64 protein-coding genes and 1 pseudogene are annotated in these 55,987 nt (G+C 33.7%); 15 read left to right on the plus strand and 50 right to left on the minus strand.

Annotation, left to right across the window (positions count from 1 at the left end; translation table 11 throughout):
- Nucleotides 1–141: 141 nt before the first annotated feature.
- A complete protein-coding gene (locus H6W53_RS15485) occupies nucleotides 142–1,197 on the minus strand; it encodes an NAD(P)-dependent alcohol dehydrogenase (RefSeq protein ID WP_185208093.1) in 1,056 nt (351 codons plus the stop codon).
- A gap of 197 nt (nucleotides 1,198–1,394) precedes the next feature.
- On the opposite strand from H6W53_RS15485, the gene H6W53_RS15490 reads away from it, so the two are divergent.
- Both H6W53_RS15490 and H6W53_RS15495 read left to right on the plus strand, forming a co-directional pair.
- A complete protein-coding gene (locus H6W53_RS15490; RefSeq protein WP_185208094.1) occupies nucleotides 1,395–2,297 on the plus strand; it encodes a helix-turn-helix domain-containing protein in 903 nt (300 codons plus the stop codon).
- A 152-nt stretch (nucleotides 2,298–2,449) separates the two neighbouring features.
- Complete coding sequence (locus tag H6W53_RS15495) at nucleotides 2,450–3,778, plus strand: carboxylesterase family protein (protein WP_185208095.1); 1,329 nt, start codon at nucleotides 2,450–2,452, stop codon at nucleotides 3,776–3,778.
- 156 nt (nucleotides 3,779–3,934) lie between these two features.
- Here the strand turns inward: H6W53_RS15495 and H6W53_RS15500 are convergent, their stop codons facing one another.
- The 5 genes from H6W53_RS15500 to lpxK all read right to left on the minus strand — a co-directional run bounded on the left by H6W53_RS15500 (nucleotide 3,935) and on the right by lpxK (nucleotide 9,459).
- On the minus strand, nucleotides 3,935–5,407 hold the full coding sequence (locus H6W53_RS15500; RefSeq protein ID WP_185208096.1) for an alpha-amylase: 1,473 nt from the start codon (nucleotides 5,405–5,407) through the stop codon (nucleotides 3,935–3,937).
- Between the two features lie 44 nt (nucleotides 5,408–5,451).
- Nucleotides 5,452–6,549 carry a DNA polymerase IV gene (dinB, locus tag H6W53_RS15505; protein WP_185208097.1) on the minus strand — a complete coding sequence of 366 codons (1,098 nt, stop codon included), beginning with the start codon at nucleotides 6,547–6,549 and terminating at the stop codon, nucleotides 5,452–5,454.
- 250 nt (nucleotides 6,550–6,799) lie between these two features.
- A complete protein-coding gene (locus tag H6W53_RS15510) occupies nucleotides 6,800–7,315 on the minus strand; it encodes a TlpA family protein disulfide reductase (protein WP_185208098.1) in 516 nt (171 codons plus the stop codon).
- Nucleotides 7,316–7,637: 322 nt separating this feature from the next.
- A complete protein-coding gene (locus H6W53_RS15515; RefSeq protein ID WP_185208100.1) occupies nucleotides 7,638–8,450 on the minus strand; it encodes a purine-nucleoside phosphorylase in 813 nt (270 codons plus the stop codon).
- A complete protein-coding gene (lpxK, locus tag H6W53_RS15520) occupies nucleotides 8,434–9,459 on the minus strand; it encodes a tetraacyldisaccharide 4'-kinase (protein ID WP_185208102.1) in 1,026 nt (341 codons plus the stop codon). Before lpxK ends, H6W53_RS15515 begins: the two co-directional genes overlap by 17 nt.
- A gap of 379 nt (nucleotides 9,460–9,838) precedes the next feature.
- Here lpxK and truA point away from each other — a divergent pair, with 379 nt between their 5' ends.
- Entirely contained in the window at nucleotides 9,839–10,573 is a 735-nt protein-coding gene (truA, locus tag H6W53_RS15525) for a tRNA pseudouridine(38-40) synthase TruA (protein WP_185208104.1), read from the plus strand.
- Between the two features lie 329 nt (nucleotides 10,574–10,902).
- On the opposite strand, the gene H6W53_RS15530 is transcribed toward truA, so the two are convergent.
- Entirely contained in the window at nucleotides 10,903–11,061 is a 159-nt protein-coding gene (locus H6W53_RS15530; RefSeq protein WP_185208106.1) for a hypothetical protein, read from the minus strand.
- Between the two features lie 140 nt (nucleotides 11,062–11,201).
- On the opposite strand from H6W53_RS15530, the gene H6W53_RS15535 reads away from it, so the two are divergent.
- Nucleotides 11,202–12,959, plus strand: coding sequence for an ABC transporter ATP-binding protein (locus tag H6W53_RS15535; RefSeq protein ID WP_185208108.1), 1,758 nt, complete (start codon nucleotides 11,202–11,204; stop codon nucleotides 12,957–12,959).
- Nucleotides 12,960–13,006: 47 nt separating this feature from the next.
- Here H6W53_RS15535 and H6W53_RS15540 read toward each other — a convergent pair whose 3' ends face one another.
- Nucleotides 13,007–13,879, minus strand: a complete 873-nt coding sequence (locus H6W53_RS15540) for a CPBP family intramembrane glutamic endopeptidase (protein ID WP_185208110.1) — start codon at nucleotides 13,877–13,879, stop codon at nucleotides 13,007–13,009.
- Between the two features lie 464 nt (nucleotides 13,880–14,343).
- Here H6W53_RS15540 and H6W53_RS15545 point away from each other — a divergent pair, with 464 nt between their 5' ends.
- A complete protein-coding gene (locus tag H6W53_RS15545; RefSeq protein ID WP_029295611.1) occupies nucleotides 14,344–14,556 on the plus strand; it encodes a hypothetical protein in 213 nt (70 codons plus the stop codon).
- 49 nt (nucleotides 14,557–14,605) lie between these two features.
- Here the strand turns inward: H6W53_RS15545 and H6W53_RS15550 are convergent, their stop codons facing one another.
- From H6W53_RS15550 to H6W53_RS15565, 4 genes are all read right to left on the minus strand, one after another.
- Nucleotides 14,606–15,898 carry an MFS transporter gene (locus H6W53_RS15550; protein WP_185208113.1) on the minus strand — a complete coding sequence of 431 codons (1,293 nt, stop codon included), beginning with the start codon at nucleotides 15,896–15,898 and terminating at the stop codon, nucleotides 14,606–14,608.
- 51 nt (nucleotides 15,899–15,949) lie between these two features.
- The gene (locus H6W53_RS15555; RefSeq protein ID WP_185208114.1) at nucleotides 15,950–16,222 is read right to left on the minus strand and encodes a hypothetical protein; all 273 of its coding nucleotides are present in this window, start codon (nucleotides 16,220–16,222) and stop codon (nucleotides 15,950–15,952) included.
- A 234-nt stretch (nucleotides 16,223–16,456) separates the two neighbouring features.
- Nucleotides 16,457–17,251 (minus strand): DUF3575 domain-containing protein, encoded by a 795-nt coding sequence (locus H6W53_RS15560; protein ID WP_185208115.1) that lies wholly within the window; start codon nucleotides 17,249–17,251, stop codon nucleotides 16,457–16,459.
- A gap of 364 nt (nucleotides 17,252–17,615) precedes the next feature.
- Nucleotides 17,616–17,810 (minus strand): cold-shock protein, encoded by a 195-nt coding sequence (locus H6W53_RS15565; RefSeq protein ID WP_185208116.1) that lies wholly within the window; start codon nucleotides 17,808–17,810, stop codon nucleotides 17,616–17,618.
- A 289-nt stretch (nucleotides 17,811–18,099) separates the two neighbouring features.
- On the opposite strand from H6W53_RS15565, the gene H6W53_RS15570 reads away from it, so the two are divergent.
- The gene (locus H6W53_RS15570; RefSeq protein WP_185208117.1) at nucleotides 18,100–19,047 is read left to right on the plus strand and encodes a beta-1,6-N-acetylglucosaminyltransferase; all 948 of its coding nucleotides are present in this window, start codon (nucleotides 18,100–18,102) and stop codon (nucleotides 19,045–19,047) included.
- Nucleotides 19,048–19,061: 14 nt separating this feature from the next.
- On the opposite strand, the gene H6W53_RS15575 is transcribed toward H6W53_RS15570, so the two are convergent.
- The 3 genes from H6W53_RS15575 to H6W53_RS15585 all read right to left on the minus strand — a co-directional run bounded on the left by H6W53_RS15575 (nucleotide 19,062) and on the right by H6W53_RS15585 (nucleotide 22,890).
- Nucleotides 19,062–20,123 carry a 3-oxoacyl-ACP synthase III family protein gene (locus H6W53_RS15575; protein WP_185208118.1) on the minus strand — a complete coding sequence of 354 codons (1,062 nt, stop codon included), beginning with the start codon at nucleotides 20,121–20,123 and terminating at the stop codon, nucleotides 19,062–19,064.
- A gap of 605 nt (nucleotides 20,124–20,728) precedes the next feature.
- A complete protein-coding gene (locus H6W53_RS15580) occupies nucleotides 20,729–21,730 on the minus strand; it encodes a T9SS type A sorting domain-containing protein (protein ID WP_185208119.1) in 1,002 nt (333 codons plus the stop codon).
- Nucleotides 21,731–21,882: 152 nt separating this feature from the next.
- Nucleotides 21,883–22,890, minus strand: a complete 1,008-nt coding sequence (locus H6W53_RS15585; protein ID WP_185208121.1) for a helix-turn-helix domain-containing protein — start codon at nucleotides 22,888–22,890, stop codon at nucleotides 21,883–21,885.
- Between the two features lie 345 nt (nucleotides 22,891–23,235).
- Between H6W53_RS15585 and H6W53_RS15590 the strand changes: the two genes are divergently transcribed.
- From H6W53_RS15590 to H6W53_RS15600, 3 genes are all read left to right on the plus strand, one after another.
- Nucleotides 23,236–23,673: a transposase gene (locus H6W53_RS15590; RefSeq protein ID WP_116097618.1), complete on the plus strand. Its 438-nt coding sequence runs from the start codon at nucleotides 23,236–23,238 to the stop codon at nucleotides 23,671–23,673.
- A complete protein-coding gene (locus H6W53_RS15595; RefSeq protein ID WP_185208123.1) occupies nucleotides 23,637–23,993 on the plus strand; it encodes a helix-turn-helix domain-containing protein in 357 nt (118 codons plus the stop codon). Before H6W53_RS15590 ends, H6W53_RS15595 begins: the two co-directional genes overlap by 37 nt.
- 82 nt (nucleotides 23,994–24,075) lie before the next feature.
- On the plus strand, nucleotides 24,076–25,188 hold the full coding sequence (locus H6W53_RS15600; protein ID WP_185208124.1) for a hypothetical protein: 1,113 nt from the start codon (nucleotides 24,076–24,078) through the stop codon (nucleotides 25,186–25,188).
- Between the two features lie 278 nt (nucleotides 25,189–25,466).
- Here H6W53_RS15600 and H6W53_RS15605 read toward each other — a convergent pair whose 3' ends face one another.
- From H6W53_RS15605 to H6W53_RS15700, 20 genes are all read right to left on the minus strand, one after another.
- Nucleotides 25,467–26,243: a hypothetical protein gene (locus tag H6W53_RS15605; RefSeq protein WP_116097612.1), complete on the minus strand. Its 777-nt coding sequence runs from the start codon at nucleotides 26,241–26,243 to the stop codon at nucleotides 25,467–25,469.
- Between the two features lie 53 nt (nucleotides 26,244–26,296).
- Nucleotides 26,297–27,316: an RNA ligase family protein gene (locus tag H6W53_RS15610; RefSeq protein WP_194304481.1), complete on the minus strand. Its 1,020-nt coding sequence runs from the start codon at nucleotides 27,314–27,316 to the stop codon at nucleotides 26,297–26,299.
- A gap of 7 nt (nucleotides 27,317–27,323) precedes the next feature.
- Nucleotides 27,324–28,001, minus strand: coding sequence for a hypothetical protein (locus H6W53_RS15615; RefSeq protein WP_185208125.1), 678 nt, complete (start codon nucleotides 27,999–28,001; stop codon nucleotides 27,324–27,326).
- Between the two features lie 76 nt (nucleotides 28,002–28,077).
- Nucleotides 28,078–28,743 carry a hypothetical protein gene (locus H6W53_RS15620; protein WP_185208126.1) on the minus strand — a complete coding sequence of 222 codons (666 nt, stop codon included), beginning with the start codon at nucleotides 28,741–28,743 and terminating at the stop codon, nucleotides 28,078–28,080.
- A gap of 37 nt (nucleotides 28,744–28,780) precedes the next feature.
- On the minus strand, nucleotides 28,781–29,308 hold the full coding sequence (locus tag H6W53_RS15625) for a hypothetical protein (RefSeq protein ID WP_087707392.1): 528 nt from the start codon (nucleotides 29,306–29,308) through the stop codon (nucleotides 28,781–28,783).
- A gap of 32 nt (nucleotides 29,309–29,340) precedes the next feature.
- On the minus strand, nucleotides 29,341–29,748 hold the full coding sequence (locus H6W53_RS15630) for a hypothetical protein (RefSeq protein WP_185208127.1): 408 nt from the start codon (nucleotides 29,746–29,748) through the stop codon (nucleotides 29,341–29,343).
- Entirely contained in the window at nucleotides 29,745–30,296 is a 552-nt protein-coding gene (locus H6W53_RS15635) for a bifunctional (p)ppGpp synthetase/guanosine-3',5'-bis(diphosphate) 3'-pyrophosphohydrolase (protein WP_185208128.1), read from the minus strand. Before H6W53_RS15635 ends, H6W53_RS15630 begins: the two co-directional genes overlap by 4 nt.
- Nucleotides 30,297–30,356: 60 nt before the next feature.
- Complete coding sequence (locus H6W53_RS15640; protein WP_185208129.1) at nucleotides 30,357–30,716, minus strand: hypothetical protein; 360 nt, start codon at nucleotides 30,714–30,716, stop codon at nucleotides 30,357–30,359.
- An 18-nt stretch (nucleotides 30,717–30,734) separates the two neighbouring features.
- Nucleotides 30,735–31,082, minus strand: coding sequence for a hypothetical protein (locus H6W53_RS15645; RefSeq protein ID WP_185208130.1), 348 nt, complete (start codon nucleotides 31,080–31,082; stop codon nucleotides 30,735–30,737).
- 22 nt (nucleotides 31,083–31,104) lie between these two features.
- Entirely contained in the window at nucleotides 31,105–31,950 is an 846-nt protein-coding gene (locus H6W53_RS15650) for a metallophosphoesterase (protein ID WP_185208132.1), read from the minus strand.
- A gap of 212 nt (nucleotides 31,951–32,162) precedes the next feature.
- Nucleotides 32,163–32,720 carry a hypothetical protein gene (locus tag H6W53_RS15655; RefSeq protein ID WP_185208134.1) on the minus strand — a complete coding sequence of 186 codons (558 nt, stop codon included), beginning with the start codon at nucleotides 32,718–32,720 and terminating at the stop codon, nucleotides 32,163–32,165.
- 50 nt (nucleotides 32,721–32,770) lie between these two features.
- Nucleotides 32,771–33,076, minus strand: a complete 306-nt coding sequence (locus tag H6W53_RS15660; RefSeq protein ID WP_185208136.1) for a hypothetical protein — start codon at nucleotides 33,074–33,076, stop codon at nucleotides 32,771–32,773.
- Between the two features lie 26 nt (nucleotides 33,077–33,102).
- Nucleotides 33,103–33,432, minus strand: a complete 330-nt coding sequence (locus H6W53_RS15665; RefSeq protein ID WP_185208139.1) for a hypothetical protein — start codon at nucleotides 33,430–33,432, stop codon at nucleotides 33,103–33,105.
- A gap of 6 nt (nucleotides 33,433–33,438) precedes the next feature.
- Entirely contained in the window at nucleotides 33,439–33,849 is a 411-nt protein-coding gene (locus H6W53_RS15670) for a hypothetical protein (RefSeq protein ID WP_185208141.1), read from the minus strand.
- 34 nt (nucleotides 33,850–33,883) lie between these two features.
- A complete protein-coding gene (locus H6W53_RS15675) occupies nucleotides 33,884–34,417 on the minus strand; it encodes a hypothetical protein (protein ID WP_185208143.1) in 534 nt (177 codons plus the stop codon).
- Nucleotides 34,418–35,031: 614 nt separating this feature from the next.
- The gene (locus H6W53_RS15680; protein ID WP_185208145.1) at nucleotides 35,032–35,193 is read right to left on the minus strand and encodes a hypothetical protein; all 162 of its coding nucleotides are present in this window, start codon (nucleotides 35,191–35,193) and stop codon (nucleotides 35,032–35,034) included.
- Nucleotides 35,194–35,237: 44 nt separating this feature from the next.
- The gene (locus H6W53_RS15685; protein WP_185208147.1) at nucleotides 35,238–35,762 is read right to left on the minus strand and encodes a hypothetical protein; all 525 of its coding nucleotides are present in this window, start codon (nucleotides 35,760–35,762) and stop codon (nucleotides 35,238–35,240) included.
- Nucleotides 35,759–36,220, minus strand: a complete 462-nt coding sequence (locus tag H6W53_RS15690) for a DinB family protein (protein WP_185208149.1) — start codon at nucleotides 36,218–36,220, stop codon at nucleotides 35,759–35,761. The genes H6W53_RS15685 and H6W53_RS15690 overlap by 4 nt, the downstream gene beginning before the upstream one ends.
- A gap of 14 nt (nucleotides 36,221–36,234) precedes the next feature.
- Nucleotides 36,235–36,837, minus strand: coding sequence for a short chain dehydrogenase (locus tag H6W53_RS15695; protein ID WP_185208152.1), 603 nt, complete (start codon nucleotides 36,835–36,837; stop codon nucleotides 36,235–36,237).
- A gap of 141 nt (nucleotides 36,838–36,978) precedes the next feature.
- Nucleotides 36,979–37,161, minus strand: a complete 183-nt coding sequence (locus H6W53_RS15700) for a SymE family type I addiction module toxin (RefSeq protein WP_185208154.1) — start codon at nucleotides 37,159–37,161, stop codon at nucleotides 36,979–36,981.
- A gap of 307 nt (nucleotides 37,162–37,468) precedes the next feature.
- Here H6W53_RS15700 and H6W53_RS15705 point away from each other — a divergent pair, with 307 nt between their 5' ends.
- Together H6W53_RS15705 and H6W53_RS15710 are read left to right on the plus strand one after the other, a co-directional pair.
- A complete protein-coding gene (locus H6W53_RS15705) occupies nucleotides 37,469–37,702 on the plus strand; it encodes a helix-turn-helix domain-containing protein (RefSeq protein WP_185208156.1) in 234 nt (77 codons plus the stop codon).
- A gap of 153 nt (nucleotides 37,703–37,855) precedes the next feature.
- Nucleotides 37,856–38,080, plus strand: a complete 225-nt coding sequence (locus H6W53_RS15710) for a helix-turn-helix domain-containing protein (protein ID WP_185208158.1) — start codon at nucleotides 37,856–37,858, stop codon at nucleotides 38,078–38,080.
- 232 nt (nucleotides 38,081–38,312) lie between these two features.
- Here H6W53_RS15710 and H6W53_RS15715 read toward each other — a convergent pair whose 3' ends face one another.
- On the minus strand, nucleotides 38,313–39,074 hold the full coding sequence (locus tag H6W53_RS15715) for a hypothetical protein (protein WP_185208161.1): 762 nt from the start codon (nucleotides 39,072–39,074) through the stop codon (nucleotides 38,313–38,315).
- 245 nt (nucleotides 39,075–39,319) lie between these two features.
- On the opposite strand from H6W53_RS15715, the gene H6W53_RS15720 reads away from it, so the two are divergent.
- Complete coding sequence (locus H6W53_RS15720) at nucleotides 39,320–40,162, plus strand: tyrosine-type recombinase/integrase (RefSeq protein WP_185208164.1); 843 nt, start codon at nucleotides 39,320–39,322, stop codon at nucleotides 40,160–40,162.
- A 101-nt stretch (nucleotides 40,163–40,263) separates the two neighbouring features.
- On the opposite strand, the gene H6W53_RS15725 is transcribed toward H6W53_RS15720, so the two are convergent.
- Together H6W53_RS15725 and H6W53_RS15730 are read right to left on the minus strand one after the other, a co-directional pair.
- Nucleotides 40,264–40,908, minus strand: coding sequence for a hypothetical protein (locus H6W53_RS15725; protein ID WP_185208166.1), 645 nt, complete (start codon nucleotides 40,906–40,908; stop codon nucleotides 40,264–40,266).
- Nucleotides 40,909–41,093: 185 nt separating this feature from the next.
- Entirely contained in the window at nucleotides 41,094–41,396 is a 303-nt protein-coding gene (locus tag H6W53_RS15730) for a winged helix-turn-helix transcriptional regulator (protein WP_194304482.1), read from the minus strand.
- A 163-nt stretch (nucleotides 41,397–41,559) separates the two neighbouring features.
- Here H6W53_RS15730 and H6W53_RS15735 point away from each other — a divergent pair, with 163 nt between their 5' ends.
- The gene (locus tag H6W53_RS15735) at nucleotides 41,560–41,790 is read left to right on the plus strand and encodes a hypothetical protein (protein WP_228457812.1); all 231 of its coding nucleotides are present in this window, start codon (nucleotides 41,560–41,562) and stop codon (nucleotides 41,788–41,790) included.
- Between the two features lie 637 nt (nucleotides 41,791–42,427).
- Here H6W53_RS15735 and H6W53_RS15740 read toward each other — a convergent pair.
- Together H6W53_RS15740 and H6W53_RS15745 are read right to left on the minus strand one after the other, a co-directional pair.
- The gene (locus H6W53_RS15740; RefSeq protein WP_185208168.1) at nucleotides 42,428–44,224 is read right to left on the minus strand and encodes a UvrD-helicase domain-containing protein; all 1,797 of its coding nucleotides are present in this window, start codon (nucleotides 44,222–44,224) and stop codon (nucleotides 42,428–42,430) included.
- Between the two features lie 208 nt (nucleotides 44,225–44,432).
- Nucleotides 44,433–44,609, minus strand: coding sequence for a SymE family type I addiction module toxin (locus H6W53_RS15745; RefSeq protein WP_185208170.1), 177 nt, complete (start codon nucleotides 44,607–44,609; stop codon nucleotides 44,433–44,435).
- 96 nt (nucleotides 44,610–44,705) lie between these two features.
- Here H6W53_RS15745 and H6W53_RS15750 point away from each other — a divergent pair, with 96 nt between their 5' ends.
- Nucleotides 44,706–44,924: a helix-turn-helix domain-containing protein gene (locus H6W53_RS15750; RefSeq protein ID WP_185208173.1), complete on the plus strand. Its 219-nt coding sequence runs from the start codon at nucleotides 44,706–44,708 to the stop codon at nucleotides 44,922–44,924.
- 79 nt (nucleotides 44,925–45,003) lie between these two features.
- On the opposite strand, the gene H6W53_RS15755 is transcribed toward H6W53_RS15750, so the two are convergent.
- From H6W53_RS15755 to H6W53_RS15790, 9 genes and pseudogenes are all read right to left on the minus strand, one after another.
- Nucleotides 45,004–46,104 carry a DUF3800 domain-containing protein gene (locus H6W53_RS15755; protein WP_185208175.1) on the minus strand — a complete coding sequence of 367 codons (1,101 nt, stop codon included), beginning with the start codon at nucleotides 46,102–46,104 and terminating at the stop codon, nucleotides 45,004–45,006.
- 514 nt (nucleotides 46,105–46,618) lie between these two features.
- Nucleotides 46,619–47,377, minus strand: coding sequence for a glycosyltransferase (locus H6W53_RS15760; RefSeq protein WP_185208177.1), 759 nt, complete (start codon nucleotides 47,375–47,377; stop codon nucleotides 46,619–46,621).
- On the minus strand, nucleotides 47,317–47,880 hold the full coding sequence (locus tag H6W53_RS15765; RefSeq protein ID WP_185208179.1) for a glycosyltransferase: 564 nt from the start codon (nucleotides 47,878–47,880) through the stop codon (nucleotides 47,317–47,319). Before H6W53_RS15765 ends, H6W53_RS15760 begins: the two co-directional genes overlap by 61 nt.
- Nucleotides 47,877–48,176 (minus strand): hypothetical protein, encoded by a 300-nt coding sequence (locus H6W53_RS21550; RefSeq protein ID WP_228457813.1) that lies wholly within the window; start codon nucleotides 48,174–48,176, stop codon nucleotides 47,877–47,879. The genes H6W53_RS15765 and H6W53_RS21550 overlap by 4 nt, the downstream gene beginning before the upstream one ends.
- A gap of 45 nt (nucleotides 48,177–48,221) precedes the next feature.
- Nucleotides 48,222–48,500 (minus strand): annotated as a pseudogene (locus H6W53_RS21730) (alpha/beta fold hydrolase); the annotation flags it as partial.
- A 365-nt stretch (nucleotides 48,501–48,865) separates the two neighbouring features.
- Nucleotides 48,866–49,945, minus strand: a complete 1,080-nt coding sequence (locus tag H6W53_RS15775; RefSeq protein WP_185208182.1) for a serine hydrolase domain-containing protein — start codon at nucleotides 49,943–49,945, stop codon at nucleotides 48,866–48,868.
- Between the two features lie 65 nt (nucleotides 49,946–50,010).
- Nucleotides 50,011–52,185: a UvrD-helicase domain-containing protein gene (locus H6W53_RS15780; RefSeq protein ID WP_185208184.1), complete on the minus strand. Its 2,175-nt coding sequence runs from the start codon at nucleotides 52,183–52,185 to the stop codon at nucleotides 50,011–50,013.
- A 270-nt stretch (nucleotides 52,186–52,455) separates the two neighbouring features.
- The gene (locus H6W53_RS15785) at nucleotides 52,456–53,355 is read right to left on the minus strand and encodes a hypothetical protein (protein ID WP_185208186.1); all 900 of its coding nucleotides are present in this window, start codon (nucleotides 53,353–53,355) and stop codon (nucleotides 52,456–52,458) included.
- Nucleotides 53,356–53,478: 123 nt separating this feature from the next.
- On the minus strand, nucleotides 53,479–53,661 hold the full coding sequence (locus H6W53_RS15790; protein WP_185208188.1) for a SymE family type I addiction module toxin: 183 nt from the start codon (nucleotides 53,659–53,661) through the stop codon (nucleotides 53,479–53,481).
- 268 nt (nucleotides 53,662–53,929) lie between these two features.
- Between H6W53_RS15790 and H6W53_RS15795 the strand changes: the two genes are divergently transcribed.
- A complete protein-coding gene (locus H6W53_RS15795) occupies nucleotides 53,930–54,181 on the plus strand; it encodes a helix-turn-helix domain-containing protein (RefSeq protein WP_087707305.1) in 252 nt (83 codons plus the stop codon).
- Nucleotides 54,182–54,542: 361 nt separating this feature from the next.
- Here H6W53_RS15795 and H6W53_RS15800 read toward each other — a convergent pair whose 3' ends face one another.
- Nucleotides 54,543–55,679, minus strand: a complete 1,137-nt coding sequence (locus H6W53_RS15800; protein WP_185208191.1) for a DUF6236 family protein — start codon at nucleotides 55,677–55,679, stop codon at nucleotides 54,543–54,545.
- Nucleotides 55,680–55,987 lie beyond the last annotated feature (308 nt).

Raw genomic sequence — 55,987 nt, forward strand, 5'->3', positions numbered from 1 at the left:
GTTCAATAAACTTTATATATCATCAGTAACAATCGGCAGTACGATGAATTTTACCAACTATTTTTGACTATTAAACCTAAACCACCAACCGTCAACAAAAAAGCCCTCCGAAGAGAGCCTTAGTTAACAATATACAAAGAATTACAAAGATTGCATATCAATCACGAAACGGTATTTCACGTCGCTTTTCAGCATTCTGTCATACGCTTCATTAATATCCTGCATTTTGATTAATTCAATATCCGATACAATATTATGTTTTCCGCAGAAATCCAAAAGTTCCTGAGTTTCGGCAATTCCTCCGATTAAAGATCCGACAACAGAACGGCGCTGGAAAATAAGCGGTCTTGTACTTGGAGCCTCATTCTCGAATTCCCCTACAAATCCTACCATAACCAGAGTTCCGTTTAAAGCAACAGTCTGCATGTAAGGATTAATGTCGTGTTCATAAGGAACAGTATCAATAATCACATCAAATTTCCCTTTTACAGCATCCATCTGATCCTGCTCCGTAGAAATCACCACATGATCTGCTCCCAGATTTTTAGCATCTTCCGTTTTTCCCGGAGTTCTGGAGAATAACGTTACTTCAGCGCCTAAACCTTTTGCCAGTTTAATCGCCATGTGTCCCAAACCTCCCAAACCTACAACAGCAACTTTAGAATCAGGACCTACATTCCAGTGTCTTAACGGAGACCATGTTGTAATTCCTGCACAAAGAAGAGGAGCAACAGCCGCTAAATCTAAGTTTTCAGGAACGCTTAATACGAAATGTTCATCTACAACTACTTTCTGAGAATATCCGCCGAAAGTATGACCTCCCAAATGTTTGTCCGGCCCGTTGTAAGTTCCTGTGAAACCATTCTGGCAATATTGCTCAAGATCGTGTTTGCAGCTTTCGCACTCGCCGCAAGAATCTACCATACAGCCGACTGCCGCAAGATCTCCGACCTTAAATTTAGAAACTTCATTTCCTACATTTGTAATTCTCCCTACAATTTCATGTCCCGGAACTACAGGATACATTGATCCGCCCCAGTCGTTTCTTGCGGTGTGAAGATCGGAGTGGCAAACACCGCAGTATAGAATTTCAATTTCTACGTCTTTTGCCGTTACTTCTCTTCTTGCAATATTTAATTCCTGTAAATCGGCAGTCTTGGATTCTGCTCCGTAAGCTTTTACTGTGAATGTACTCATTTTGTTTAGTATTAATTATTTTGATTAGTTTATTCTTTGATTCAGAATAGGGAATTCGTTATTTTCTTAGCTGCAAAATTCGAACCTTTTAGAACAAATCATCTTATATAAATTACGGAAAGATGTACCAATTTTACAGACGAAATAAAACGTAGGATTAAAAGTGGTAATTTTGAAAAGCAATTAAAATTTACTTCATGAAAAATCAGGAGGTTGAAATCTACAATACGGTTTCAGAATACAATAAAATGCTGAATCACGAGACGTTACATCCTTTGGTAAGTGTAATCGATTTTTCCCAATCCGATCCCATTTGTCAGCATTTGAGACAATTTGGTTTTTACACGGTCTTTTTAAAAGATGTGATGTGCGGCGATATGCAGTACGGAAAACACAGCTACGATTATCAGGAAGGAACACTGGTTTTTATTGCTCCCGGACAGACGTACGGAATTTCTAATGCAGGTACCTACATTCAGCCAGCCGGTTTTGCTCTTATTTTTCATCCTGATTTATTAAAAGGAACCAACCTTGGAAAAAATATCAAAGACTATAATTTTTTCTCCTATGAAGTTCATGAAGCACTGCATCTTTCAGAAAAAGAAAGAGAAATTATTCTTGAATGTTTTAAAAATATCAAGCACGAACTGGAACAGACAATTGATAAACACAGTAAATCTTTAATTGTAAATAATATCGAGCTTTTCCTGAATTACTGTATGCGGTTTTACGACCGACAGTTTATCACCAGAGATCATATCAATCAGGGAGTCATCGGAAAGTTTGAAAGTCTGCTGAACGATTATCTCACCTCCGAAAAGCCTAAAAATATAGGCTTTCCGATGGTAAATTACTTTGCGGAACAGCTTAATCTTTCAGCGAATTATTTTGGAGATTTAATTAAAAAAGAAATGGGAGTTTCCGCTCAGGAATTCATTCACAATAAACTGATTGATGTGGCAAAAGACCAGATTTTCGATTCCGCCAAATCCATCAGTGAAATTTCGTACAATCTTGGATTCAAATATCCGCAGCATTTTACCAGGCTTTTTAAAAGCAAAGTAGGTGTTTCTCCAAGTGAATATAAATCTTTAAACTGATTGGTTGAAGCAAAAACCAGAACGATATTTCATTGCTTACTTAGGTGATTTTAAGAATTTATTTGTGAAAAACTGTCTAAAACAGGGACATTGATGTTTCATTAAATTGAGAAAATTACTACATTTAAAAAGCAGAAAAATTTTGTTTCATCATGACGTTAAAGCAAAATACAGGAATTCATACTTTTCATACTTCTATCGGTAAAATCTCTGCTATAAAAACAAACGGTGTGATCAAAGCGAAAAGCATCCGTTACGCGAGATCAGAAAGATATAAAAAGCCCGTTCCTGTAGAAGAAATACAGAGTCACGAAATTCCGGATAAAACACCGGTTTGTCCTCAACACATCAGTCCGTTACTTGAAAGATTGATCCAGAAAACAAATGTCGATCATTTTGAACCCGATGAGTCTCCTCAGTTTTTAACAGTTACCCGTCCTGAAAATTTTGAAGAAAATGAAAAACTTCCAGTGGTGGTATGGATTCACGGAGGTTCCTATGAAATTGGCTGTGGAGATCTGCCTACTTCCGATCCTTCGGTTTGGGTAAAAGAGCAGAATCTTATCGTTGTTTCTATTACATATCGTCTCGGGCTTTTCGGATTTTTGGGAGGAAACGAAGAAAGACCTGCCAATTTAGGTTTGTTTGATATGATTGAATCTCTGAAATGGATTCAGAAAAATATTCATAGTTTTGGCGGAAATCCGGAAAATATTACCCTTTTCGGGCAGTCTTCCGGAGGCGATGCGATTGCACATCTCATGATTTCCGAAGGAATTGACGGTTTGTTTAAAAGAGCTATTATCCACAGCGCACCGCTTGGTTTCAGGATGAAAAGAAGCAAAATGTCTTTAGAATTTTTCAATAAGACCGATTTTCTGAAACATGAAAAAGATTCCCTGAAAATGGTGGATGAATACGTGAAATTTTTACCGTCATTCAGAAAATATGGTTTAAAAACGTCCATGCCTTTCTGTACGCAGTATGGTTTTGCGCCTTTGTGCACGGAAGAGGAAAGTTTACCAGAATGGAAAGCGAATGCGAAAAAGTATGATGTATTGATCGGTTCCAATCACGACGAAACTGCTTTTTATGTAAAAACAGCTCAGGAAGGACTTTATACTTATCTCCACGAAAAAATTCTCAACAAAATCGTTCGTAAAACAACAGAATCCATTTACGAAAAACCGGCAAAGATTTTTGCTGAAAATTATGCTTCGGGTGGTGGAAATATTTATCAGTTTAAAATTAATTCTGTTCTGAAAAACAATTATATCAGAGCTTCCCACTGTGTAGATCTTCCGCTGATTTTCGAAAATCAGGAAGCATGGAAATCGGCAGAACTTTTAAAAGATGTTCCGTGGAAACACATTCAGGAAAACGGAAAAAAACTTCGCGCATTGTGGGCGGAATTTGCAAGAACAGGAAAAATTTCCGATCACTCTGAGCGACCGGAAATTCTTGAACTCCGAAAAGTTTAGTTTTATTTTTAAACACGAATACCACGAATTTTCTACATTTTTTAAACACAAGTGTCAAAAATATTTTCACGAATATTCAAATAAATTTTAGATAGCTTCATTTAAAAAAAGTATAGTGTCATTTGTGAAAGCCATTTGTGATATTCGTGTTCAGACTCATTCAGCAAGCCAGACACTCACATTTCCTGCCGGAACCGGGAAATTTCCCCAACCGTTTTCATCAATGGTAATTTTATCTTCAAATCTACCCAAAGCATCATAAAACGTTTGTCCGATGTATCTTTCTCCCATTTCCATAGGTTTTTCGTACGCGTCTTTATTGCTTAAGACAACCGCACATCCGGAATGTTCCTCATCACCTTCACGAACCCATCCAAGACAATTGGCATCCTCAAAATAATCTCTCTGTTCGCCGTAAGCATTGTTTTTTCTTGCTTTCAGAAGTTCTTCAATACCGTCCACTTTATTTAAAAATATTTCCTGATCATTGCCTTCCTTATCTTTATCCACATAATGCGCTCCGTAGAGATCCGGATAAAACACACACGGATAACCGTCTTTTCTCAGCAGAATCAATGCATACGCCAAAGGTTTGAACCATTCTTCAACTGGAGCTTCAAGATCCTGTAAAGGCTGCGTGTCATGATTATCCACAAGACTTACCGAGTGAAGCGGATCTGCCTGAGTAAGGCTTTCGTCAAAAATTCTCCGCAAATCATAAGAATTTCCTTCGTTGGAAGCGGTGTGAAAATTATTCTGTAACGAACTGTCGAACAGACTCATGCATCCTTCGGTAACATCGATGTATTTCTGCAAGAGATTCAGATATCCAGGAGCCCAGTATTCGCCGACCGCAAAAATATTTTTTCCGGTATTGGAACGAAGCAAAGTAAGCCATTCTTTATAAAAATCAAATGAAATATGCTTTAAGGCATCCAGTCGAACTCCGTCGAAATCGGTTTCATCAAAGTACCATTTTGCCCAGTTGTTCAGTTCTTCGCGCACGAACGGATTTCTGTGTTCCACATCATTGTACATCAGGTAATCGTAATTTCCTTTCTCATCGTCGATCATTTCTTCCCAGTCGGTTCCGTATTCATTTTTAATTTTAAAAATCTGCGAATCCATTCCTTCGGCATAATCCACACCGCTGAAGCAGGTGAAGTTCCATTCAAATTCAGAATATTTTTTATTTCTTCCGGGAAAGGTGAATTTGGTATAAGACTGTATTTCTATTTCATCCGAGATTATTTTTTCTCTGTTTTCTTCGTCTACTTTTAATGCTTTAAAGGTTTCCAGTTCATCGCCTCCGCCTTTATGTCCAAGTACAATATCTACAATTACTTTAATATTGTTTTCTTTAAGCGCTTTTATCGCTTTTTGATAATCTTCTTTAGTACCGTATTTGGTGGGAATTGTTCCTTTCTGATCAAATTCTCCGAGATCATAGAGGTCGTAAGCGTCGTAGCCAATAGAATGACCTCCTGTTGCGCCTTTGTAAGCGGGCGGGAACCAGACTGAGGTAATGCCGAGTCCGGCTAAATATTTTGCATTTTGTTCTGCTTCTTTCCACAGCTTACTGTCTCCTTCAGAATACCAATGGAAATACTGAATCATCGTTTCATTCATAAATTGTAAAATTTGGTTACTACAATTTAGTGAAAAAAAACGGATTATTGATCTTCGAATTCCTTAAACGGGATTTTTAGTTGAACGGAAAACTGTTTTTTTTCTTCGGTGTTGAGCTGGGAGAGAGATAATCCCAACAGTCTCACCGGCTTATCGAAAGGTCTCAGTTCCCAAAGTTTTTTTCCGGTATTGAAATATTGTTCGGCAGAGGAAAAATATTCTTCTTTGGTAATGCTTCTTGTATACAGTGAGAAATCTTTGTATTTAATTTTTAAAGTTAAAGATCTTCCGAGAATATTATTTTTCTGCAATCTGTTTTGCAGTTCTTCGCTTAGGCTCTGTAATTTTTCGTCAACCTGCTGTTCATCAAAAAGGTCTTCAAAAAAAGTTCTTTCTACCGCCACACTTTTCTGGATTCGGTGCGGTTTTACTTCCGAATGATGAATTCCGCGAACCACATTGTAATAATAAGCTCCGGATTTTCCGAACAGTCTTGTTAAATCTTCAATGGATCTTTTCTTTAGATCTTTTCCTTTGTAAATACCCAGACTGAACATTTTATTAGCCGTTACTTTTCCTACTCCATAGAATTTTTCTACCGGAAGTTCTTCCAGAAAACCTTCGATTTTGTCGGGATGAATGGTTTTTTGTCCGTTCGGTTTGTTGATATCTGAAGCGACTTTGGCTAAAAATTTATTCACAGAAATTCCGGCAGAAGCAGTAAGTCCGGTCTGTTCAAAAATTTTCTGACGGATTTCTTTGGCGATCTGATTGGCAGATTCCATTCCTTTTTTATTTTCTGTAACATCGAGATAGGCTTCATCCAAGGAAAGCGGTTCCACCAGATCGGTGTATTCGTGAAAAATTTCGCGGATCTTTTTAGAAATTTCTTTGTAACGTGCAAAACGTGGAGGAACAAAAATAAGGTGCGGACATTTTTCTTTTGCTGTTTTGCTGGGCATTGCAGACCGGACTCCGAATTTTCTGGCTTCGTAACTTGCCGCCGAAACCACACCGCGATCTCCGCCTCCGACTGCAATTGCTTTTCCTTTCAATGCAGGATTGTCATGCTGCTCCACAGAAGCATAGAATGCGTCCATATCGACGTGAATTATTTTGCGCATGGGAAAAGAAGAATCCATACCGCAAAGATATGGATTCCTGTATTTTTAATTATTTTCTTTTGTCCTTAATTTATTTAATCGCAAGGGTAGACAAAGATTTATAGAAATGAAATATTTTTAAGATAAAACAAAGCCGTTTCACTTATTTTCGAAATACAATTGAATAAATTTTGTCTTACTTTATTTAAGCGAAGCGCCTTTGTATAACTTAAAATAATAGACAATATAAAAAATAAAGCTTTGTTTTACTTTGCGGTAAAAATAAGAATTACTTCAAAAGTTTATCAATTGTTGCCTGTATTTCCGGATCTTCAGGAGTAATAGCGTAGTATTTTGCAATGGAAGATTTCTGATCAATCACCATATAACGTGGAATCCAGTTCAGATCAACATAATTGTTGAAATCGTTTTTCCAGCCGGATGAGAACCAGTAGTTTTCTTTGTCTTTCATCTCAAATTTTTCCAGACTTCTTTCAAAGCCTTCTTTGGAACGGTCTAAAGATAGAAATACAAAATCTATATTCTTATTGTTTTCTTCCAGTTCTTTGGCTTTCGGAAGTGCATTTAAACAGTCTCTGCACCATCCTGCCCAAAAATCAATAACCAGAACTTTACCTTTATGCTGATCCAGAATCTGCTGAATGGTAACCGTCTTTCCGTCTTCATCTTCCAGTTTCTGCGCCAAAGCTTGTTTGGAGAAACCCTTTTTCAGGACTTTCGGTGCCTGTTGAGAACAGCCTAATCCGAAAATTCCCATCATTAATAGTAACAACAGTTTTTTCATGTTCAAAAAAATTATGTATGCAAATCTAGACAATGCCGTCCAATCTTAGTTGATTTTTGATGACTTAATGAAAATTGATGGGATTGAAGATTTCTATTGAATTTACAATTAAGAAATTCACAAATTTTATCGTTCTGAAAACATCGACAAATATTAAGTCTGTTTAAACTTTATTTAACCGCAAAAGTCACAAAAAGATCTACTAAATTTTTTATTTAAAGTTGATTATTCTGGAAATTCGCTTTAACATTATCTTTTGTCCCTTTTGCGGTTAATTCTGAAATTAGTTTAAACAAGTTTATTGTTAATAATCTTAGGTTTACTAATAATTTTTCACCAAACCTTTTACCACTGCAATTACATTCGGCATGGCTGTATTGGCAGCGTTCAGAACTTCTTCGTGAGAAACGGAGTGGGCAATATCGGGACCGCCCAAATCGGTCACGACGGAAATACCGAAAACATCCATTCCCATATGTTTAGCAACGATCACTTCCGGAACGGTACTCATTCCCACAAGATCTCCGCCAATGGCTTTAATCATTCCGTATTCTGCGGGAGTTTCGAAAGTGGGTCCCTGTAAAGCTACATAAACACTTTGGTGGACGGTAATATTCTGTTCAGAAGCAACATTTTGTGCAACGGAGATCATTTTTCTGTTGTAGGGTTCGCTCATATCCACAAATCGGGGACCGAAAGAATCAATGTTTCTGCCACGAAGCGGATGTTCAGGCATCATATTGATGTGATCCCGGATGATTGCAATATCTCCGATCTTATAGTCTGGATTAATTCCGCCTGAAGCATTGGAAAGAATGAGATTTTTAATTCCCAACAGATAAAAAACACGGATCGGAAAGACCACCGTTTCTATGGAATGCCCTTCGTAGTAATGAAAACGACCGCTCATCATCAGAACTTTTTTTCCTTCCAGAATTCCGTAGATCAGTTTTCCGCCGTGTCCTGCAACGGTAGTCTGCGGAAAGTTGGGGATTTCAGTGTATTCTAAAGTATGAATGGCTTCCACTTCATCCTGCAGTTTGCCTAAGCCGGAGCCTAAAACAATGGCAAAATCGGGAGCTTCTTTAATGATGTTTTTAACGAAATCTGCGGTCTGCTTAATTTTTTCTAACATAATCTAAGATGATTTGATTGAATTCTTCCTTTTTATCAATAATTACATTGATCGGCCAGTAGTACACAATATCTCTAAGATAATCAAAACTTTTCAGACGCACGTAGTCTTTTTCAGTGGTTAAAATCAATTTATATTCCCCTAGTTTTTTATATTCTGCTATAATATTTTTGATATCGGCTTCCGTGAAATTATGATGATCTCTGAATTTTAAGTGTTTTACCCTTTGCGAAAATTTTGAAAGATGGGTGAGGAGAGGTTTCGGATTGGCAATTCCTGTAATTAAAAGAATATCATAATAATTCAGGTTGTTGTCGGGAAGCATTTTTTCTCTTCCGTATACATTTTCGTCGTATCCGATGGATGAAAAGAATACTTTCTGCGTACGATCCGGTCTTATTCTGGAAATGTAATACTGTTTGGTTTCCTCGGTAAGTTCATCTGGGCATTTGCTCACCATGATGATATCCGCTCTTTTGGATCCTGCTCTTGATTCTCTCAAATCTCCCGCAGGTAAAAGATGATCTTTGAAGTAAGGATCATTAAAATCAGTCATCATAATATTGAATCCGGCTTTTATCGCTCTGTGCTGCATTGCATCGTCCAGAACCAGAACGTCAAGATCCATATCGCTGATTACTTTTTTGGCTCCGGGAACTCTTTCTTCGGAAACGGCGATTACAAAACGGTTTTTAAAGCGTTCAAACAACTGCATGGCTTCATCGCCTACAGTTTTGTAATTACTTTCATAATTCGTAACAGCGTATCCTTTCGTAAGTCTTCCGTATCCTCTGGAAAGCACGCCGGTTCTGTAATGTTTGGACAGGAAATGAGCAAGATACATCACCATTGGCGATTTTCCGCTTCCGCCCACAGAAAGGTTTCCGACACAGATTATCGGCGTTTTGAATTTCACAGATTTAAAAATTCCCAGATCATACATTGTGTTTCGGATACCCGTTACCATGTGATAGCCGAGGGAAAAAGGATAGAGGTACCATCTTTTCATACGTTTGCAAAAATAGGAAATTTCACATGGATTTGAATGATTATGGGAGCTACTTTTCGATATTTATTTAAAAAATCTGTTATTGATTATCATCAAATTAAAGTATTTTTGTAGAGTTATAATCTGCTGTGCATTTTAACTTGTCTTTCTGTGATAAATGAAGTGGCTTTGTTTATCTTTAAAATATTTGGAATTTTAGATAAATAAAATCTTTGTAGTCCTTTGCGTCTAAGTTTTCGCAAGGTTAACAAAGTTTTATTATAACAAATCTTTTTTTTGACTTAAACAAAGCCACTTCGTTTATGGAAGAAATACAAATTGATATTGATTCAAATTAAGTTATATGTAGAAATAAACAACAGATATTTATTTTATTACCTTGAGATATTTTATAGAATTTTCCTACAACGGCAAGAATTATTTCGGTTATCAGATTCAGCCGAATGCTATTTCTGTGCAGGAAGAACTGGAGAAAGCACTTTCCACGATTTTAAGAGAAGAGATTAAGACAACGGGAGCGGGGAGAACCGACACAGGTGTTCATGCGAAGAAGATTTTTGCTCATTTTGATACGGAGAAAATTTTGGACCAGGAATTGGTGAGAAGGCTGAACAGTTTTCTTCCGGCGGATATTTCCATTAAAAGAATTTTTCCTGTAAAAGATGATTTCCATGCACGTTTTGACGCTACTTACCGAACGTATGAATATTATATTTCCCTTGAAAAAAATCCGTTCACGGAAGAATCGGCGTGGCAGCACTGGAGAAAATCTTTGGATGTCGAAAAAATGAATGAAGCCTGTAAAATTTTATTTGAATATGAGGATTTTACCAGCTTTGCAAAATTACACACAGACAATAAAACCAACCTCTGCAAAATGTACAAAGCAGAATGGGAGCAGCATGGAAGTGAACTGAAATTTACGGTTTCGGCGAACCGCTTTCTGAGAAATATGGTGAGAGCTATTGTGGGAACAATGGTTGAGGTAGGTTCGGGGAAATTGAAGCCTGAAGACGTAAGAAAAGTTATTGAAGACAAACACCGAAACTCTGCGGGAACTTCTGCGCCGGCTCACGGATTGTATCTCGTGGATGTGGGATATGATTTTGAGTAATATTTAAACACAAATTCCACAAATAATACCACGAATATTCACAAATAATTTTAGATTTTCTTTATTAGATTTGAGTCATTTGTGAAAAAATATTGGTGTAATTTGTGTTTAAATGAAAACAAAAAAATGAAAATCATGAACGAAATCGAAAAACTTGCCTGTGCATTACAACATTTCGCGGGACTTTAGGAGTATGATTTTCAGCCGTCATTGGTAGTTTGCCTCGTCGGACATTCACATTTGCTTCCCTGAATATTTGTTTGCGCTGTCGGAAGTTCATTTTTGTACGCCCAAGAGTTGGTTTGCCCTGTCGGAAATTCACATTTGTTTCACTGAATATTGGTTTGCCCTATCGGAAGTTCATTTTTGCCTGCCCAAGAATTGGTTTGCCCCGTCGGAACTTCCGACGATAAGAACCTGTAAAATCTTGCCGCCGGAGATCTCCGGTGATCCGTGTTTTTTGCTTTGCTTAGTTTTAAATTGAGCATTTTTATTGTTTTTCATCTATATCATAAATAACATCAATCTGAATTTTTCATCAGGAATTAATGAAGTTGTAAAGGCTGACAAATTTGAAAGTCTTATTTTTGCATAGAATTTTATATAATTCTTTTCTTCAATTCGTACAATGAAAAAACAAGATACCTGGGGAATTGTAAAGAGGCTGTTCTTTATCGGAATGAAGTTCCGTTCTTGGTTCATCCTTACTTTAGTGATTTCTATTTTTCTGGCAATAGTTTCTACTTACCGTCCTTATCTTACCATGGAAGTGGTGGATAATGATATTACCAAACTGAAAGATAAAGCACTGATGCTAAAGCATATTTATCTTCTGATCGGTCTGGTTTTCACAGAAACCATTTTAAACTTTTTTCTGGTTTATTTCTCCAATTTCATTTCTCAGAATGTAATCAGAGACATAAGAGAGAGGTTGTATAATAAGCTGATTTATTTTAAAACGTCTTTCTTCGATAAAACTCCGATCGGGCAGTTGGTGACAAGAGCGGTTGGTGATGTGGAAACCATTGCAACGGTGTATACGGATGGTTTTTTAATGGTTTTCGGAGATGTACTGAGAATTATTTTCGTATTGATTATGATGTTCAGTACCAATGTTCATCTCAGTTATATTACATTGGCGATTTTACCTTTAATGGTCGTGATTACAAGGTTTTTCCAGAAAAGGCTGAAAAAGGCATTCGGAGATGAAAGAAACTGGACTTCGAACCAAAACTCTTTCGTTCAGGAAAGACTGGCAGGAATGCCGATCATTCAGGTTTTCAACAGGCAGGAAGCTGAATTTAAAAAGTTTGATGATATTAATATTACTTTAAAGAGTGCGTTGCTGAGAACGGTTTTTATCTTCTCGCTGTTTTTTCCTGTGGTGGAATTAATTTCGTCTCTTTTTATCGGGTTTATCCTTTTTTACGGAGGATATATTACGATCAGTGCGGGAGTTGTGATTGCGTTTATCCAGTATATTTCGATGCTGATCCGTCCTTTACGACAGATTGCCGACCGTTTCAACAATATTCAGCGAGGAATTGTAGGTGCAGAAAGAGTTTTAGGATTAATGGATGAAGACAATGCAATGACGAACAACGGTAAAGTAAGTAAAGATCATTTTGACGGAAAAATCGAATTTAAAAATGTGCATTTTGCGTATGACGAAAAGCAGGAAGTATTAAAGGGAATTGATTTTAAAGTAAATCCGGGTGAAACTGTTGCAATCGTTGGCGCAACCGGAGCCGGAAAATCTACGATTATTAGTTTAATTACAAGATTATATGATATTAATTCCGGAAATATTTTAATTGATGATGTTGATCTGAAAGATTACGAACTGTATAATTTAAGAAGTCATATCGGAGTCGTTCTGCAGGATGTTTTCCTGTTCCACGGAAGTATTTTTGAGAATCTTTCTTTCGGGGATGAAAGCATTACGCTGGATAAAATAAAGGCAGGAGCAAAAGAAATTGAAGTTGATGAATTTATAGAACAGCTTCCGGGAGGATATGATTATGTGGTAAGCGAGAGAGGTTCGTCCATTTCTCTGGGACAGAGACAATTGCTGTCTTTCTTAAGAGCCTATCTGTCTGATCCGAAAATTCTGATTTTGGATGAAGCCACGTCTTCCATCGATCACGAAAGTGAAAAACTGATTCAGAGAGCCACTGAAAAAATTACGAAAAACAGAACATCAATCATTATTGCACACCGACTTTCAACCATTGAAAAAGCGGATAAAATTATTGTGATGGAGCATGGAAAAATTGTTGAAGAAGGCAAACATCTTGAACTTCTGGACAAAAATGGATATTACTCCACACTTTATAAAGCTCAGTTGAGACCTGAAGTGGAACTGGAAGAAGAAACTAAGAAGTAATTTGTTGTAGATATAAGAAGGTTAAAATCGATTGGTTTTAACCTTTTTTATTTGATTTCGTATTCTTTCTGTAAAATTTTCAAAAATTCATCCTTGGAAATTCCTTTTTCGGATTTGAAATGAATATTCATCAAGCCTTCGTCTGTAGTAAACTGATCTTTTCTGTAAAGATGATCCAATAAACTCTGAAGTGAATATTGTCTGGTTTCAATGCTGTATATTCTGTCATCAACTATTTTCGTTTCAGATAATACAGGTTCGTTGTCATTTATAAAAGCTTTCTGCTCGATTCTTATATCGTAATCCTGTGTTTTTTCAGCAAAAGGAAACGTAAAAAGCAACATGATGCAAGGAATAGAAATTCCGAACAGAAGATTCCATAACGCATGATAAAGCATACTGTAAAAAATATTCAGCCTTACGCGAATGTAGCTTAAAATAAGCCCTCCCGATAACTGAGAAGCCATAATGAAGGGAGAAAGGGCGTAGAATTTCCACGAGTCGTTTACATAATTGTCCAGATGTACAAATCCGAAGATGATTGAAGAAATATAGACTAAAAACGGAAAAATTCTGTTCCAGTTTTCCCTGTTGATAAGGTGTGAAAAAAGTTTTTTGTAACGGAGAGCATATCTGAAAATAAATTCTTCTGAAAGCGGAGCAAAAATTACCATTAAAAAGACCGCCTGAAACCATGTTAGATTTTCAAAAGCATCGGATGGTTTTAAAGTGATAAATTTTTCCGCGAGATAGTTTAAAGGAAGCACTAAAACCAAAAATAAAATAATCTCAATAATCAGCAGATTGAAGATGAAGTAAAATTTTCTTTTTGAAGAAAGTTCAATTTGAGCGTCAATTGGTTTTTTTATAAATTGTAAAAGATCTTTAATATCACGTTTCAATCTTTGTAAATAATTCACGAAGTAATTTTTAAAACACGAAATTAAAATTTTAACGTTAATGAAAGTTCATTTTTTGTGAAATTTACCAGCATTCATATTTTTTCAGAAGTTTTTGGATAATAAAATCAGGATTTTTTCATCTTGAAGATTTTGCTGAATCGAAGCACAAATCGGGAGTTCTTGAATTCAGGTTTCTCTGTATGGAAAAAAATTAAACAGTGATAAAAATACTTCTGAAAAAGCGATTTTAAGCGCAATCTGTGGAATTTTTCAAATTATTTATTTAAACGTTAAATCTGTTAAAAATGTATACATTTTGTAAAATAAATTCGATTGTCGTAAATATTTTAGTAAAATATTGCCTGAATCTTATGTTTATAAGGAATATTTTATTAACTTTATTCAGAATTTAAACACAACCCCTTTATTTTGGTAGGGTGTTTGATGTAAAGAGGTAATTTTAATTAAATCCAAAAATATAGATGAAGAATATACAAGATGAATTTCAGGTTTTTAAAGACGAATTAAGAAAGTTGAATATCGAAGTACAGAAAGTGGTGAAAGTAGGGAACGGCAGTATGGATTTCCACGAAGTTTTTTATAAATCGCCAAGGTATGAAGATGTGAAGAGCGTTTATGTTCAGAGGCATAATCTGGACAATATTTTAGAGAAATTTAAGCAGGCTTATCATTAGATAAAAAACGCGGCTCAGGGAATCTGAGCCGCGTTTTTTTTATTATCTATTAATCCTTATCCAGTGTAGAGGTTTTTCTGGTATCCTTCATTCTGATATATACCACGAAGGAAAAGAAAATACAGGCTGTAATGTACCAGTAGAAATAATGTTCCACATTTGCCTGTTTAAACCAAAGTGCAATATACTCTGCCGTTCCTCCGAAAACGGCAACCGTTAAAGCATAAGGTAACCCGACTCCCAAAGCTCTTACTTCGGACGGGAAAAGTTCAGCTTTTACAACCGCATTAATGGAAGTATAGCCGCTCACGATAATTAAAGACGACATAATCAGGAAAAATGCACTCCACATTGATGTAGTGTGGCTTAAAGCATTCAGAAGAGGGTAGGTAAAAACAGTTCCCAGAATTCCGAATGCCAATAATAAAGGTCTTCTTCCAATCTTATCCGACAAAGCTCCGAAAACAGGCTGTAAGCAAGCAAAAATAAAGAGAGAGATAAAAGAAACCAGTGTGGATTCTTCTTTGGTAAGATGAACGGTATTTACCAGAAATTTCTGCATATAGGTTGTGTAGGTGTAGAAAGCCAGTGTTCCTCCCAGTGTTAATCCTACAACCGTAATTAATGCTTTTGGATGTTTAAGCAGTTCCTTTAAAGTTCCTTTTTTCTTTTCACCAAGATCTTTTTTATTCTCAAAAGCTTCGGTTTCATGAAGATTGGCTCTTAAATATAAAGCGATAACAGAAAGCAAGGCTCCGATCACAAAAGGAATTCTCCATCCCCAATCTTCGAGTTGGGCTTCCGTTAAAAGTAATTTCTGCAAAATGAGCTGAATTCCCAGTGCAATTAACTGTCCGCCAATTAAAGTTACATACTGAAAGCTGGAATAAAATCCTCTCCGGTCTGAAGTTGCCATTTCGCTGAGGTAGGTTGCTGAAACACCGTATTCTCCGCCCACACTCAGTCCCTGCAATAATCTTGCGATTAATAACAGAAGAGGAGCCAAGACACCAATGGTTTTATAAGTGGGCGTTAAAGCAATTAATAAAGATCCGAAAGACATCAGCAAAACGGAAAGCGTCATTGCTTTTTTTCTCCCGACTCTGTCTGCAACACTTCCGAAAAGCCATCCTCCGACAGGACGCATCAGAAAACCTACGGCGAAAATTCCGGCTGTGTTTAAAAGCTGCGCCGTCATATCCGAATCCGGAAAAAAAGAATTTGAAAAATAAATGGCAAAAGCAGCGTAAGCATACCAGTCGTACCATTCTACAAGGTTTCCGATTGATCCGCCTACAATTGCTTTGATTCTTTGGGCGGTGGTGATTTGTGATGAATTCATACAGGAAAGATATTTCTTTTCTTTAATTGTGAAAAGTATTTTAGATTTAATTTATCTGAAAATCGTATAAAGGAATTGACTTCCCAATTCAGGAAGCGTATATGTCCTTAAATTTTCGTCTTCGGGTAAAAACTCCATTCCCTGCAATCCATTATGCATTTCCATATTTCCAACACCTTTGATGCTAAACATTGCCATCATCAGATGATAGTTTTTTTCATCCATCAGTCGATAAATTTCAGGTATATCATCCTCAGTTTTGCCGGTAAGATGAGAGAATACACTTGCATAAAAATGCTGATACATGGGATCATTAGCTTCCATTAAAGAACTCTCATAATAATATTTAATGATGTTGTAAATTTTCTCGTATAGACGATCTTTTGTTTTCAGTATAAACTGTTTTCTGTAATTTTTTATCGGGACAATTCTTTCGTGCGAAATATAAAAGTATTCCGAATATCCGGAATAGATGACCTCAACTAATGGTTTATGATCGAAGCCGGAAAATTTTCGGACAATAAAGTTCTCGGCTATAAAATAGTTAAATAAAATTTTTTAAAATCGATATCCCAGAGACAATCCGCTTCTGAAGCCAAGCCATGGTCCGTCTACATTTACTTTAGCGCCGTTTGCATTGGTTTCTACGGTGTAATTTACATAAGGAATATCCAGATCTTCAATTTCTTTTTTTAGCTGAGCCTGCATATCGGGAGTGAGGATTACATCACTCGTCATGGTAAAATCGCCCTGTCCTTTTCCGTAATGCGCTCCCGCGATCCAGAAATCCAGAACTAAATTTTTGCTTGGCGTAAGGAAAAACTGTACTCCCACCATTACACCGCCACTGTTTCCGTGTGCGCTTCCGTTTCCTTTCAGAGGAATCTGATAGGTCGTTCCGCTGAACGTGTAATCATAATAAAAATCGAAGGTGTTGGAAGTAATTTTGGAATATCTGTAATAAGGGGCTACGTAAAATCCTTTTCCGTAACCGGCTCCGAGATAAAATCGCGGTTCGATGGTAAAGTTGAACGATTTTACTTCGAGATTCTGAAATCTTTTTTCGTCTTCATCACTCAGAAAAGAATTGATGAACGGAACTTTCCCTTCAGGCATGGTTCCGAATCCCATATTTAAAGAAAACCATTTATTAAAAGCTCTTTCGTATGATAGATTGATGTTTCTGAAAACATATGCGGTAACATTCGTCTTGATAATGTTCATTTTATCTGAGGTTTCGGGAACTGTCATTTTAATGACATCCTTTTTAGCCGGAGTTTCAGGAGCTATAGTTTCCTGTGCAGAAAATCCTGAAAAGATAAAAGAGGAAAGAAGGAAGAAGTATTTTTTCATGATCTTATATTTAGTAGGTGATAATTTTCAGAGAGCAAAAAACGGGCAAAAAAAATAAAAAATACACTTTTGCGTGAAAAATTAAAATTATGTTAATAGTTTGTCTTATTTTGAAATGCTTTTTTAAATTTAAAAGAAATCATCAATAATATGATTGTAATTTCTTTAATAAAGTAATACTGTTTTTTAATGTGCTTTAATTGAAGATTATTATACAGATAAAAACCTCTTGCGGAAACAAGAGGCAGATGAACATAAAAAAATAAAAAGTAATTTCTACTTAATATAGTCAAACATTATACGAACTTACAGATTATCTATAAAGATTATGTTTCAAAAATTTTTTTGTAGAGTATGTGGAGAATTAAACTAACTTAACGTTAACAGCGTTTAATCCTTTCTCGCTTTTTTGTACTTCAAAATTCACTTTATCGTTTTCACGAATTTCTCTTGTGCTTAATCCTGAAGAATGTACAAAAATGTCTTTTCCTCCGTCTGCAGGAGAAATAAATCCGAAGCCTTTTGCTTCGTTAAAAAATTTTACTGTGCCTTGTTGCATGGTAATGGGTATTAAAATTATGGTATTATAAATCTGTCGACTTCACAGATTCTACTTGAAATCGCTCTGATAATCGGGTGGCTGAAAAAGTAAACTGAAAGAAAAATTGTGATCTTAAACTATTACAGAATAACGAAGGCAGAAACCTGTTTTATTGATGCTTTTGCAAAGATAGGATAAAATAAATGAATACTGTTTAATTTAATAGGTTGATTATCAAAATTTTATTCATACCTTTCACGCCCAACAGAATTGTTTGCATAATGCCGATGATTTTAATCTAATTCTTATGCAAAAATATTCAGATGCAATTCTGGCAAATCCACAGAAATCTCCTTCCGGATCTTTAAAGCAGGTAAGAATTGCCTATTTTATTATGCTTCATCATAAACCAGAGGTCTTTAAAGAGATGTTTGAAAAGATTTATACAAGAGATCAGTTCTATCTTATCCACATAGACCGGAAAGCAAAAGCAGATTTAACGGAAGAAATACAGAATTATCTCGTGCGGTTTCCCAATGTTTATATTTTGGAAAGTGTAAACATCGTTTCCGGCGGTTTCAGCATGATCCAGACAGAACTGAATGCAATGGAATATCTTCTTAATGCAAGTATAGAGTGGGATTATTTCATTAATCTAAGCGGTGAAGATTCTCCTTTAAAATCGCAACAGATTATCCGCCAGTTTCTTACTGTTAATAAAGGCAGGAACTATATTTTCTATTACGACCAGAAGTTTTACAGACCGGATACGCTAAAAAGAATACAGAATCATTTTACCGAACTTACCCACAAAATTTCTTCTTATGTTTACAGAAGAGAATTTATGAAGGGTGTTGTACCTTACATTGGAGGAAAATGGTTTATGTTTACAAGAGAAACCTGCGTTTTCTTAACCAATAACAAAAAGGTTATGGATTTTGAGGATTATTATCTTCATACGCTTCTTCCGGCTGAATCATTCTTTCAAACGGTCTTAATGAATACAGATTTTACGGATATTATTGTGAATGATGACAAAAGAGCCGTTATCGATCATCCTTTTTTCGGCAAAGATCTTCACGCCGATCATTTTATAGAATCTCTAAAGTCCGGAAATCACCTATTCATCAGGAAAATGAATAAGCAGACTCACCAGAATCTTCTCAATTATATTCAAGAAAGCTATCTTCTTCCACTCACAGAAGTAAATGAAATTGAAAGAGAATTAAAAAAGCATGACCGTCAGAATAATTAATAATTTTCTTCTATCTAAAATTGATAAACAAAGGCATTAATGTTCATTCCTGCGCCTACAGAGGCAAACAAAACAATATCTCCTTTCTGGATTTCGTGATTTTCAAGCTCTCCTTTTAGGATCATCGTAAGCAAAGATGGGATGGTTGCCACGCTGCTGTTTCCAAGTTTCTGTATTACCATAGGCATGATGTTTTCGGGCATTTTTAATCCGTATAATTTGTAAAATCTTTCCACAATGGCTTCGTCCATTTTTTCATTCGCCTGATGGATGATGATTTTATTTACCTGATCGATGCTGTATTTGCTTTCGTCAAGACATTTTTTCATGGCATCCGGAACATGCACAAGTGCAAATTCATAGATTTTTCTGCCTTCCATTTTTATATATTTTGTGTCCTGACAGGCTTCATTGTTGTAGGATTTACCAAAGAATAAATAGTCTTTTTCCTTAAGTGTAAAAGAAGCCGAAAGATGAGACTGTATACCGGAATTGTCCTGATCGTTATATTCCAGCACAACTGCTCCTGCTCCGTCCGCATAGATCATGCTGTCTCTGTCGTGGATATCAACAACTCTTGATAATGTTTCTGCTCCTATAACCAGGCATCTTTTGGCAATACCGGCTTTAATGAAAGCATTTGCCTGAATAACTCCTTCAATCCATCCGGGACATCCGAATAACACGTCATACGCAACACAAAAGTTATTCTCAATTTTCAGAAGATGCTTTACTCGTGCAGCAAGACTCGGAACCATGTCCGATTGTACAGTTCCAAAGCGGACATCACCAAAATTATGGGCAAAAATAATATAGTCTAATGTTTCAGGATCTATTCCGGAATCTTCTATGGCTGCTTTTGCAGCAATTAAGCCAAGGTCAGAAGTTACCTGATCTCTCGATGCATATCTTCTCTCCTCAATACCTGTAATTTTCTTTAATTTTTCGGTAAGCGAGGCATTGTCGTCTTTCAGGATAATTCCCTGATCATCAAGAAAAATATGATCGTTAAAAAATAAATTATCAATTGTTTCAGAAGGAATGCAGTTGCCGATTCCAATAATTTTACCAGTCATGTGAAAACTTTATTTTGGATCTATAAACAAAATATTTCATACTTTTTATCTTTCTTATCATTGTAAATGAATAAAACAATTAATTTTACTGTTAGTACAGATGGTTTTTTTCTGATGAATACAGCTCAATAAAAACTTTTTATTTAAAAGCGGTAATATTATTATTTTCTAGACGAATTTCTAACTCTAAAGGTAGCAGATTAAAAATGAAAAATACCATATTGGAAGTGCTTTATTTATAAATTTATATGAGTTGCATCATACTATTTTTTGCGAACCGTGTAATGTACAGATAAGTTTTTTTTGATAATTCAAATCTCAGAACAGATTAATTGTAAAGCTTAATCATCTAAAAGCTTACTGTATAACGGATTGATAATAAAATAATTCAGCCCGATTTTTTCGGGCTGAATTTTATTTAACAGGAAAACTCTTTATTTTTTTTGATTGTCCATTTATTAATCTAAAGCTTCGACAGGCTCAGCTTGACATCGCTAGAAATCAGGCGTTTAGTATTAGAGGTGTCACACTGAGCTTGTCGAAGTGCCTGTTATAAATAATTGATTTTCATATTAGTGCAGAGTAATAGGTTGTTTAAATTCAAATTATTTTTTGATAAATTTTGTCGTCTCCGGTTTATTTTCTTTGCCTGAAACCTCAATGAAATAAGATGCCGGCGGAAGATCAGAAACCTGTATTTTTCCGGATCCCAGATCTGATGTTTTAACGAGTTTACCATCCAGACTGTAAATTTTTGTCTGAGTGTAATTTTGGATATTTCCTTTAATATTGATAAAATCGTAAACAGGATTCGGATAAATTTCCAATCTCTGCTTTTGGGCAGACCAATCTCCGGCTGCCAAAACTGTTGTGTTTAGAGCCTGTGCCGAATTCGTTGTCTGGTTATTAATTCCGGCTACAGGAATGTTTACCACAGTTTCATTGGTGGTGAGAAGCGGAAATTTATATGAACTTCCATAATAGGAGTAAGAAGTATTTACAATAGTTCCTATCGGAAATAAGAAAGAGGTGTCGTTAGGAAGATAAAGGTTGAAATTCTGTACAGATTTTACCCTTAAAACATTGGTAAATGTAGAAGATGCCAAAAGCAGATTTCCCCACGCATCGGCGGTAAGGGTTATTGTTCCTTTGCAAAGGCCGTTTGCAGAAGTGGACGTGAATGTTCCCTGTGCCTGATCTGTCTCACTGTATCCGTAAGCGGCAGGATAGGAGATAAATGTACCGTTGTTGGATGATAAATTAAGCGTGGCATCGGTGGTTACAAGGCCTGTAATTTCAAGTTTGGAAGCCGACTGTTTGTAGTATACGGTGTTGGAACTTCCGGTGAGCTTGAGAGTGGATCCGGGAAATGTTGAAATTTCAGAAGCAGAAGGAGTAGAGTAATTTCCGGGTGCGGAACCGCTTAATACCAACGAAGAATTGTTAAACGTAATGTTTGCTCCTGTTCCGGAATTGTTGGGCGTTCCGGTGGCAAGAAGATAATTGGGATTGTCTCCGGAAACAGGATCATTAAAAGCTTTGGTAACGGTAGTCTGCGCGTTGCACACTCCATACAATGACAGCATCAATAGTAAAATTTTTTTCATTTTTGATTTTTTTTCTTAAAGATAATCAAAAAGTTACGTTCAGAGAGTATTTTTTATTTTAAAGTTTTACTGATTATCATTTTTTCCATTTATGCTATTTTTTAGATGTTTTTGAATCCGGTTAAAAGGTAAGATTTTTAAAAATCAGATCACTAAGAAATTGTATAAGTATCTATCCCTATTGATCTCATATATTCGGAAGGGGTTTTGTTTTCTATCTGCTTAAAGGCTCTGTTGAATGTAGACTGATGCTTGAATCCTGCTGAAACATAAATGTGCATTAAAGTATACTTCGGATAATTTATTTTCATTTCATCCTTGATATAATTAATCCGGTAGGTATTGATGAGGTTTTTAAAATTGGTATCAGTATTCAGGCTGATTGCTTTGGAGAGATACGTTGTATTGATCCCAAATTGATGGGCAAGATCCTGAATGCCAAAATCCGGATTTTTCCATGGAGTTTCAGTTTCCAGATATTCTTTAATGCGTTGATAAATTTCGGAATACATCTGAAGATTTTCTCCATTCGTTTCTTTTATGGTGTTTTTTTCAGACGCTGTGTCTTCGTTTTCGAAGGTGATTTTCGAATTTTTGTACTGATGTCTTTTTTCCGAAATCTTCATATTATAAAATATCAGAAACAGGGATATCGGTACAAAGGTAAATAATACTTTTACTTTACCTGCATGAATATTTTTATATGCTACCATATCCGGAAAGTAGGATAGCGGAAGAGTTATCATCATAACAATAAGCAGGATGATAACAGATGCCGCCCATAACAGCGTTTTGAAATGATAGAGATTGTATACTCCCAAAGGAAGAAGAGCAAAGAATAAGATGTTTTCGGGAGCCGTTTTCCAGAATATAAAAAGCAATATAAAGAGCAGGATAATTTTTACAATGAGATAATAATCAAGAAGAGATTTCAGAATATTGTATTCCAACCGGTAGTTAACAGTGGCTACTATACCTAAAAATAAGACAACCGGAAAAAAGAAAGCCGCAATATTTTTATTTCCTTCAAAATAAAAAAGAAGCGTATGGATAAACAAAATAATCATCAACATTAAATTGTAATGAAAAAAGAACATTTTAATTAGATGTTCTTCGGAATTACTTTCCGGTTTTATGATCTGAGAAAAATTAGTTTTCATGAGTTAATTGTGTTTGTGAAAATATTCGTTTTTTACTCTTTACAAAGTCTGAAAATTTCAGTACTAAGATAATAATTTATAAGATACCATGTTTATCATAAGTTAATTTCTAAATTAGCTTATTTAAGATATTGTTTATCATAGTTTTATGTATTTTTTAAGCTAAATCTTAAAACCTTAAAATTTTCAAAAATCAGTTTATTTGAGAATCTATATTTGTAATGTCAGAACGCAATTAGAGTATCCAAAATTGTGATAGTAATTGTAACAAGTTGAGATACGGAATTTTTTTTTGAAAAAAAACAATTGCTGATAACATAAATATGAGGTAAAAAATTATGAATTATGTCTTTCAACGTAAAAAATATCCACATAGGAAAACTTATCCATAAGAAGGTAAATGAAAAAGGAATCGATTCCTATCGAATAGAGAAATTTTTAAAATGCAGTGAGGAAGAAATTTTTTCCATGTATGAAAAACCAAGTATTGATACCGAAATTCTCTTAAGATGGAGTAAGCTTCTTAAATACGATTTTTTCAGAATCTATGTGCAGCACATTATACTTTTTTCTCCTTCTGAGAAAAGCAGCAGCGAGATTCAGGAAAACCAGAAACTGCCTTCTTACAGAAAGAATGTCTATACAAAAGAAATCATAGATTTTGTTCTGGAACTTTTAAATAAAGAACAGAAAACAAGAGCTGAGATTATAGAAGAATATAAAATTCCTAAGACAACACTTTACAAATGGATAGCAAAATACAACAGTCGGAATTCAGAATAAATGCTCCAGATTACCGTAAGATTTATACCGATATGATTGAAATGAAATACCTTCATAAAAAAGGAAAATGTGAAGCGGTACTTAATAAACCAAGGCTCACGGTGATGGATATTTTTGAAATCGAAAAAATAATTTTTGATGCTAATGATCTTCAGAATGATAAAGAGAACGGAAAATTCCGGGCATATGATAGTGAATCTATTTTGCAGATTCTGAACTATCAGAAAAAGAATAAAATGAGTAATACCGAGATTTCAAATCATTTTAAAATAAGCAGAAATTCTTTAGCAAAGTGGAAAAAAATGTTTCCGGAAATCTAAATTTACAGTTAAAATTTCCGATCGTATTCTTACAGATTTATTCTCAATTAATTTCAAAAAACAATATTTAATAATAAACAAAATGAAAAAATTATTTACAGCTTTTTTTATTGCTTCCCTGTTTACCTCAGCTTTATATGGTCAAGTTGGTATCAACACGGCTTCTCCGGAATCAAGTCTTGATATCCGTGCAAAAAACCATTTGGGATCTTCTCCGGGAGCTGTTACATCGGGAGACGGAATTTTAGTACCTAGAGTTATCTCGCTCTCGGTAAACGGATCTGTAAACGGTCAATTGGTTTATCTTACTGCTGATGCAGGTGGTTTTTTAAAGGGATTTCACTATTGGAACGGAACCGCATGGACAGCTCTGGATGCTACTAACGATGCATGGACAAATGATGCTGCAGGAACGATGATAAAACTTGGTGCCAAATCTGACGGTTCTGCAAGAAGCAGCAACACAGATTTTGTTGCAACTGATGAAGGGAGAGTAGGGATAGGAACAAATGACCCGAAAGTTACAGTACAGATTGAAGGACAGGCTGCTTCTTCCGGGGTTCCTGACGGATTTACGCCTCCGAGATTAACGAGAGCACAGCTTTCTGCGAAAGATGCGTCTTACGGAAACAATCAGAACGGAACTCTTGTTTTTGTAACAACTCTGGACGGATCTGCCATAAACAAAGTGTCTAACGTTACTTCTGTGGGACTTTATTTTTATGATGCCCCTACCAGCAAATGGTATAATATCCGAAATTCATCTTCCGGAGTGGTGGAAGGTTTTAAAATTATTACAGGAACATATTCTCCTACAACTCCTTACGTTATACAACCAGACGATTATATTTTGATTTTAAGATACAGCACAGCTTCTACAGGCGGAAATGCTTCTGCGAATGTAAGTACTGTAAGTCCCTATATTAACAGTACAGCAAATCTGCAGCTTCCCGATCCTACAACGTGTCCCGGAAGAGTTTTACACTTTATTAATGACAGCGACAAAGTAGGAGTGACAACAGCAGAAAATGTTTATACCAATTATGCCATGCATTCTGCATTATCGGATGCCAACAGTTTCAATTCAAGAAGTTCTTTAATGAATTATGAAATAGGAACCGGACAAAATTATTCTCAGTGGAAGATAATAAGCGACGGTACACGCTGGATTTGTCTGCAGGTTGTTGTTGTATAACACAGATGTTTATTATAATGAAAGAGGCTGTTGTAATGACAGTCATCTTTTTATATTAGCAGTTATCACAAACTGTATTTTATATTTAATACTGAGTGGGAGATTTTAAACGAAATAGCAATAATTCATTGTCTGATAATATTTTGTATCCGAAACCAATTTCCTTCCAAATGGCAATTAATTTTTCTTTCGCTTTACTGTCGTCTGAAACTACGATGCATTTTGAGTAAAATTAATTACATCTAATTTTATTTTAAAACTAATGATTCAGGTTTCTGTTACATCTTTATCGTGTGCCATTTCATTACTAAACTTCCATCTCCTTTTTTGTCTGAGATTTCGAGAAACTGAAATTTATTTTTAGAAATTTTTTTATATAGTTTATGAAAATCCTCAAAGGCTTTAAATTTACCGTTGTTATAGTAAAAAGTAAATACCCCGACAGATTTCCACTGGCTGTTTTTCAAAGTCCAGATTCGGATTGACTTAAAATTACTGGCGCATGATGAATAATATTCTGCAATTTCGTTTCCGCCATCTTCGTCTATATCTCCAATGCTGAAAATACTCTCTGTATGACAACAGTTTGATTCAGTTTTTATCCTTGGAATTTTATTATTGGTAAAATAATAAGATTGTCCTTCTTCGCACAAGTTCAGACTGGGCAAAATGAAAACGGAGTCATTTTTTTTATCGCCATCCAGATCGCCCAGATTTTTAAAATTTTTGGTGAAACTGACATCTCCTTCAACAGGAGATTCATAAAAAGAGTTTTTCAAAATTATATTCGGCAGACATTTTTTTTGAATATCTTTAGAATTATATTGAGAAATATCCAATTTGAATTTTCTTTTAAGAATTGAGTCGTTAATGTATTGAATATCGTTTGATAATATAGAGTCGCCTGATTTATTGATTTTAAAATTCTCAATTTTATCTTCAAAAGAAAGTGTTTTTTGAAAATTCTCTTTAGCTGTTATTTTTCCGTTGTTTTCTTTTTTATTTGTACAGGCAAACCATCCCAAAAGTATAATTAAAAAGATTATATTTCTCATTGTAAGACTGTGACTTGTTTTTTTTTAGTTGAATGGTAAAAATCAAAAATATTCTACAAAATCATTTTATTAATCTCAGCATTAATTCTCTCCACAATCCACGCTTGATCATCGTAAGACAGATCATTTAAAAGACCGTCATTGTTTTCATTAAAATCGGTGATCACATCTTCCAGAAATTCCTTTTTAATTTCGGAAACTCTTGAATGATTATTTAAATCTAAAGTTCCGATTTTAGAAACAGCACTTTTCAGCCTGTTTTGGGTAACGTAGTTTCTCAGTTCGTCTACAATAAAGGAGAGTTCCTCCGTTTTGGAAGAAACGTTTGGAATGAAAGACCATTTTTCTGCCTCATGAAACTTTTCTTCCTCATCAAATTCAGGATTTTTCAATTTGATAATCGGTCTTGAAAAAATTGCATGATCTTTCTGATCGAAAGGTTTGATAACAACACCTTCAATTAAATTATGCTGCGGTTCCGGAAGATTAAATTCTTTGGGAACAGCAGAATTGATCCTGATATTGAAATTCATCGCTTCATTAAACTTTCCTATCAGCAAAGGTTTTGCATAAAATATTTTAAATTCATCAAAATAAGCAACGGAACTTTCGTAATCCAGATAATATTTAGAAGCAGTACCATCGGTTTCAATAGCAATATCAAAAGCACAAAATTCGATGTCGGGCGTATAATATACTCCTGTTTGTATGGCATGAATATCTTTTACAGGGGCAACTTCCGGATGTGGGTATTTTCCTCCGAAAAGCTCTCCGTAGATGATGTATTTTTCGGCGGCAATGTCGCTGCTCAGTTTTTCAAAAAGACGGAGAATATTATTTTCCAGCTTACTGACCACGAGCTGAAAGCCGAAAAAATCGTCGGTCCAGTTGAGGTATTCTTTTCTTTTGGCAAATTTCAGACTGCCGTTTTCATAGACGAAGCTGAAGTTCGCGCCGTGTACTTTTTCTGTAACCACCCATTTCAGTTTTTCCATCTTGGAAAAATCGCTTTCGCTAAGACCTAATTTTTTTAAGTTGTTGGGCATTTTTTCATACCCCGAAAATTCACTCATTGTTTTTTTATTGATAGCCTGCTATTTGTTCTTTTAACCAAGATACACATTCTTCTGCTTCATCTGTTGGCAGAAAATCTTTATAGTTATTCAACTTTTCCAGAAGTTCTTCATAATCTTCGGGATCATATATTTCTTTTGGATCACTATTCATTTTTATCATATCTTCATTAGATCTTTTAATTTCATCAACTTTTTCAGCATAATATCTGGCAATAGTTTGAGGAGATGAATTATAATTTAAAATAAAGTAATCTTCAAAATTATTGATTTCATCTCTTTTTTGGAACTGCAAAATACCATCTATAATTTCATACCGATCAATACTATCAAAATAGTCAACATAGAAAAGAGCGTTTTCTAAAAAATAAGACAAATCATTCATGAAATCTACATAGTTGTAACTATCGGGACCATGTTTGCTTAAACCCTCTATCTGTATGTATATTCCCGATATTTTAAAATCAATTATTTTTTGTTCATAATATAGTGCACGTCTTTCGACAAAGCCATTGTCAGAAATTTTTACATATGTCTGTTTGAAAATTCCCCATTTTCCGGTATGAGTCTGTTCATTAGAATATTTTTCTAAAAATTCCTGCTCTTTTTCTTTTTTTACCTTCAAAATAGCGCCACCTATAATTACTCTTGGTTTTAGCTGTGTTACTCCATGCAATTCTCCCATGTCTGTTACATTTGTGTTTCAATAAATTTATTAAGTGATTGTGGACTGTTTTCACTTTTCATGTAAAAATGATTATTTAATTTTCCACAAGATAATTATCAAATGCAATATTGGCATCATTATCCTTCCAAATAATTTTGAATCCTGCCGGAAGTGCCATAAACCTCACAATTTCAGGTCTTGACATCATTAACTGTCCAAGTGCTATTTCTTCAAATTTGTTTGCTTCTTCATCAAAATCATCCGTTATCACCATCCATCCTGAATCCGGATATTCCCTTTTCCAGCGAAATAAATGGATGGGCAATCCTGTTTTGGTTAAAGGATCTGCTAAAACGATCTGATTAATATCCGGAAAATCCGGTTCTGCTTTTAGTTGGTCGCATACTAAAAGCTGTTGATTAAGTACAAAAAGAGTGCGAATCAGTCCCGGCTCGAATCCAAATTTTTCAGGAATAAGTTCAAAAATCTCAAAAAAGCCTGAAGAAACTTCCTGAAACATAATGTTCCAGGTGAAACAGGTGACTTTATCTCCACTTTTAATATCGGGTTTTTCATCCTGAATGAATTCTACTAGATATTGTAAGATGTGTCCCAGATTTTCTAAGGAAAGATCTTGTTTTACGATCTTGATCTCTTTATGTAAGTGTGGTTTTAGTCCTTTTGAATAATGATATTCGCTGTCGGAATAAAATTCTACATCTCTTATTTTGAATGTTTTTTTTCTGCTGAAAAATCCCATAGATATTGATGGTTATTATGTTTTTGTCCAATTTATTTTACTCGTAAATTCTGCCCAGTTCTAATAAGTCGCCCAAAGTTCGCCAACTTACTTCAAACTCTTCATTATTACTTTCGTCATCGCCATGATCTAAGTAACATCTCATACCACATTCCAAAATAGAATCCGGATCAAAATTGTACCATCGGTTGCCTGTTTCAGAATCGATTCCAAAATAACGCCATTCATCTTCCAACTGTTTTCCTTTCATTTTGTGCAGCTCTGCAATCTGAAACTTTATAACGGCAATTGTATAATCATATTCGCCACTGGTTGAAGTACTTGTCTTTGGATTGATGAATGTTTTTTCGTCAGGTGCTTTTATAATCTTTAACCATTCAGTACCAAATTTTTTCGGCTCCGAAGTAAATGCATTCATTAGAAGTTTCGATAATAAATCGGCTGTCAAAGGTTGTTTTCTTATCTGTTCCACAAGCTCCAGTAAAGCTAGAAGATATGTTTCTAAATCTCTTTTTTCTATATTGTTGTTGCGATTGATGCAATTGTAAAATTCATTATACGTCATATTTAATAAAATGTATTTTTAATAAAAGCAGGCTAATACATAAAAATATCTAAATAATCCTGTAGAATAGCATCATTGCCTGTTATCTCAATTGTGAGTTCTTTAATTTTTTGTATCAGTTCAGATTCGTTTGTATTTTTATCGATATCTACCAGTCGCAATGCAATTTGCGATTCGTCATCTTTCAGATTGATTTTTATTGATCTTCCGTCAAGAATGGTTATTCTCGTGGGTACAGAAGGTTTTCTGTAACACTCTTTTATAAGATTTACGATTTCAAAAAGCTTTTCTGTTTCCTCAATTTTTCCACTCCAAACTCTGCCATCTTCTTGGAAATATTGCGATTTGGATAAAATAACTAAAAGGATATAAAAATCTTCGTTTTTCTTGATTTCAATATCAAATTGTCCTGCGAGAGTATGTATTTCAATCTTAATCATTTGTTTTTATAAGCTTCAATTTTTTCGGATAATCTTTTGGCTAAATAATCATTACCATCTTTTAAATGTTCGTAAATAATTTTTGCTTCCTCAAGATATTTTTCTTTCTTCACTTCTTTCCAAAAATAGGGTGGAGCATATAAATTACAGATTCTGTCAGCCATTTTAACCGCCCAGATTTCTTTGGGCTGTTGCTTTATTCGGTGTAAGCTATCCTTCATTTGGTGTTCCTTTTCAAGCTCTGTATTTTTTGTGAGGGCAAGAACACCTTCTTTCACGTCTTTACCATATTCTTTTTCGAGATCTTCGATTGGGTAATCTGTATCTTCTATGGTATCGTGCAAAAACGCACATTTGATGGCGAGATCAAAATTAAAATCATGAGTATTTTTAGAAGCATTGATGATTTCAAATACAATGCTTCCGATGTGGTTGATGTATTCTATTTTTTGGTTTTTGTTTTGTCCGCCGTACGTTTGTCCGTTGTGCAGAATGCTTACTTTCTGCCATATGTCCTGTAAATCGTCTATTGTAAAATTGTTGTTCATTTTTTGTGATTGTTTGTATGTAGATTTTATTTAGATAGAGCTGATTTTTCCAATTAAATTTTACTCTATAACCAGTTTCACATAAGTAATTCCGTCTTCTCCGATATATTCGGAATTATAAACTCTCTTTCCGATAATTGATTGAATGGCGTTCTGAACATCTGCTAATTCTCCTGCTAATTCAAGACTGATATTATTTGAGCTGTAAAAAGCATCTTCATCAAGAAAATCAGAAACGTGCAGGTAAAATTTATCCAAAACATCTTCAAGTGGATATTGAGAATCTTCCTCTTCTTCCAGATCAAAATTTAGTGCAAAAACATAGATGTCCTCTTCTGTATTTTTATAGATTTTATCTTCAATAAGTTCATATTTAGAATTTCTGTGCTTCTCCAGATCAATTAGTTGTATGTTTTTCATTTTAATAAGGTTTTTTATTTAAACAACTCCCTCAATAATTTTTCCGAAGAACTTTTCTCTGGCTTCATCAAGATTCATATTTTGATTTTTAATGTTCCACGCGGTTTCAAACAAATCGAATACGCGAGACATTGCGAGAAACCTGACAGGATCTCCGGGAAAACAGAAAAAATGAGCTTCTTCGGATACACTTCTGCCTTTCCCATTTTCCTTTAAAATTACCCAGACAGAAGATTTTGCATCTGCTCCGGAACCTCCAAATTCTTTTTCCAGGTTCCAGTGTATATTGTCGGTTGCTCCAACCAAAATCATGTGATGATCTACCTCAATCCAGTTGATGATAAGATGGGTGTGATGTTCTTCCATTTTGTATAGTATTTTAGTCTGGTTACTGGGTTTTCCAATTAAATTTAGTCATTTTATTCGTCAGTTTTTGATCAACAATTTCAATGCTCAGTTCTTCGTTTTCCTTTGTGAGAATAATCATGCAGCCTTTTTCCAACATTCCGCTCTCATTGAATTCCAGCTCTCTTACTTTTATAGATTGTGTGATGCCGTTGGAATCTGTTTCTTCTATAAACGGTTCTCCTGTATGTCCATAAAAGTGATATTGAAAAATCACGTTATCCAAAGCCTCTCTGATTTCCGCCATTCCGTAACCGCTTTGGCTGTCGTCTTTGTCGTGAGTAATCAGGACATCAAAAGTATTGTTTGTTTTCAGCAGTTTTTTAATTTCAAATCTTTCGTAATCCTGAATAAAACGCTTTTCGGATCTGCCTTTCCGGTCTCCGATTCTGCCGATTCCTACAAAATGTAAAACCTCATCTTTCGTTTCCAATGTTTGTTCTAAACCCGATTTGCAGACGAAAACTCTTTCATAGATATCGATAGGAAAAATACTTTTATCCGGATTTTCTTTTTCCAGACGGTCTAAAAAATCGTGGTCTTCATGATTTCCCCGGACGCAGATCATATTAATATTCAGCTCATTCAAAAATGCTTTAATCTCAGGATTTTCTTTCGTGAAATCATCATGAAAACCGAGCTCGTCTCTGTCGTATTGTGCGTGTTTTATCGTTGCTTTATCAAGATTTTCAATAATAGGGTAGGCTCCTATGTCTCCGCACTGTAAGATGAAATCAATTTTGCTGCCTGTTTCTTTCTGATAAAGATCAACAAGTTTGAAAGGCAGCAGGATTTTACCGTGAATGTCTGAAAAGAGAGCAATTTTCATATTTGAGTTTGGTTATTTTATTTTCGGGTATCAGTTTTAGCCTTTCAGAAAGCTTATCTGAAAAACAAATATATCGAAAACAATTAAAGGAAAAACGTTAAGTATACAGAAATAAAAATCCCGGATCTGAAGTCCGGGATTCTGTGTTGTTTACTCTTGAACTTTCACAGAACTAAGAGCTGATGAAAATACTCTTTGTAGAACTTTTATAATTATTTTGCTACCGTTGCTTTTGCAGCTTCATACATCACTCTTATATCTTCATCGGTATACTTTGTAAATTTATCGGGTGATATATCATAAGTAATACCATCCGAGATCATAATGGCATTATCACCGGCTTTTACTCCATAAGTAAATGATAGACCGCTTGCTGTACTTCTGTTCAGGAAACCGTTTTTATCTTCTGCTTCAAATTTTACAAAGCTAGGATTCATTTCTTTATCGCTTGCTAATGTTTTAATATCTGCCACTTTCTCGGCAATATTGCTGTATTTTTCATCTTCATTAAATGGGTTTGAAAAATCTTGTTTAGAAAAAGTCATTTTGAAAAATTTCCCTCCATAAACGGCAATATCTTTTCCATCCTGAATTATTCGGGCTCCTTTTGGCGCTTTTGTGATCACATTATATCCTTTGCTGCTTAAGTCAAGATCTACAAGATCTGATGTTTTGAAATGACTTTCATTGATGCTTTTTTTAGAAGTTTGTGCCTGAAACAGCGTAAACGAAAATCCGAAAATCAGTAAAAGTAAATTAAATTTTTTCATTGTATAAGTTTTGTAGAATTTCAACAACAATTTGTTAAAAATTTTATTGTTTAAATTTTAAAGAGGTTTATGGAAATGATAAATCCTACAACTCCTGCAACCAGCCAGACTATTTTGTGACTTTTCGGAGCTTCATTTATCCATGCTTTTGGATCTTTAGTCTTATTCCTGCTTTCGGCTGTTGTAATGTCCCCACCAGGGAAAAATAACATGGCAATTCCAATTAAAACAAAAACCGGTGCTGCTATTACAAACTTAAAAACAGATCCTGTGGTTTGCATCATCTCATATCCCATGTAAGTAACATAACCTCCGCCCAGAATAGCAAGAATTCCAAATAATCTTCCTAATTTCATACTCTATTTTTTTAATAATATTTGTTTTATTGTCTGTAATGAGGCTTTACTACAATGCTTGTAATTTTCCCATTTTCCCAGGTTGTATACACTTTTGCTATGTTTTTAATAATATCGGTTACTTTAAAGATATACAGCTTTCCATCCGGTGAAAAGTAATTTACTTCAGCTTTCATGCTCAAACGGTTAACAGGTAAATCTCCCTCGTCTTTCGTGATCGAAAGAACGTCTTTACCATCTTTTACAAATGGAGCAAAAGCATTTAAAAGATTTATTTCTTTAGCGAAAGAGTCTACTACTTTCTGAGCTTCGGGAGAAATTGCAGTAGTAGATTTTGTAATTTTTGGATTCGTCAAAACAAATTACGATTCTGATGGATCTGTAATCACTAATTTATCAATCGAGCTGTTGTCATCAACAAGGAAATAATCATCGGTAAATCCTTTGTCGATATCATGTTTGTAATCTGACAAAGATAAATCGTCATCATATTTTACCTCCGAATCTTTACTGAAAGCTTTTATGAAGATCATTTCATTTTTTGGATTTTTCACTTCTGCATAGACGTATTTTTTTCCATTGGGAGCAATCAAAAGGGTAGAATCTTTGTCGTTTCTGAGAATTTTGCTTTCTTCCAGTTTTAAGACCGTGATGGGATTTTCATACACTTTGAATTCTTTTCCCATTTCTATGTTTTGAGGTTTTTCTCCACAAGATATAAGCGTTAAGGAAACAGCAAAAAAAGATGCAGCTAAAACTGATTTATTTTTCATGTTATTAATTTTAAGAATATTTGTTTATGATATTTTAAAAGGCTTCTCCTTCTTCTTTCTTTGATCCGTTGTATTCAATTAAAGTCGTAACCGCTTTTTTTAATCTTTCTACCAAAATCTGATCCGGGGTAAAATTGAACGGAGCTGAATAGTCATTATAGTTAGGACCGCTCATGGAAAATACCTGCTTCAGTGTAGCATTCTTTTCACCATCACAAATAACTGATAGGCAGCCTTTCCCTGTTACAAAGAAATCATCTGAATATTCAGAATTCATTCCTGTAATTTTATTAAGGTCAATCGTTGTTGTGCAGAAGTTTGTTTCTCTTTCATATGGCTTTTTATAGACAAATTTTCCGTCGGAATAAGAAACAAATGTTCTGTATGGTCCTAGGTTTTCCTTCATCTTTCCGGCTATCCAATCCATTGTTTCCTGCTTGCTTGGTTTTGAAGATTTGCTTTCTGTGGCAGGTTTTGTAGCTTTTGCAGGTGCTTTTTTCTGAGCATTTGCATTCATGCTTGCAACTGTTAGTAATAATACAACTGCAAACTTTAATTGTTTGGTCATTATGTTTTATTTAAATGTTGGTTTTTTTAAGGATTTAAAATTCTGGCTTTGTGTTTTTTAATCTTTTAACGGATTTTTTAAAAAAGATTATGACTGTAAGCGGTAGATTTTAATTGGAATTTTTCTTGTGTCTTTAAGTGTTAAAATATAGAATAACACTTTTACAAATAAAAAGTAATTTTTGTGGTATAATTTAAATATTTCAACGGTTTTTAGTTTTTAATTTTGGTAAATATAGAATTTACTTTACAAATCCGCAAATTTAATGAATGAAGAAAAATTAAGTTAATGCTTCACAATTTAATTTTACAATTTTTAAAGATAGCTTCCTCATTCATTTTCAGTTCGATAAGTTTATGGATGTGGTAGGCTTCTTTTTCCTTGCCTAATTTTATGGTTTCATCAACTAAACCGTAATTTTTATTTTTATAGTTTGATAATGTGGTATCTGTATCTGCAAATCATCTATTTTTGTTGATTATAATATCATTAATTCTTTTTCAGCATTTTGAAGTTCAATTTGTAAAGTTGAATGTTTCAGATTCTCAATCCAACGCTTCAATCCACTTGCCCAGTTTTTCAGCAATAGAATCATCGGTTATATTTGCGATTTTTCATTGGTCGCCATCAAATTTTGAAATGACAATGAAATTTTCTTCATCAAATTTAAAAGTGTAATAAATAAATCCGTCCGATTTATCTACGTTTCCTGTAATTTCAACTTTGTATTCTCTGTTGTTGAAAATTAAGTCGATTATTTTATCTGGTTTCTGCATCTTGCTTTTGTTCTAAATGGTAGCCGACTGATCTTTATTATTCCTTAAAATTCTTTAGAAAAACCATCCTGAATTATTGAAATCGCCAGTTCTTCTTTATTTAAAATCCTTGAATACCAAAAACCTTTTCCCCAGATTTTTTTTCTGGTACATTCTTCGGTATATTTTGAACTTAGCAGGGCGGAAGAGGTTTTGCTTTTCAGTCTTGAAATTTTCTGATTCAGTACTTTTATATTAGAAAACACGAGTATTTCAACTTTTGATTCGTTAATATGAAGCGCTTTAATTTCAAGTCCGTCAATTATCCTGTCACTGTTCTCCTTGCAAATTTGAAGAATATCAATTCTCAATTGGTTTATAGATTTTTCCTGTAAAAGAATCCTGTTGTTTTGTGGATTTTTATTTACATATTCATCGGATAACTCATGAGACAAAGTGTAGCTTATATTTTGCAGGCGTAATTTCGAGTAAGTATCAGTAAGTTTTTTCCAACGTCCATTTTTATCCCAGATAGGATATTCGTTATAGGTTGTCCAGATAATGTGGAAGAGTTGATTATTGTTCGTCATTTACTCTCCAAAATATCATTGATGATTTCCAGATGATGGTTCGTGTGTATTTCCAGAAATTTAATTGCCTTTTTCAGTTTTAAATCTCCGAAAAAAGGATGGTTGAAATATTTATTGGGATCAAGATTTTCCATTTGCCGGATTTTCGTTTTGGTGAATTGCAAATGCTGCTCTAAAGTCTGCTCATCATAATGTCCCGGAGTTACTACTTTTGGGGATTTTGCACGGCCTCGCGGAATTTTATTCAACGCAAAAACCATAATTTTCGAAAGTTTGAAGCTCCATTTATAATTTTGGGGATCAGATTTTTCTATGTTTTCAATAATGGCATTAATTGTCAGCAGAATATGTTCTATTTGCCATCCTACAGTCGATTTCGAAACTTCAGGATTGGAAATAGTATGCTTTGAGATTTTTTCTTCGAGATCATTTAAATATTTCGGCAGTTTATTCATCATTCAACCTTATGTTTTTAGTTATAAATTCTGATAACTTCGCCGTTTCCTTTTCCGTTCACGCTTCTTACATAACCGTTGATTACTTTTTTCATGGGAATAGGGTTGTGTCCCGGAAAATAATCTCTGTATTTTTCGTAAGCGTCTTCCACCATTCCGGAAGATACCACGTTCAGTCTGATTCCGTTTTCCAGTTCCAGCGCTGCCGCCTGTACAAAGCTGTGGATTCCGCCATTCACCATTGCTGCACTTGCGGTCTGTACAACAGGGTCGTCCGCTAAAATTCCAGTAGATAATGTTATAGAACCATTGGAATTCAGATAATCTTTTCCGATACGGACGAGATTAACCTGCCCCATCAGTTTGCTTTTCAGTCCGATATAATAATCTTCTTCGGTAAGGTCTTTAAAATCTGCCCATTTTGCTTCACCGGCGATACAGATGATGGCATCCAGTTTTCCGATTTTTCCGAACATTTCTTTAATGGAATGGCTGTCTGCAATATCCACCGTTACATCTCCGGAGTTTCTTCCGGCAATTACAACTTCGTTGTTCTCTTTAAAATGTGCTGCTACTGTTTTTCCGATGGTTCCGTTACCGCCAATGATGAGTATTTTCATTCTGTGATGTTTATTATTGATGATTTTCAGATATAATCAAAGGTACGGAAAGTATTTTACCAAAAAGAGTGCAAAATTTGAGTTTTTTATAATTGAATTTAATCATTAAATGTTGCGAATAACAAATACACTATACTGTATTTATAAGTCATCAACGGTAATAATCAGTTTGTTTTTCTTCTGCTGAATATTCACCATTTTTCCTTTTCCGAAACCCATTTCATCAAGCCATTTTCCTCTGAGCCTTATTTCTGGAACGATGATGAGTTGGTTGCTGCTTTTCTGAAATCTTGAATGGATTTTAAGTTTTCTTGAATTCATCATGGTGTTTTTGTTATCTGATAAATTTGTTTTTGGTTATTTGTTTTTAAATTTTTCTGGCTGTACAGGAGGAAGTTATAAAAATACCTGAACTTCCTGCCTATACAAACCAAGGGTATATGATAAATTGTGTTTTTTATCTCTAAATAAGCAATTGATTGTTTATTAAATTTTGACAATTCTATATCAGAATCTTTTTTAGTATTCTAAATAATAATCTTTTTCAAATATACGAAATTTACCGTTTGTTATAAGTTCTTGTAACAAAATTTATAAAAAAAATTACGCCCTTTGTGTAAACTGCTTACAAATGGACGTTTTACAAGATGAAATACTAAAAAAATTTGGAGAACACGTTAAAGATTTAAGACTTAAATCCGGACTTACACAAGATGATGTTGTTCTTAACAGCTCCAAAATTACTAAAGCCACAATAAGCGATATAGAAAATGGAAAAAGAAATTTTGTATTTACTACATTAATTGATCTTGCTAAAGGTCTAAATGTGCCACCTAAAGATTTATTGAATATTAATTTTGATTAAAAAAGTTGGAAACTTTCTGAATAACTACGTCAATCCGATGTCGCGGATTTGTAATCCGTGATTTTAATTTTTGTATTCTGAAAGTTTTTGCGAAAGATGTTCTTGGTAGGTAAATGTCACGGATTGCAAATCCGCGACATCTGGACATTTACAATGGATAGAATTGAATTTCGGATAGCTTTTGGGAAAAGAATTGAAAAATTTAGAAAAGAATTAGGATTAAGCTATCGGGAATTAGCTCAAAAATGTGATGTTGACCATAGTAATATCAGCAAAATTGAAAAAGGAGAAGTTAATGTAAGAATTTCTACCATACAGGAATTAGCGAAATGTTTAGAAGTACATCCGCAAGAATTGTTTGATTTTGAAGTGGAGTAGAAGTTTTGAGGGGAGGAACAGGTATTTAGCTGATAGAATAACGTTTTTAAACGATGTCGCGGATTTGTAATCCGTGATTTTAATTTTCATATTCTGAAATTATAGGTTGCAAATTTTTTGCGAAAGATGTTCTTGGTAGGTAAATGTCACGGATTGCAAATCCGCGACATCTGGAGTTTTAACACAAACGGCTAATCGAAGCACTTCTTTACCTTTTTTGTTGCTAATTTTTTTAGTCTTTTATAATGTAACTGTCACCAATTATAAACGAAAATCTTTTAACAGAACCGCTCAAAACCTTATTTTTACTTTGTTCATATTTTAATTTTGCCTCACCTGATAAATATTCTTTGTAACCTGCACTTAATTCAAAACTATCAAAAATATTTTTCAAAGTATTTGATGTCCATTCTCCGCTAATTGAAATTACACTTGCACCAACAATTAGTTTTTCTCCTTTATTCATACTCTGCAAACTCTTGGCAATTTCATTTCCAATTTCTCCGGTATTTTTCAATTGAATGATTTTAAAATCAAAATCAATTAAATTTTTTGTTTGTTTTTCAACTCCACTTTTTAAGTCTGTTATAAGTTTAGCTTTTAGGTCAGTTGGAAGTTCTATTCCTTCATTAATTATTTTAACAAGGTCAGCAGAGATGTTAGCATCAAAGTCTATCTTTTGATTAATTTCAAGTTGACCTTTTCCTTTATGTTCAAGATAAGTATCAACATCTTTTTCTGTAATATTATATGTCATACAAGGAATTGTTGGAAATGGGGAACTTTTAAATTTTTTCCCTAAAAAGCTATTGTAATCATTGTTGAAAAATATCTTATCAGCAACATAAGCAGCTGAACCATTTGTAGGCAAACATTTATCGCTTCCACAAATTTCTGAATATTTCATTTTTCCAAAAAAAGGAATTTTCTTTGATTGTGCAGATGCAAAACTGCATACAAGAATTGTTAGAATGAGAGTAGAAAGTGTTTTCATTGGTTTCCTTTTTTTATTGGTTATTAATTATGATTTCGTTTTGAAAGCGCTTTAGTAAATTTGCCTTACAACTCTCTAATTTACACATTGCGCAAATACAAGATTTATAACATGCGTCCATTCATTTTATAATCAACTCAATAATATTGATTAAACTACTGATTTAAAAGCTTGTAAAGTATGTTTTTTTGAGGTATTATTTTTTTGTATGGGTGAAGTTTTATATATTTGGTGAAAACTTAACCATGGAAATTATTTCGCTTGTAGATTCTTACAAAGAGAAATTAATTATTCAAAGATACAGTTCATCGTCTGTAAAAAACTATTCAAGTGCTCTTCAGAATTTTTTGAGTATCGCTTCTCAAAAGTATACAGATCCGCTTGATATTTCTTTAGAAGATGTTGAAAAATTTATCTTTTGGAAAATTAATAAACACCATATTTCTGCGTCGCATCAAAGCATTATTCTTTCAAGTATTGCTAAATTTTACAAATTATTATTTGGTAAGGATATCAATCTTAAGCATCTGTATCCTAAAAGAAGAGAAACAAAGCTGCCTAAATTTCTTACCAGGAACGAAGTAAAAAAGATTCTTGAATGTACCGAAAATATAAAGCATAAAGCTCTCCTTACTATCATCTATTCGTGTGGTCTAAGATTAAGTGAAGTTCTGGAACTGAAAATATCGGATATAAAATCACAGGAATCTGTTCTTTTAATCAGGCAGGGAAAAGGGAAGAAGGACAGATTCGTAAACCTCTCTCCCAAATTGCTGGAATTATTGAGAGTTTATTTTAAAATGTATCAGCCGAAAACGTATTTGTTTGAAGGTCAAAATACAGAACAATACTCAAAAAGAAGTGTGCAGCAGGTATTTAAAAACTCTTTGAAAAAGGCAAACATCAGTTCTCCCGCAACTGTTCATACACTACGCCATTCTTACGCAATGCATCTTTTGGAAAACGGTACAGATATCAGAATAATTAAAGACCTTTTAGGGCATAATGATATTAAAACCACAGAAATTTACATCCATATTACAGATATTTCCAAAAGTAAAGTCAAAAGTCCTTTAGATTACTTGTAAAAAAACGCTCCACAAAAGCAGTATAATTCTCGCAATGTCACGGATTGGTAATTTCCATATTGTAAAATCACGGATTGCAAATCCGCGCTATCGGATAGTGCTTATTTCATTTTTGGTTCACTCTTCGAAAGTGTTACAAATTTACCATTTTCGTCAATTTTATAAATTGTTGTCGTAATCTCTGTTTCTCCACTGGATTCGTTATAATCTTTCACTTCAATTTTGCTTTTGGAAATCTCGCTTTTTGTCCACATCCAAGATTCCGCAATTTCGTCGTAAGCAATTTGCAATGTGTCAATTTTCTTGAAATTTTTGTCAAAAGTCACCATAAAGGTTTTAAGTTCCATTTCTCCATCTTGAAATGTAAATACAAATGTTCTGAAATTTTCAGAATAGGGTAATTCATAATTAACAGAAATATCCGTTCCGTTTTTAAGCCAATCTTGAAGTCCTAATTTTTGTATTTGTTCTTTTTTTAGCTTTTTATAAACTCTTCCATCAGGATGATTTTCTCTATATGATTCATCATAAGTGTCGAAAGAAGTTTCTTCAGATATTGGAAAATTCGCCATATCTACTTTCATAAATTTGATTTCATCAATTGCATCCGAATTTTCTTTTAATAAATCAGTTTTGGGTTGAATTTGATTTTTTGGCTTAATTTCTGTTTTTTCAATTTCTTGAGTTTTTTCTTTACAAGAAACTACTGTAATAAAGAATAGAAGTATTAAAATATTTTTTTTCATTATTGATTCATTTTATGTTTTTGTTTTGCGGTTTTGAGAGCATTACTGCTAACGGTTTGTGGCTTGGCGAAGGCAGGGCAATCGAAGCACTTCCGTTCGGTTAATGTACAAAAATTTTATAGAAGCACAAAAGCTGAAGTTTGCACTTCAGCCCTGCTTTTGCCAAACCGATGTTGTAGGTAGTTTTATTTTTCATCGCAATATCCTTTGTTGTCTGTTTTCATATGTTGTCGTCCCCATTGATACATACTGTCAATAATAGGCAACAAGGTTTTTCCATAGTCAGTTATATTATATTCAACTCTTGGTGGGATTTCAGGAAAAATAATTCTTTCAATTATTCCGTCTGTTTCTAATTCTCTTAACTGATTCGTCAAAGTCTGTTTACTAATTTCTGTTATGTTTTTAAGTAAAACACTATAACGATTTCTGTCTGTTCGTATCATATGAATAATACTTGGTTTCCATTTTCCACCAATAATATTCATACAATACACAACAGGGCAGTTACCTGGTGTAAACTCTTTTGTCTTCCTAACCGCTTTGTTTTCTATTAGTCTAAAATTTTAGCCTATACACATATTTATTGTTAATATAAAATTTTTAGTCAAAGGTAATAAATTTGTGGTACAACTAAATAAAATTAAAAAAATGAACAGAATAGCAGTTATAACAACAAAATACGCTTCTAATTATCCAGATGTGGATTTTGAGGCTTTGAAGCAAAAAGAAATACCAATGGTAATGAAGTGGAAAGAAGAAGGAATTATTGAAAACTTTTTTGTAAGAACAGATACCAATGGTGCAATGCTTTTTTTTAAAGATATGGAAATGGAACAAGTGGTTAATAAAATAGAAAGTTTACCTTTTTTCCATATTTAGAAAAGGTGGAATACATTGATTTAAATAAAATATTTTAAACTTAAAAATGTAAGTAATACAATATCAAAATTTTGGAGCATCAGAAGTTTTAGCTCTCAATAATATTCCTCAACCAACAATTGCTACGGCAGACGATGTTTTAATTCAAGTAAAAGCCGCAAGTCTAAATCCACTGGATATTAAAATACCGATGTCGCGGATTTGTAATCCGTGATTTTAATTTTTATATTCTGAAAGTATAGGTCGCAAATTTTTTGCGAAAGATGTTCTTGGTAGGTAAATGTCATGGGCTGTAAATCTGCGACATCTGGTCATCTGGAATTAATTGACAATCAAATAGGGCATTAAAATTTACTGGACTTCCAAACCGAATTTTACTTTCTCTTAAGACATCTTCTGTAAAATTGGTTAGTTTTAATATTTATATACAAATTGGGGAAGTTTTCCTTCTTTTACAATCTGCTTGATTAGTTCGATTTTTTCCGTATCAAATATTTGCATAATGTTGGTGTAAAATGGCAGCTAACGTTCAGGGGCTTGGCGTAGTAGCCGTTGAGCGTTGGCTTTGTGCGTTGGCAGACTATTACGCCAAACCCCTATTGCCTGATGTGCTTTTTTTATTATTTCAAAGTTTTTGTCAGCCATACAATTCTTCAAGTTCAAGTTTTTTAATTCGTGAACGGATTGCACCTTTTGTTCGTCCGAAATGTATTGCCAAATCACGAACATTCACGCCTTCGCAATACATTACTGTCAATTCTTGGTTAAGTTCGTCTGTCCAAGGTTTGTATGCGTCTTTATGTTTTTCTCTTACTTCGTCATAAGAATATGCTTTGCCATTTGTCTGTTCTTGTTTTTCTGTTTGCAGATTTGTGGTTTTGGATTGTATTGGTATTAAAAGTTTTTCCTTTTCTTCTTCGCTTGAAACTTTCATTATGTGAATTTGCGAAGAACGTGGAAATTCTTTTGGCATTAGTGTTTCAGGAATGTGAATACTGTTTCTTGTTCGTGTAACGGCAACATACAAAAGGTTGATTTCTTCATTTAGTTTGTCAGGATTGATGCTTTTTTCTTTGTCTTCTAAAAATTTTTCTAATTTTTCTTCTGAAATAAAATCGTTGACAAGTTGAATAGCATCGTATTCCATTCCTTTGCAACGATGAACAGTTGAAAAAATCATTTCTGCTTTTTCTTTGTCATCGTTGTCAATGTGCTTTTCTTTAATTGCTTTTATGATGTTTGGAATTTTGTTGCCGTATTCTCGCACAATTTCAATCATCATTCCAAGTTGAACGTCTTCGGTTTTTTCAACATAATCTTCTAATTCATCAAGGTTTTTCATTTCCTTGATTAGCTTATCTTTGATAAGGTGTCGTTTTTCGTTGTAAAGATTTAGAATGTCATAAAGCGAAGCTCCTTCGTCTGCATAAGTGTAAGAACTGATGTTGCCTTCAAAATAAATGTTCTTAACTTTTTTCTTTTCCATTACATACTCAATCGCTTTCAAAAGCAAACCAAGATTTGTTCTTCCAATTACCGCTTTTGATTTTACTTTGTCGGTTGTGCCTTTTCCTATTATTGAAAAATTTGGTTCGTTATTGATATGTTTTTTTAATCTCAAAACTTCCATTCCTAAGCTTGCAATGTCTTGACTGAAACGAAAACTTGTTGAAAGATTATAAGTTTTGAAATCTGCTTTTTCAAGTGAGTTCACGGCATAACGCCAACCGTAAATTTGTTGGTGCGTGTCGCCAAAGATTACTTTGGTTGCTTTTTGCTTAAAGAAAACGTCAAGCATTGCCGATGAAGCATCTTGTCCTTCGTCAAACAAAATGTAGTCGTAATGAAGTGTCGGGTTTGAAAGTTGAAATTTTTTGAGATAAAAGTCGTGTGTGATTTCAATTTCGCCTTTGTCCATTTTGTTTAAAAGTAAGCGTGTTTGTTTCTCAATGTAGTCGTAAAAGATTGTTACAAATGCTTTAGCTTTATTGTCGGAAACAGTTCCAAGATAATTTAAGTCCTGAATTTTTTGTTTGTCGCTGTTACAGAAATATGCAATAAACTTATTGATGTGGTTCGCAACAATGTATTCAGCGTGCTTTTCTCCGTTACCTTGCAAGTTAAGCAACTCGGCTATTTCGTTTGTCTTGTAACCTTGATGTCGGACTTTGTATTCGTGTTTGAAAACAATGTGCTTGTATGCAAGCGAATGTGCAGTTTCAACTTTTACGTTGTCAAGTCCTTTGTCCGTAAATTTTTTCTGTGCTTCTAATTTTACTGATTTGTTGAAAGCAAGGTAAAGAATTTTGGATGTCTTGGGTCGTGCTTTGGCGTATTCAATTATGGTCGTAGTCTTACCCGAACCCGCAACAGCATTTATTTTGATGTTGCCCGTTGAATTTATGATGTCATATTGTTCCTGTGTAAGCTCCATTTTTAATGAAAAAATCGTCTGAAAGATACGATTTTTTGATTTTTGTCCGTTTGTTTTAGTTCGTCTGTTTCTTGTTAGCACGGTCGCCTGTAGCATTGCAGGCAACATTTAAATTTACTCATTGCGTCAAATTTAAATTTATAACATGCGTCCAAGTATTTTATAACCAACTGATTTCGCAGATTTGCAAACCGTTACTTTAATTTTACTAGTTCGCAACAGTAATGGTGAACTTCTTTTTCTTTTGCTGGATGTGTACAGTTTTTCCTTTTCCGAAACCCAGTTCATCAAGCCATTTTCCTCTGAGCCTTATTTCCGGAACGATGATGAGTTGATTGCTGCTTTTCTGAAATCTTGAATGGATTTTTAGTTTTCTTGAATTCATTATTTTCGTATTTTTATATGACAAATGTATAAAAAAAATCAATTTGTCAACTTTTTGTATGACAAATTTGTAAGCGAATTAGCTGACATTTGAATTATGACGAGAGAACAGCTAAAGACAGAATTGGGTAAAAGAATTATTATGCTTCGAGAACAGAAAGGGTGGAGCCAGTCGGATTTTGCCCGTGCCTGTAATAAAGACCGACAGGCAATTGAAAAATTGGAAAACGGAAAAGTAAATCCTACACTTTATACTTTACTGGAATTGGCTATTGCTTTGGAAATTTCTCTTTCAGAACTGGTGGATTTAAAATAATATTATTTCTCACGGATCGTAAATTCGCGGAAATAGGTTATGAAAAACAGTATTTGCCCCGTTTTTTGCCAATACAATGTTAGGCATAGTTTTTTATCATTGTAATTTTTCGCCCCTCATCATTACTAATTGTCAAATGAATAAAGGCTTTATTTTTTTCTTCAGATTTTTCTAAAACATTGTAAAATAAACTTAGGGTCTTTTGTTGTGTTTTGTTAATTGTAATTAATTCATTTTGGATTTCTTCAATACCACTTTCATTTATGTAATTGTAAAATTTTCCAATTATACCTACAATTATGTCTGATAATTGAATATATAAATTTTCTTTTGAGTCGATGAATTTATAATTTTCAATTTTTTTACCTGCATAAGTCATATTTAAATTTTCGATTATTGGCTCCACAGAATCCTCCTTATCAAAAAAGTGTTCAGAGTTTAGGAAAAGATAAATATTTCTTGCATAGAAAAGGGAAAAATTCTCTATTAATTGGTGACTTTTTTCATTCATTATAAAAACAAGTTCTTTAGAATCTTTACTTTTTCTTAATAGCATTAATATAGTTCTGTTACCGATACTATTGGGCTCTTTTTCAAAAATTGTTATGATATTTTTAATAAAATCATTAATTCTATCTTTTTGAAGATTAGGAAATTGATATTCATAAAAAAGTTCGATAAATATCTTTATGTTCTTCCTAACACATATGAATAAATCATTTTTTAACTCTCTATTATAAAATGGTGCATAATGAATATCTGTTGCGTCAATAAGTGAGTCAATGATGTCAACAATAGAAAAATATAGAAAATTTAAAGAAGAATAATGGATAGAAATATCATTTGAAATTAAGAAACCAAAAATAGACTGTAAATGAATTGAATTTAAACATTCAATAAAATTCCCTTTAGCAATATGCTTTAACTTTACTTCACTAATATTCTTTTGAAGTTTGAATGTTTTGAAAAGAGGTTGTAAATCAAAACTTTGTGCATTCTCAAAAACCAAACCTCCTAGTATGAAATTAGTTTTAATTGACTCGTTAAATTTATCTTCTTTTAAATAGTACTTACGGATATTATTAGTTTCGTCATAATAAAATTTTAATTTATAATCCAAACCTGTTAAATCAAATAAGCTTATATGCGATTCTCTAATAATTTTTGTTTCAAAATTCATATGAAGGTATGTTTGTCCAAAATTACGCCTAACTCTCTAATTTACGCATTGCGTCAATAATAATGTATATCAACCCAAAGAAAACAATTATTTTATTTTTAGACAATGGAAATCTTTGCAGCGTCTTCCATTGCAGATTATCTGTCTCTTCTATAAAGTCGATATTTTTGAAAACCAATGTTTCAGGGAAGTTGAAAGCGCTTATTTCCTTAAAAATATCACCTGCTGTCGCGGATTTGTAATCCGTGATTTTAATTTTTATATTCTGAAAGTATAGATTGCAAATCCGCGACATCTGGAAAATTTAGTAATAAAAATGGTATAATTTTTATGATTTTCATTTTTGCGTTTCGTTGTTTTAAGATTACAGCTAACGATCGGCTCGGCTTTGCGATGTGGCGGAATTTTAGCACAAAAGTTCAATAGAATTACTGCTATTGAACCTTGCACAAATGTTTAATAGAAGCACTTCAGCCGCCATATTGCCAAACCTATGTTATGTGCCGTATTAATTTCATTCGTTAAAGTATTTTTCAATTTCAGTTATAGCATTGTCAAGACCATTTTCGTCTCTGATTTGTTGCCCAACTATTGAAACATTATTTTCTATTTCCTTTATTTGAACTTTTTGAATAGCCGAAATTAGTTTGTCAGCCGATAAAGTTTTTACAGGAATATGTACACCTAATTTTTTTCGTTCAACAATTTTCCCCCAAGTTGGTTGGTCTGTATAAAATGAAACAATGATTACTGGTAAATTGTGCCTTAACATAGTTGCCAAAGTTCCTGCACCACCGTGAAAAACTCCTATTTTGCATTGTGGTAAAATTGTTTCGTGATTTACATACTTCGTTACAAATAAATTTTTGTTTGTTGGCAAATTGTCAAACTGTGACCAGCCTGTACAAAACAAAATTCGTTCATTGGTTTGCTCTAAAACTTGTGTCAAGATTTTAGAAAACTTTGCTGTGTTACCAACTCCATTACTGCCGAAACCAATATAAATGGGTTTGTCGCCATTAGATAACCATTCAGAAAGTTCGCTTGTTGTTTGGTCCAAAAAGTGATTTTCTCGTTTGTGTTTTGGAATATTTATAAAACCAGTTATTTTATGATGGCTTTCCCAGTCTTTTGGTTGTGGAATTAAAGACTGACTTAAACAGTACAAGTCCAATATTTTTTGTTTGTCAAGATATGTAACTAAATTCTCTTTTAGTTCAGGCAAACCAAGTTCTTTTCTATACTCGTTGGTGTCTTGTTTATGAATTTCCAAAAGAAACCTTGTGCGATTTTATAAGTGAGTTTATTGTACCAAGGAAAATTAAAAAAATCAAAATCACCTAATGGAAATTCAGCCGTTGGAACAACGGGTGGCATAAAATAACTTAACGCAACTTTTTTATTTTGTATTTCAGCAATAGCACTTACAATTGGAAGTGTCATTGAGTTAGCAATGATAAAATCAACTTTTGAAATTGCTTCATAATAGCTTTTTCTCAAAGGGTCTCTGTTGTCGTGAAGTACTTTGAAATAATACTTCATTAATTTTATTGAGTTCTCTGTCTGCAAAATGCTTTGTCCTTCTTTTGAGTTCATCATTGTTTCGGCATTTCCCCAAAGTGGCTGAAATGCAACACCAAAACCTTCAACAAAGTCTTTAAAGTCTTCCGTTGCAGAAAGGGTTACTTGATGCCCTTTGTCCATAAGTCCAAGAGCCAATGCGACATATGGTTGTAAATCTCCTCTTGTTCCGTAGGTAAATATTCCTATGTTCATTTAGTTTTTTTGTACAGTTTTACTATTTCTTCAATAACGATTGCTGGGTTTCTCTCCCAAACGTTATGGTCAGCATTTTTAGCAATTACAAAATTATGATTTGGCATTGTTCCCAATTCCTTACAACAATTTATCCATTTTTCCTTTTCATCTTCTTTTATCATTGGTTGTATATTTTCTGCCATAACCATTGTTACAGGTGTTTTTGAACTTAAAAACTTGTCTTGCATAAATTCGGCTGTATTTGAAAAGCTATTTAAAGCATAAAACAAACCTGGTTTATATTGTTTAATCATTTTCCAATCTTCCTCTTTTATTGTTTGGATAAATTCATCCGACCATTTTTTTGTAAAAAAGCAAGGTGTAGCAATGTCTATACAAACAACTCCTTTTACCTTTTTTATATTCCGATGAGTAAATAATGAAGCATAATAACCACCTAAAGAATGGCAAACAATGAATATTTTTTTAGAATAGCCTAATTTTTTTAAAGCTATTTCTAAGTCTTTTACTTCGTTTTGGAAGCTGATTTTTGTCGTATCAATTTCACTTTTTCCTAACCCAGCTCTGTCATAAGTTATTATTGTAGCTTTTGTTTGCTTATGAATTTCGTTTGTTATTGATTGTCAAACACTACCATCATCGCCATTTCCTGCTTCAAAAAGGATTGGTGTTCCTTTTCCTTTAATAATGTTAAAGTGCAATTTGTGATTTCCAACATTTATAAGTGTGTCAATTGTTTGAGCTTGTCCAAAATTGTAAGTTGTCAAGCAAATAAGTAATAAAATAATTCTGTTCATTTTCTCAAAGTATTATTGTTCCGATGTCGCGGATTTGTAATCCGTGATTTTAATTTTTATATTCTGAAAGTATAGGTTGCAAATTTTTTGCGAAATATGTTCTTGGTAGGTAAACGTCACGGATTAAAAATCCGCGACATCTGAGCTTCAATTGTTGCAAGGCTCTCATCTTCAACAAAAAAATCCTAACTTCCATAATTTTCCTTCAGTTTTCTCATCAACAGTCTCACGCCTTGTTGAGTATCCGGATTAAAAGAGTTGGCGAAAATAATATACGCTTTGTGCTTTATTCTGTCGATATGAACAAGACTGTAATACGTTCCCGCTGTACCGGAATGGGTAGAAAGTTCCTTTCCGTTCTCGTAAATATTAAACCATCCGATCGAATAATTCGGAATTCCTTTGTGGATAAAAGCATACGTTTTGGCTTTCAGGTAATTGTTTTTTCCTTCAAGCCCCTGAATATTAAGCTGAATGAATTTGATGTAATCTTTCAGTTTTAAATTGATATCTCCCGAAGGTTCTGTGTAATCCAGATGATAATCAAAAGTGGAAGGAACCGGTTGTAGTTTACCATCTTCCGTAAAATGTCCCCAAGTGTCTTTCTGCTTCTGATTTTCCGGCCACGATAATTGTACGTTTAATTTTAAATCTTTGTTAAAGACCTGATCAACCAGTTGTTCCCAGCTTTTACCAGTTACTTTTTCTACCATTAAAGTCGCTAAAGTATATCCTGCATTGGAATAGACAAAAGGATGCTGTTCGTCTGTCTTCATAGGTTCCAGCGTAAGTACAAATTCTCCGAACAGCTTTCTTTTTTCCTGATGCGTTCCTTTAAAATCCGGAATTTTGGGATCGTCTTCTCCCTGAAACGGCTGAATTCCTGCTTTATGAGAAAGGAGATCCTGTAAGGTAATATTGGCGTATTCGGGCTTGCTTTTCGGCTTCCATTCGGGAAACAGATCGAAAAATTTGGTCGTCCATTTCAATTTTCCATTTTCCACATATTTGGCAATCATAAATGCAGTCATTGCTTTGGTGTTAGAACCAATGTGGAATCTGTCGTTTAAAGTTGCCGTGTCCGGAAGATCAACTGAATGTTTTCCTAATGCCGCCATTTCCAGTGTAGATTTGCTATTGATTACGGCGTAGCTTATTTCCGGAATGTGATAGACTTTGCGAATAGAATCAGCAAAATGAACGGTTTTCTGCCCGAAACAGATAATTGATAGTATTATGAACAGAAGGGAGGTTATTTTTTTCATCGGTTTTTTGCTGTAACATCATTATATTTTTGTAACACGCAGGCAAATTTTAACACTTTGGAAATCTATTCTTTTTCATTGTTTTCAATTTCGTCTTTTTGTTCTGATATTTTTTGTCCACAATATGGACAAAATTTATGAAGTTTTTCTAATTGGCTGAAACAAGTGCTGCACAGGATTACCTTATCAAAAACCTGTTTAATTTTGTTTGTAGTTCGAACTGTGTATGCAGTTGGAATTTCTTTTAAGAAACTCGATTCATTTCCCTTTTGAGTAATTAAAAAAAGCTTTTCTTTGGCTCTGGTAATAGCAACATAAAATAGACGTCTTTCTTCTTCCATAAGCAGATCGTGATTTGCTTGTTTTATCACTTGGAAAATCCTGTCTTCAAGCCAAATATCCGGAAATCCACCATTGCCTTCCGTTAAACCAATAATGAAAACAACTTTTGCTTCAAGTCCTTTGGATGCATGTATTGTCTTACTCTGAACACGAATATTTTCATTTTTAAATCTGAAAAAATAAGGCGTAAACATCTTACTTCGTCTGTACAGAAATAAAATTTCATCATTGTTTATCCCGTCTTCTAACAGCTCTTTTACTTTATCTGTACAAAATTGCAGATTTTCGTCTTCTGTATTTCCTGCGAAAACAACGATCTTATGTTCGGATTTTTTTGATGCCTGAACGTCTTTTTCTACCTTAAATTTGTTGTGTTTAATAACTTCGTTGCTTGCACCAACAATATTTTGTGTGCTACGATAATTTAGATTGAGTTTTATTGTTTTTGCATTTGCAAAGTGTTTTTCAAATTCTACAATATAGCTCACATTTGATCCTCTGAAACCGTAAATACTCTGCCAATCATCACCAACGCAGAATAACTGGGTATTGTTGGTAAGTAATAATTTAATAAGCTCTACTTGTAAATTGTTTACGTCTTGAAACTCATCAACCAAGATATATTGAAATTTTCCTTTGTATTTGTTTGCTATATCTTCGTGATTTTGAAACAATGAAGCTGTTCGTGAAATCAAATCGTTAAAGTCAAGGTAAGATTTGTTTGTACAATAATGAATATATTTTTTCACAATGGGAATTGCCAACTCATAAAAAAAGCGTACACGTTCGTGTTGATCTTTCCCAGCGTTTTCTGAAACTTTATCTATGCAGATGTTTTCAACTTTTATCATATCAGTAATTCTTAAGATTTGTAGAATAAAATCTTTCACGTTTTCATGATAGCCATTAAATTCTTCTTTAAAGTTTATGGAAATATTTTGGTGATAATCTGATGGTAAACGATTTTTAACAATTTTGTCGAGCGTGTGATTGAACAAAGCAGAATCTTTTGTCATACTTTCAAAAGTCCTGATTAGCAAAAGATTTCCTATTTTAAACTGTTCTTCTTTATCTTTTGTTGAGTAACTTTTATTGCTAACGTGCTCAAGGTAAAGATTTGCATTCGGGATATAAAAATCAGGAGTAAAAGTAAAATCTTTAATGTTTAGCAAAGGTTCATATTCGAATTTTATGCTGTGGCGATAAAACCAATCTGCAATAAATTGTTCTGATTTCGAACGTACTTTTGTTCCGTTAAGTGTAGTAAAATATTTTCCGTCTTTGGGTATATATTTAGGATCTATTTTTTTTAAATGGATTTTGTCTATGATATAATCCAGAATATAGCGTTTTAGCTTTAACAGGTATTCTGTGTTTTCACATTCGTCTATAAGTAATTTATGCATTACTTCAAAAGCCGTTTCGGGAGCAATGTGTTTTGAAAGTTCACTCTCGTCGTCGCGCTTTTCGTCTCCTATTATTTTGAATTTGTTATCAAACTCATTTACACCATAATTACGTAAAACACTGTAACAGAAGCTATGAAAAGTTTTAATGGTAAGTCCGTCGATCCATGTGTATTTCTTCTGTTGTAAAAATCTTTCTTTTTCTTTGTCTGCAATACTTTTTTGCTTGTCAAAAAGTTGTTTTTCGTATTCACCACTTTCGTCTGCAGAAATGATAAGCCGGTCAATCATCTCATTTGTTGCGTTTTTTGTAAAAGTAATCGCAAGAATGCCGGAAGGATTCACATTTTTTTCTTCAATTAAGTAAATGAGTTTTTGCAAAAGTGTTTTGGTCTTTCCTGAACCTGCTCCTGCAAGAACTAAAAGTCTCTTATCTTCGCTAATAACTGCATCTTGCTGTTTCTCATTTAAAGCACTTAAATTTGTTTTCACTTTTTTGTTTTTAGTTTTTCATTGATTATCGCCTTATTTATAACGGTTCTTTATATTCCCGAACTTCAAGCGAACTGCAATAGTTTAAATATAGTAAAAAAGTTTAATAAAATCGGTATAGTGTATTTGTAATCGGATTAATTTCAGGACTTATAGTAAAGTGAAAAATATTCTGATATTAGTTTTTAGGTATTTTTACGAACGAGGTTCTTGGGTAGGGAAATGTCACAGATTTCAAATCCGCTGCATCTTTTTAAATATTAATAAAAGTTATTCTCTTTTTTTGCTAATGATTTCTTCAAGTCCGGGTTTACAGGTTAATAAATGCCATCCGCCAAAAACAATAAATATTCTGTCGTTGCTGTCCAATAATTTATCAACGGTCCTTAGTAAAAACTGGTCGCGTATTTCTTTGGATTTTCTTCCGATTTCCTGAAATTTCCCCACGGGTTCAAAGGGATTTGTAGGTTCAAGTTCCAAAATGTCGAAAGGACGTTTCAACAGCTGCTCATAACCGGATTTATAGAAACTGAACTTTTGTTCGGACTTGGATAATGCTACACCGCCTTTTTTAATGATATAGTTTTCTATAAATGTATTGTATCTTTTTTCTATTTCGCGGAGGTCTGTAATGTGCTGCCCTTTAAGTCCCCACATAAGGCGTTCTGTAATGATGTACGCCAAGAATTCTTTTTTAGAATAGCTTTTAAGTAATTCTTTAAACTCGAAGGAAACTGGCGGATCTCCGTCAACTGTTTTTATTTTTAAACTGTCACTCAGTATTTTGGTTAATCCAATTTCTCCATCTTTTAATAAGGCATCCTTTTTGGAAGTATAAATTTTCTTTGAGATGTCGCCTCCTTCATTAATGGCAATATTGGGTCTGAAGGCAAAAAACTTCTGTTCAATTTTTGTAAACATTGGATTTTCAATATCCGAATCGTCTGTGAGATGAGCTACACCGCAAAACACCACTGTTTTTTTACCGTTTGTAAATTCCAGAATGTACGGATTGGAAGGAAGTTGTTTGTTAGAATCCAGCTTTATGTCGAGATAACTTGTTGTAGTATAAACAGGCGCAACATCGTTACCTGTTTTTTTATTGAGATTTGAAGCGCTGCAACTTACAAGCAACACAGAAATAAAAGTGCAGATCAAGGGATGTTTCATAGTGATTTTAATTCATTGCGGCTGACTTTCAAATTTACACATTCGTAGATTTTACGCATACACAAACCATTGTTTTTCTTCCGTTTTTTAGAAAGTTAATAATTTTGTAGATATTGCGATGATTTATAATTTATCCACCGTAATGATAATCTTGTTTTTCTTCTGCTGAATATTCACCATTTTTCCTTCTCCGAAGCCTATTTCATCAAGCCATTTTCCTCTGAGGCGGATTTCCGGAACGATGATGAGTTTGTTGCTGCTTTTCTGAAATCTTGAATAAATTTTAAGTTTTCTTGAATTCATCATGATGTGTTGTTAAATGATAAATTTGGTTTTGGTTATTTGTTTTTACATTTTTTCTGGCTGTACAGGAGGAAGTTGTAAAAATGCCTGAACTTCCTGCCTATACAAACCAAGGGTATATGATAAATTGTGTTTTTAAATCTCTAAATAAGCAATTGATTTTATATTAAATGCTTTTATTCGACAAATATAACAAAAAATCACAATACTGGCATATATCCCAATAATATTTATTTTTTATAAATGCAATTTAGTTGAAAACATAGTATTAATGGATTTTCACAAAGACCTGCAAATTTTGATAGGAAAGCGTATTTCTGAAATTAGAATGAAAAATAACCAAACTCAACAAGATTTAGAATTTCTAACAGGTATTGATTCGGCAGAAGTAAGTAAATATGAAAAAGGAAAAAGAAATCTAACTTTGAAAACTATGATAAAGTTTGCCGTAGCATTACAAATTCATCCAAAAGAATTATTTGATTTTGACTTTGATATAGAAAAGTATAAAATTGATGAGTAAACCTCGATATCGTAGATTTGCAATCCGTGATTTAAATTTTTATATTGTATAAGCGTAGATTGGAAATTTTTACGAATGAGGTTCTTTGATACGGAAATGTCACGGATTAGAAATCCGCGACATCTGATTAAATGTATTACCTAAAGAATTATTAGATTTTAAAATTGATTATAAATTCTGAAGACAATATATGATTATGTTAATCTATCACTTAACAAGAAAACAGAAACGACTAATTCATATAATAGAAGTTGGAATATACTATTGTTGGTTAATATTACAAATTTTATTTATTACATTATTTTACAAGACTTAAGTCCCATTTTGTCTAAATCATGATTAATGTCTTATGCCATTCTATTCACCATTTTCTTATACCTTTTATATTATCATTTATTTTTGAAAACATATTACTACCTGAAAGTTCAGACTTTAGATTAAGTAGATAAGATTTTGGATTCGCTTGTAATTCAAGTTTTTCCTTTTTTACAGAATTAGCTGAAGATATTATTCCAAAAATAACCCCACCTGTTGTAACAATTGGCTTTGCTATATCAGGAATAAGCTCTGATAAAGATGCAATAGTTGTCGGAACAGAAATGCTCAAAAACTTATTTACTGTTTCAATTTTGTGTGTTTCATATAATTTTTCTAAATGTTTCGTTTCTTTCAATATCAATCTTGAGTAGTGGTTTAAGGCATCTTTTAATGAAGATGCATTATCTATATCTGGTATTGAGTTTGTTAGGTTGGAAATTTCATTAAAGAACGCTGTTCTTTCAGCAGAATAGTTTTCTCGAATGTCAATTATTTTGTCAAGAGGAACATCATTAATTCTTTTTGGAACAATGGCTTCAATAAGAAGATTTCCTAAACGATATTCGAATTGGTTTTTATAATCGGAGTTAATTTTGTCTTCAAATTGAATGGATGCTGAAAAAGAGTGTTCAACATCCGTTACTATAGGGAGAGTTTTTTTCTTTGAAATTGATTTTGCAAGGTAGGCCATATATAGTAGCCCAATTTCATTATCAATTTTCACCCAATTTTCCCATTCATTTTCACCAGGAACTGCGATACCAATTTCAAATAAATATTCTTTCATTCGTGGGTCAATCTTCATTACATGAATATATGTGCCACTTGACTTAGCCATGTCTGAATAAAAATTTCTCCTTTCATAATAATCTCTCCTATAATCTCGTCTATGTTTTTCTCTTTTAAAGTATCTATCGTGAAAAAAATGGTCGGATTCGAGAATATGTCTTAACTGGTCACTAAACTGATTAAAAGCATTTGATGTGTCATAATTTTCAGGATGATAATCTTCAATAAACCCAGTATGATATTTTATACTCGTTATATCTTCATTGTCAGAAGGCTCAACAGAACTTGGAACTATTCTTGAAATTTTGTCCCAAAAAAGTAAAGAATGCTTAACCCAATTTTTATTTGTGAGATTAATATGCGGGTAGTAAAGTGCATGTCCGAAACTCATATATTTATTAGTTTAATGGTTATCTGTTTGCGTCAGCGAAGTTTTCCAAGCACTACCGCTGACATGTAAATTTACGCATTGCACAAAATTTATCTGTATAAATAATACGCGTATGCGTCTATAATTTTTTCTATTAAGAATGTCGAATATTGATTAGTTCTTATAAAATGATGAAAGTTTATATCTGGCTAATTATAATTGCTTCTAAAAATAAAAATAAGGAAGGGAAATGAGAAGTTAATTGATATTGTTTCATGATTTTATTAATTAGTTTTCTCAAATATAATTAAAAAAATAATACAAAATAA

The sequence above is a fragment of the Chryseobacterium sp. C3 genome, assembly GCF_014218905.1.
In the GTDB taxonomy this organism is placed as follows: domain Bacteria; phylum Bacteroidota; class Bacteroidia; order Flavobacteriales; family Weeksellaceae; genus Chryseobacterium; species Chryseobacterium mucoviscidosis.

Bases quoted from the DNA above. Each gene is read 5' to 3' on its own strand.
- H6W53_RS15485 (WP_185208093.1), bottom strand. From the start codon at position 1,197: ATGAGTACATTCACAGTAAAAGCTTACGGAGCAGAATCCAAGACTGCC.
- H6W53_RS15490 (WP_185208094.1), top strand. From the start codon at position 1,395: ATGAAAAATCAGGAGGTTGAAATCTACAATACGGTTTCAGAATACAAT.
- H6W53_RS15495 (WP_185208095.1), top strand. From the start codon at position 2,450: ATGACGTTAAAGCAAAATACAGGAATTCATACTTTTCATACTTCTATC.
- H6W53_RS15500 (WP_185208096.1), bottom strand. From the start codon at position 5,407: ATGAATGAAACGATGATTCAGTATTTCCATTGGTATTCTGAAGGAGAC.
- dinB (WP_185208097.1), bottom strand. From the start codon at position 6,549: ATGGATTCTTCTTTTCCCATGCGCAAAATAATTCACGTCGATATGGAC.
- H6W53_RS15510 (WP_185208098.1), bottom strand. From the start codon at position 7,315: ATGAAAAAACTGTTGTTACTATTAATGATGGGAATTTTCGGATTAGGC.
- H6W53_RS15515 (WP_185208100.1), bottom strand. From the start codon at position 8,450: ATGTTAGAAAAAATTAAGCAGACCGCAGATTTCGTTAAAAACATCATT.
- lpxK (WP_185208102.1), bottom strand. From the start codon at position 9,459: ATGAAAAGATGGTACCTCTATCCTTTTTCCCTCGGCTATCACATGGTA.
- H6W53_RS15530 (WP_185208106.1), bottom strand. From the start codon at position 11,061: ATGCTCAATTTAAAACTAAGCAAAGCAAAAAACACGGATCACCGGAGA.
- H6W53_RS15535 (WP_185208108.1), top strand. From the start codon at position 11,202: ATGAAAAAACAAGATACCTGGGGAATTGTAAAGAGGCTGTTCTTTATC.
- H6W53_RS15545 (WP_029295611.1), top strand. From the start codon at position 14,344: ATGAAGAATATACAAGATGAATTTCAGGTTTTTAAAGACGAATTAAGA.
- H6W53_RS15550 (WP_185208113.1), bottom strand. From the start codon at position 15,898: ATGAATTCATCACAAATCACCACCGCCCAAAGAATCAAAGCAATTGTA.
- H6W53_RS15555 (WP_185208114.1), bottom strand. From the start codon at position 16,222: ATGGAAGCTAATGATCCCATGTATCAGCATTTTTATGCAAGTGTATTC.
- H6W53_RS15560 (WP_185208115.1), bottom strand. From the start codon at position 17,251: ATGAAAAAATACTTCTTCCTTCTTTCCTCTTTTATCTTTTCAGGATTT.
- H6W53_RS15565 (WP_185208116.1), bottom strand. From the start codon at position 17,810: ATGCAACAAGGCACAGTAAAATTTTTTAACGAAGCAAAAGGCTTCGGA.
- H6W53_RS15570 (WP_185208117.1), top strand. From the start codon at position 18,100: ATGCAAAAATATTCAGATGCAATTCTGGCAAATCCACAGAAATCTCCT.
- H6W53_RS15575 (WP_185208118.1), bottom strand. From the start codon at position 20,123: ATGACTGGTAAAATTATTGGAATCGGCAACTGCATTCCTTCTGAAACA.
- H6W53_RS15580 (WP_185208119.1), bottom strand. From the start codon at position 21,730: ATGAAAAAAATTTTACTATTGATGCTGTCATTGTATGGAGTGTGCAAC.
- H6W53_RS15585 (WP_185208121.1), bottom strand. From the start codon at position 22,890: ATGAAAACTAATTTTTCTCAGATCATAAAACCGGAAAGTAATTCCGAA.
- H6W53_RS15590 (WP_116097618.1), top strand. From the start codon at position 23,236: ATGTCTTTCAACGTAAAAAATATCCACATAGGAAAACTTATCCATAAG.
- H6W53_RS15595 (WP_185208123.1), top strand. From the start codon at position 23,637: ATGGATAGCAAAATACAACAGTCGGAATTCAGAATAAATGCTCCAGAT.
- H6W53_RS15600 (WP_185208124.1), top strand. From the start codon at position 24,076: ATGAAAAAATTATTTACAGCTTTTTTTATTGCTTCCCTGTTTACCTCA.
- H6W53_RS15605 (WP_116097612.1), bottom strand. From the start codon at position 26,243: ATGAGAAATATAATCTTTTTAATTATACTTTTGGGATGGTTTGCCTGT.
- H6W53_RS15610 (WP_194304481.1), bottom strand. From the start codon at position 27,316: ATGAGTGAATTTTCGGGGTATGAAAAAATGCCCAACAACTTAAAAAAA.
- H6W53_RS15615 (WP_185208125.1), bottom strand. From the start codon at position 28,001: ATGGGAGAATTGCATGGAGTAACACAGCTAAAACCAAGAGTAATTATA.
- H6W53_RS15620 (WP_185208126.1), bottom strand. From the start codon at position 28,743: ATGGGATTTTTCAGCAGAAAAAAAACATTCAAAATAAGAGATGTAGAA.
- H6W53_RS15625 (WP_087707392.1), bottom strand. From the start codon at position 29,308: ATGACGTATAATGAATTTTACAATTGCATCAATCGCAACAACAATATA.
- H6W53_RS15630 (WP_185208127.1), bottom strand. From the start codon at position 29,748: ATGATTAAGATTGAAATACATACTCTCGCAGGACAATTTGATATTGAA.
- H6W53_RS15635 (WP_185208128.1), bottom strand. From the start codon at position 30,296: ATGAACAACAATTTTACAATAGACGATTTACAGGACATATGGCAGAAA.
- H6W53_RS15640 (WP_185208129.1), bottom strand. From the start codon at position 30,716: ATGAAAAACATACAACTAATTGATCTGGAGAAGCACAGAAATTCTAAA.
- H6W53_RS15645 (WP_185208130.1), bottom strand. From the start codon at position 31,082: ATGGAAGAACATCACACCCATCTTATCATCAACTGGATTGAGGTAGAT.
- H6W53_RS15650 (WP_185208132.1), bottom strand. From the start codon at position 31,950: ATGAAAATTGCTCTCTTTTCAGACATTCACGGTAAAATCCTGCTGCCT.
- H6W53_RS15655 (WP_185208134.1), bottom strand. From the start codon at position 32,720: ATGAAAAAATTTAATTTACTTTTACTGATTTTCGGATTTTCGTTTACG.
- H6W53_RS15660 (WP_185208136.1), bottom strand. From the start codon at position 33,076: ATGAAATTAGGAAGATTATTTGGAATTCTTGCTATTCTGGGCGGAGGT.
- H6W53_RS15670 (WP_185208141.1), bottom strand. From the start codon at position 33,849: ATGAAAAATAAATCAGTTTTAGCTGCATCTTTTTTTGCTGTTTCCTTA.
- H6W53_RS15675 (WP_185208143.1), bottom strand. From the start codon at position 34,417: ATGACCAAACAATTAAAGTTTGCAGTTGTATTATTACTAACAGTTGCA.
- H6W53_RS15680 (WP_185208145.1), bottom strand. From the start codon at position 35,193: ATGCAGAAACCAGATAAAATAATCGACTTAATTTTCAACAACAGAGAA.
- H6W53_RS15685 (WP_185208147.1), bottom strand. From the start codon at position 35,762: ATGACGAACAATAATCAACTCTTCCACATTATCTGGACAACCTATAAC.
- H6W53_RS15690 (WP_185208149.1), bottom strand. From the start codon at position 36,220: ATGATGAATAAACTGCCGAAATATTTAAATGATCTCGAAGAAAAAATC.
- H6W53_RS15695 (WP_185208152.1), bottom strand. From the start codon at position 36,837: ATGAAAATACTCATCATTGGCGGTAACGGAACCATCGGAAAAACAGTA.
- H6W53_RS15700 (WP_185208154.1), bottom strand. From the start codon at position 37,161: ATGATGAATTCAAGAAAACTTAAAATCCATTCAAGATTTCAGAAAAGC.
- H6W53_RS15705 (WP_185208156.1), top strand. From the start codon at position 37,469: ATGGACGTTTTACAAGATGAAATACTAAAAAAATTTGGAGAACACGTT.
- H6W53_RS15710 (WP_185208158.1), top strand. From the start codon at position 37,856: ATGGATAGAATTGAATTTCGGATAGCTTTTGGGAAAAGAATTGAAAAA.
- H6W53_RS15715 (WP_185208161.1), bottom strand. From the start codon at position 39,074: ATGAAAACACTTTCTACTCTCATTCTAACAATTCTTGTATGCAGTTTT.
- H6W53_RS15720 (WP_185208164.1), top strand. From the start codon at position 39,320: ATGGAAATTATTTCGCTTGTAGATTCTTACAAAGAGAAATTAATTATT.
- H6W53_RS15725 (WP_185208166.1), bottom strand. From the start codon at position 40,908: ATGAAAAAAAATATTTTAATACTTCTATTCTTTATTACAGTAGTTTCT.
- H6W53_RS15730 (WP_194304482.1), bottom strand. From the start codon at position 41,396: ATGAATATTATTGGTGGAAAATGGAAACCAAGTATTATTCATATGATA.
- H6W53_RS15735 (WP_228457812.1), top strand. From the start codon at position 41,560: ATGAACAGAATAGCAGTTATAACAACAAAATACGCTTCTAATTATCCA.
- H6W53_RS15740 (WP_185208168.1), bottom strand. From the start codon at position 44,224: ATGGAGCTTACACAGGAACAATATGACATCATAAATTCAACGGGCAAC.
- H6W53_RS15745 (WP_185208170.1), bottom strand. From the start codon at position 44,609: ATGAATTCAAGAAAACTAAAAATCCATTCAAGATTTCAGAAAAGCAGC.
- H6W53_RS15750 (WP_185208173.1), top strand. From the start codon at position 44,706: ATGACGAGAGAACAGCTAAAGACAGAATTGGGTAAAAGAATTATTATG.
- H6W53_RS15755 (WP_185208175.1), bottom strand. From the start codon at position 46,104: ATGAATTTTGAAACAAAAATTATTAGAGAATCGCATATAAGCTTATTT.
- H6W53_RS15765 (WP_185208179.1), bottom strand. From the start codon at position 47,880: ATGAACATAGGAATATTTACCTACGGAACAAGAGGAGATTTACAACCA.
- H6W53_RS21550 (WP_228457813.1), bottom strand. From the start codon at position 48,176: ATGATTAAACAATATAAACCAGGTTTGTTTTATGCTTTAAATAGCTTT.
- H6W53_RS15775 (WP_185208182.1), bottom strand. From the start codon at position 49,945: ATGAAAAAAATAACCTCCCTTCTGTTCATAATACTATCAATTATCTGT.
- H6W53_RS15785 (WP_185208186.1), bottom strand. From the start codon at position 53,355: ATGAAACATCCCTTGATCTGCACTTTTATTTCTGTGTTGCTTGTAAGT.
- H6W53_RS15790 (WP_185208188.1), bottom strand. From the start codon at position 53,661: ATGATGAATTCAAGAAAACTTAAAATTTATTCAAGATTTCAGAAAAGC.
- H6W53_RS15795 (WP_087707305.1), top strand. From the start codon at position 53,930: ATGGATTTTCACAAAGACCTGCAAATTTTGATAGGAAAGCGTATTTCT.
- H6W53_RS15800 (WP_185208191.1), bottom strand. From the start codon at position 55,679: ATGAGTTTCGGACATGCACTTTACTACCCGCATATTAATCTCACAAAT.